The sequence below is a fragment of the Streptomyces sp. NPDC057623 genome, from assembly GCF_042800355.1.
Classification (GTDB): domain Bacteria; phylum Actinomycetota; class Actinomycetes; order Streptomycetales; family Streptomycetaceae; genus Streptomyces.
The window spans coordinates 1-45,943 of the sequence record NZ_JBHVGZ010000077.1; the positions used below are offsets into that span (position 1 = coordinate 1).

Below are 45,943 nucleotides of genomic sequence, written 5' to 3' on the forward strand. Positions count from 1 at the left end.
ACCAGCGAGACCGACCTACCCACCGAACTCACCGCATAGCCTCAAAACGAGATCACCGAGTGGCCGTCAATACACCACTCCCGCGGACGTGACCCTCAAGACTCTCCGTCACATTGCTTGCCTATCACCCCAGCTCAGCCGACCGCACCCTGTTTTCCAGGCCGTCAGCTGCGAGGGTTGGAGCACCTGTTGGAAAGCCTGGTCGTGGCCATATCCCCCTCCTGGCCGGCCCGTTGAACGAGTCATGGGGATGAGGGAGCGGTTCTCCGTGGATGGTGCCGGATGACCTGGGAGGGCGGAGCACATGGGCCGGGGCTCGTCGGCCGGCCACAGCAACGGACCGCCGATGGACCTTCACCCGGCCATACACACCAGCCCGACCCACGCCACCTGGCGCAGGTCGGTCGCTCCTGACAGAAAGCTCCGAGCCGATGGAGGTCTTCGCGGAACAGGCATTCGGCTGTCATGGGTCATCCCTGCGTGAGTCCTCCGGCGTTCATCTCGCGACACCCGTCCGGCTGCGTGTGGCGTGCCCGGTTCGGGGATGGCGAGGCGCCGAACGGCCGGCAGACCGAACCACGACGACCATAGGCGGCAGGTCGAGCGGCACCGAGCAAATGCCTCGGTCGAGCAGACGACGGCGTGGCGCCGCGCCGACGAGATCCTTCACGGCGATCTCTATGCCCACCTCTGGCCGTTCGACAGCCATGGACGCGGAGATGCCACCCGAGGGTTGGCGACGGGCCACCCCCACAACTTCGTCATCATCCGGATCGGCGATCCGGACGGCTCCTTCAGTAGGGATCCGCCAGTAGGGATCCGCTCGGCCAAGTCCCGCACCTTCGCCCTCCGTGGCCCCCCCACGGGCCACGGCACGCACCCAGCGTCTGTCAGGCCGCGGGGTCCGTCACCGGATACGGCACGAACGTGCTGCTGTTCTGATCGATCCGCAGCGTATGGCCCAAAGGCGGTGCGGCCCGCTGGGAACAGCCGAGGCGTTCGCAGACGCGGCAGCCCATGCCGATCGGGGTGGCGGCGGAGGCGTTGGCGAGGTCGAGGCCGTCGGAGTACACGAGGCGATGGGCGTGCCGGATCTCGCAGCCCAGCCCGATGGCGTACGTCCGGCCGGGTTCGCCCCAGCCGCCGCGGTGCCGGGTGACGGCTCGGGCGGTCCACAAGTACCGCTGCCCATCGTGCATTTCGGCGATCTGGACGTGGATGCGGCCGGGGGCGGCGAACGCCTCGTAGACGTTCCAGAGCGGGCAGGTGCCGCCGGCGCGGGAGAAGTGGAAGCCGGTGGCCGACTGCCGCTTCGACATGTTGCCGGCCCGGTCGACCCGGACGAAGGAGAGGGGGACGCCGCGCAGGCGGGGCCGCTGCATGGTGCTCAGGCGGTGGCAGACGGTCTCGTAGCCGAGGCCGTAGCGGTCGGTGAGGCGTTCGATGTCGTAGCGGACCTCCTCGGCCGCCGTGTGGAAGGCGGTGTACGGCAGGACCAGCGCGGCGGCGAAGTAGTCGGCGATGCCGATCCGGGCCAGCGCGTGGGCCGACGAACCGGGTTCGAAGTCCTCCGCGGCCAGGCGGTCCAGGTCCTCGCCGTGTTCCAGCAGGGCCAGCTGGGTCGCCATGCGGAAGGCGCGCTGACCGGCATGCGCCGGCTGGAGGCGGCGGTCGGTGCGGAGGGATTCGGGTACCTGGCGCGCGAGCGCGTGACCCGGATCGTCGAGCAGCTCCAGACGCCTCGTGCCGAAGTCCCCGAGCGTATCGCCGCGTTGCTCGACCGGTTGAAGACTGCCGACCGGGAGAACCAGCGGCTGCGGCAGCAGGCCACCCGGGCGAGAGCGGCCGGCCTCGCGGGCACAAGCCGTCGACGTCGACGGCGTACTGGTCGCCACGGCCACCGTGGAGGGCGGCGCCGACGCGGCGCGGGCGCTCGCCGTCGCCGTACGGGATCTGCTGCCCGCCGAACGGGCGGGACTGGTTGGCGGTGGGATCGGAGACCGGTGGCGGCAAGGCGGTCGTCGTGGCCGCGGTGAACTCCGTCGCGCGTACGGCCGGTCAGGATGCCTCCGCGCTGGTGAAGCGGCTGCTGCACGGTCGTGGCGGGGGTTCGGCGGAGGTGGCGCAGGGTGGTGGGCTGGCTGCCGGGCGGCTGACGGAGACGCTCGCCGCCGTGCCCGGCCTCGTCGGCGGAACGTGACCCGCCCGCAGCCGCGGGAAGGCGGCCGAGCGGGACGGCATCCCGACTTCGGTCTCCTGATCCGCGACGAGGAGGCGGACACCGTGATCTGCCATGTGTGCGGACGTGCCTTCCGCTCGCTGGGGGCGCATGTGCGGGTGCACGGGATGACCGCCGCCGAGTACCGGCAGGAGTTCGGACTGCTGCGCTCGCGGGCCCTGAGCGCACGGTCCTTCTCCGCCGAGCAGTCCCGCACCAGTCGCGCCGGGTACCAGGCGTCCGAGGAAGCGCAGGCCCGTTTCGCCAGGGGCCGGGCGATGGCACGCTCGGGGGAGCTGTCCCGGCGACGCTGGAACAGTGCCGCCGACCAGGCGGATCCGGACGAGCTGCGGCGGGTGCGGGACGACAGCCTCACCGCCGGCCGCCGCATCCAGGCCCAACTCGCCGACGACCGTCTGAAGGCCGCGCTGCACTCCGGTGGCTTCGCGGACCTCGCGCAGGCGCTGCGGTCCGTGTACGTCGACGGGCAGCACAGCATCGAGGACACGGCACGCGTCCTCGCCGTCGGCAAGGGCAGGCTGCGGCGGCTGCTCGTCGAGCACGGTATCGAGGTCCGCTCCGCCGGGCAGAACTCCACCGCCGGCCGGCGCTCACGCGTACAGCTCAACGACCGGGCGACCGCCGAGCGCGTCGGCACGCAGGACATCACGGCGTGGCTGCGCGAGCGGACCGCCGAGGGCGCCACCCTGAGCCGTTCGGCTCCGACCGACCGCCCAACCCTCGAACCGCCTAGGCGACCACCGTCATGGTCGCGTACACCACCACGTTGTTGGGGTAGTAGTGCCGGTCCGCGTCGAACTCGCCGCCGCAGGTGACCAGTCGCAGCCCGGCGTGGTCGACGTTCTTGTAGACCTCAAGGGTGGGGAACTTCGCCTTCTCGTACTCCTCGACCCGGTCCACCGTGAAGGTGGCCGTCTTCCCGTCCTCGCGCGTCACCTCGACCTTGTCGCCGGCCGCCATCTGGTCGAGCCCCTTGAAGACGGCGTCCGCGCCGTTCCAGGTGACGTGTCCGGCGATCACGGCGGGTCCCTGGGAGCCGGGGGTGGGGCCGGGTTCGTACCAGCCGGCCAGGTCGGGGTTCTTGGGGGTCGTCATCGCCCCGTCCGCGTTCTGCCCCAGCGTCTCCAGCGTGCTGGACACACCGAGGGAGGGGATGGTGACCTTCTGCGGTGCCGACCGGTCCAAGGCCGTGACCGTCTGGTTTCCCGTCGACGCGTCCGCGGTCGTGCTCTGCCCCGGAGAAGTCTGTGACGCCGAAGTCCCCTGGCCACCACAGGCGGTGAGCAGCAGAGCCGCAGTGGAGGCGGCGATCACGGCGGCAGGCGCACGCCGGGCGCGCAGGACTGGGTGCCTCACGCGGCATCCCCGGCCTTCGCCGCCGCGACACCGGACGCCTTACGACGACGTACGACGAAGAGCGCGGCGACCGCCGTCGCCGCCGAGGCCGCGCCGATCGCCACGCCCGGAGTCACGCTCGTCCCTGAGTCACCGCTGCCCGTCTCGATCCCGCCGACCGGGACGGAGCCGATCGCCGCGCCCTTGACCTCACCGCAGTTGGTGGGTGCGGTCGCCTCCTGGGGCAGCTTCGGGTCGAGTTCGCTCTTGCCGGCGCCCTCGAAGTCGTACTTGTCGTTGTCGTTGGGGTCGATGCCGTGCTGGACGACGTGCAGGTTCTTGAGGCTGTCGATGACGTCCTGGGAGACCTGGAGGGTCCGCTTGTAGGTGATCTTGCCTTCCTTGTCGGCGACCGGCATACGGTCCACCGCGAGGCCGCTGGTCGCCGCGTCGGTGTCTCCCGAGACGGTGAGGGCGATGTTGATGTCGCCGTAGTGGACGGTGGCCTCGGTGTTGTTGAGGATCCCGTCGCCGTCCTTGTCCGCGCTGTCGTCCGGGCAGACGAAGTCATGCCCTTCGGTCGACCCGTGCAGGTGCTGCGCCGAAGGCTGACCGGGCACCATCCCCTCGGACTTGATCCACACGGTGAGTTCCTGGCCACGCGCGCTCAGCATCACCGTGCCCTTGGACCCGGAGTCGTTCAGCTGCTCCAGGTCGATCTGGTAGGCCGGGGTGTTCTCCTCGGCGAACACCGGGAACGAGCCCGCCACGGTGAGGAGAGCGGCTGCGGGCAGGGCGGCGAGCACCGCGAGACGGCCGGTTCGCATGGACATGAGGTTGGTTCCTTTTCCGGGTGGGGGTGGTCTCTTGTTGCAAGCTCTGCGCAGTTACCCATAGAACGCAGCAGGGCTTACGGGTGTTCAAAGAGACCCCCGTGACGAACGGGAACCGTGGGGTGAGATCCCGGAAACGAGGCGTTCACAACACCTGGGCCCTCCGGGAAACAAGCGGTTTCTAAGGCGGTCTACGCGAAGCTGCGATCGGCGTGCTCGACGGCGAGTTCGGCCCTCGCGAGCGGTTGGGCGAGATGCGGTTGGCGACTCGGTTCGGGGTGTCACGGACCCCCGTGCGCGAGGCGCTGGCGCGGCTGGCGTCCGACGGGCTGATCGAGCGCGGTGACGGCGGATTCTTCGTCACGATCCCCAACCTCACCCAGCTGAAGGACTTCTACGAGCTGCGGATCACTCTTGAGTTGCGCGGGATCGCCCGTGCGATCGAGGACCCGTCCGTACGGCACGACCCGGCGGTCATCGCCGCCGAGTTGGAGCGCTGGTACGCGATGCGCGAGAACCCTCCGACGCCGGACCCGAGGTTCGTCGTCCAGGACGAGCGCTTCCACGCCGAACTCTCCCGCGCCTCCGGCAATCCCGCCCTCACGGACGCGCTCGTGGCGGTCAGCGAGCGCATCCGCCGGGTGCGGATGTACGACTTCCTCACCCAGGACCGCGTCGAGACGACCATCACCGAGCACATCGAGATCATGGAGTTCGTCCGCGACGGACGGCTCGACGAGGGCTACCGGGCCCTGCACGCCCACGTCGGCGACTCGATGGCCGTGGTCCTCGAACGCGCCCAGCGCGCCATGACGCAGATGGCCCTGCACGCTGATCGCCTCTGACGCTGCGGGGATTCCTACCCCGGCCCTCAACTCCCCGGTCGGCGCCGTCGCCGACGGGGGGGCACCACCGCTCATTCATCCCCACTCGCACCCGCACGGAGTGCCACCCCTCCCCGAAGGGTGGCTCAGCAGGCACTCGCCGTCATGACCGGCCCCGACGAGGACGACCCTCAGCCGCACATGGCCGGACGATGTACGCCAGGCCGCCCCCGAGCACCCCCGCATCGCGATCCCGAGGAACGAGGACCTCCACCACCTGCACCGCAAGGCACCTGACACCCCATCAGAACGAGCGTCAAATGGGCGTCATTTCAGCGTCAGGATATCGCCCGTAACGCCCACACCGCACATAACGCGCGCCGATAAAACTGCAGGTCAGGAGCCCTTTACGGCCGGTTCAAGGATCGCAACACATTCAACATGGTGGGTCATCGGAAAGATGTCGGCCTGGGCGAGTCACGGGAAAGACCAGGTCAGAGCCGGTTTATCGGCTCACGGTGCCGCGTACGGGCGACCAGAGCGCCAAACGAGCGTCATGACCAACAATCCATCCCTCCTCTTCGCGCGGATCAGGCTGCCACGACCAGCTCGCCTGCACGAGCTCGCTGCCGCTCACTCCGGACGCAGGCTCGGGCATCATGACCCGCGCCACTGCTCCGGCCGCCATAATGGAGCCATGCCCTCCAGCCCACAGCACCCCGCACCCACACCGAGCGACCTGTCGGGTGTGGTCGCCGAGGACCTCGCGCTGTACCGGGAGAAGTTCCGGCGTCGCCTGCCGGAATCGCTGGACCAGCTGCGCGGCCCGACCCAAGGGGTCGTGGAACTACCGCTGCACATGGCCTGGTCCGGGATGGCCTCGTACGACCTGGGCAAGCCTCGCCAGCGCATGGGCCTGTACCGCACCGTCCTGCACGAGGGCCTGCACGACGACCTGCCCCGCTACCTCAACCAGGACCTGCTCCTCCAGCTGTGGCCGGTGCTGCGCACCCTCGTCGGTCGGACCGTGCGCGCCGTATGGGAAGACGCCTTCCCCCAGCTCGCCTCCCGCACCCGGGCAGCCGCGTGACGGACATGCCGGAGCTGCACACACGGCTCCTGGCGGACGTGATCGCGCTCGGATCCCCGTATCCACTGGTTCTCACCGGCGGATACGCCGTGCGAGCACACCGCCTCGTGAACCGCCCCAGCCAGGACCTCGACGTCGCCACCGAGAACCCGGCGCCCATGGCCGACATCGCCGCCACGCTCCACGCCGGCCTGGAAGCCCGCGGCTGGAAGGTGCACGCGCTGGAGACCGCCCCGCTGTCCGCCCGCTTCACCGTGACTGACCCAGCCACAGGGCAGGAATGCGAGGTCGACATCCTCAAGGAGATCTTCTGGCGGCCCGTCGCCCAGAGCCCCTACGGGCCCGTCCTCGCGGAGGAGGACGTGATCGGGACCAAGGTCCGCGCCCTCGCCGACCGCGGAGCGCCCCGCGACCTGATCGACGTGTTCGCAGCCTCCCACCGCTGGACCAACGCCGAGCTCGAGGAATTCGGCCGCCGCCACGCCCGCGGCCGCTTCGAGCGCGAGGATCTGCAGTCGAACCTCACGGGCGCCGAGTGGACCGACGACGAAGCCTTCGCCGCCTATGGGATCGATGACGCCACGATCACCGCTCTCCGCGGTTGGGCCCTGGAGTGGGCCGACGACCTCGCTGCCCGTCTCCTCGAAGAGGCCGGCGATCCGGACATCGGCTGAGCGCGTCCGAATGAGATCACAGCTGCAAACGATTGGAGCAGGAGCCAAGAATGATCAGGTAGGAAGCAGTCGATCGCGTGCTTGTCGCGCCAAGCACACCAGGCGGCCTGTAGCCCGATCGATGCGGGTGATCAACTGGGATCGTCCCTCGTGCGTCATACGACCCCGGCCACCAGGGCCCAGGCCGTAGGAGGTCGACGTGAACAGGGCGCCAACGGATACATACGCCGTCTCTGGTCGGCTATCAGCAAGGTGGCCGTGAAAGGCGACCGGCCGCCCGGACATGCGGGCGGCCGGACCGGAAGTCACACGCTGTCACACGCGGAGCGCCACGCACTGGCGCAACAGCGGTTCCAGGCGCAATTGGACGTCTTCACGGTCGAACACCTGGAGAGCCTCGAGGCAGTTGACGATCCACCGCGCCTCGTCCTCGTCCTCGATCTTGAGCGCCACAGCGGTCACCGCGCCCTCCAGATCGAACGGGTCGCCCTTGAACTCATCATCGAGGGCCCGGTATCCAGCGGCAAGCAGCGGGTCCATGTGCACACCGGTCGCCTCGACGAAGGCTCTGGCTTCGGCCCGGTCCGCGCGGATGCCTGCCAAGCGGTGCAACACATCGTCGGGGTCACCCAGTTCGCCGTGCAAGCGATGTGCTCGGCCGACCAGAAGCGGCCAGCCGCCGGTCAGCTCGTGGAGACGTTCCAGGCGATCCTCCGTGTGGAACATGTCGACACGCTGAGCCCAGCCGCGCAGGCTGCGGCGATCGTGGCGGCGCAGCACCACCGGGACGGCCGAGGTAGGTTCGGTTCCCGTCAGCAGGGTCCGCCACAGGGCCAGCTGAGTAGTGTCGGTGACGAGGACGACCGCGCGGGTGACCCCTGGGGTGACGGGCAGCAGCGTCTCAGCCAGGTCGACGGCCTCCCGGCAGGTCTCAGGCCGCACCGGGTCCCGATAGTTGACGAAGTCACTGATGACGACACGTCGTTCGCGAGGGCGTCCTCCGGTGAGCTCCTGCTTGTAGATACTGGGCCTACCGACGGGCGGCAGCGTCCAGCCGTCGATGGGTCCGGCGATCGTACGCAAGGTCCGGGCGACGTCGGTGACTCCGGTAGCGGATGTGCCGAGGACGACCCTGGTCCGGTTGGATCGCTCACCCAGAAGGTCGTCGAGCTGGGTGTTGGTGAGCGGAGCTGACTGGCCGTCGGGCAGCTCGGGGCGGCCCTCCTGCACAATGCTCTCCTGGAGTTCACAGTCCTGTTCAGCCCTGAGTAGGCGGGCCTCCACCTCGTGGGAGGTACCGATCATCCGCAGGGCATTGGGGCCGCGCAGATGCCAGCCGAGGCCGTCGTGGTTGGGCGCGAGGATACCGAGGCCGACCATCTCGGAGAGGTAGGCGCGGAAGCCCTCGGTGTCGAGTTGTTCGAACCCCTTGCGCCAGTACGTCTCGCACTCCTCGCGCAGCTCGGTGTCGCTCAGTCGCACCTCCAGGCCGTGATGGCGGGCGTGGTACGCCAGCACGTTGGCGATCACGTCGTAGCGGTGGTCAAGGCTCAGCGTGTCCTTGAAGGCGGCCGAGATTCCGTCTCTGAGAGCGGGGTCCGACTCCACGGCCTCGAAGTCAGTCACCTCCACCTCGTAAGGGGGCCCCTCCGCTCCACGCCGCGCCCGCTTGCGGTGCATCAGCTCGACCAGCCGATTCCCGAACATCTGGAGCAGGAAGGGCTGGTAGGAGCAGTGTCCGAGCACCCGGTTAACGAGATCCAGGTCCTTGAACTCGAACCCGAGCGCCCGCATCGGCTCGACCAGCAGCTCAGCCGCGGACTGGGGAGCCAGCGGGCCGATCACCTTCGGAGTCTGCGCGAGGTGGCCGAACGGCCCGTTGCTCGCGAGCTTGGAGAAGCGCTGCACGGAGTGCAGTCCGGCGAAGACGACCTTGGCGCGGTCCTTGGTGTCGGACCCGAGGCCCTTGAGCTTTTTGGTCTGGTCAAAGCGTGGGGCGTCCGCCTCGAAGAACTGGTCGCACTCGTCGAGCAGAATCAGCAGACGGCGGCGCGAGTCCCCGTCCAGCCAGGTGCGGATGCCGGCACGCACCCGCTCGGATATCTCCTGCCGTTTCCTGCGCCCCTGTGGCCGGTCGTCGAGTACCTGCGCCTCGGTCAGTTCCCGCTCCAGGACGCTCCACAGCCTCTCCGGTCCGAATGAGCTGCCTTTGCCGATGTTCTCCTGGTCGAGGTTGACGTACACCGCCTGGTGGTAGCCGGGGCGTTGCTCCGTGAACCGCTCCCCGGCATCGGCGAGCAGGGCCGACTTGCCGAGTCCCCTGCCGCCGTAGATGACTTGGGTGCCGCGCGGGTCGAGGATGCTCTTGCATTCGGCGTCACGGCCGTAGAACATCTCGCCGCCGATCCGGCCACGCTTCTCCCTGATGTACGGGTTGACGCCGGAGAACGGCAGCAGCGTCTGCGTGGCGGTGCTGACCTGGCGGTTACCGCAGGCAGCGAGATAGGCGAGGGCGGCGTCATCCACGACCAGCAGCGGCTGCAACTGGCCGGAGCCGACCGCGAGTTCGACGCGGGCCTGACGGCTCAACGTGCCGAAGTAGACGACGAGGAGGCTCGCATCGCTGGTGTCGCGTTCTGCCCAGCTCATGACGACCTTGGCGGGCGGTCTGCCCCAGACCATCATCACCCGCAGGTTGCCGCCCTGCTCCCTGATCTGCGAGCCGAACGCAGGCGCCTTCGCCCTGCCGTTGATCTCCACCCCGGTTGCCTCGAAGAGACGGTATTCCCTCCGGTGCTGGGACCGGTCATCGAGCGGCCTGGCACTCTTGGCGTCGTAGCCGAGGAGCTTGAGGAGCGGCGGCACCTGCTTCGTCGGAGCCACTTGGAGCCGGTCATTCCGCTCGGCGGCGGCCAGCGCGCGCCACTCGTCAAGGGCGTCGGCTGCGAGTGCCGCCTCGTCGGTGGAGAGGCTTCCGTAGTCCAGGACGGAAAGCCTCGGATGCTTGCCGCCGGACCGGACCAGGCCGACGAGGTCATGGTCGATGCCTCCCGGCAGGCCGTCGGGCACAGCCGGGAAGAAGTCGGGCAGGTGGGACTCGCCTCCCTCGATCTCCGGGACGGGTTCGCCGATCTCCAGGAAGTAGACGAGGTCAGCGGCGGTGGCCAGGTCGTTCGTCTCCAGGCGCCGAAGGACCTGGGCCCGCTCCTCCGCGGTGGGATCCAGGGCGTCGAGCCGGGCGCGGATCCGGTCGGCCGCCTGCTGTCGGAAGGCGGGCAGGTCACTCCGTACCGTGTCGAGCGCCCGCCGCACGTCCAGCAGGTCGCGCCGGTCGGCGCCTTCCAGGCGGTGAAGGGCATCGGCCAGCAGTTCCTGGAGTCCCAGGTCCTGGTCCTCGGTCACGGCACCGTCCGCCTGCGCGCGGTGCAACTCGGCGACGAGTTCGTCGTGTGCCTTCCGCAGCTCCGTGCGTCGGACGGCCTCCCAATCGGCGATCTCGGTGTCGGTGGGCGGGACGAACTCACCGGCCCGGGCGGCGGGCAGCAACCCTCGTCCGGCTAGCTCAAAAATGCTGAGGGCTGCGGTGAAGGCGTCGTGGGAGAGCCGCTCGTCGAAGGCGTCCTGCCAACTCCGATCGACCGCGGTCAGCAACTCGTCGAGCGACGGTCGCTCGTCACGGGTGTCGCACACCTTCAGCAGTTCCGCGTCCAGAACGAGTTCCGGGTCGAGCGGACCGCCGGAACGCGTGGTCACGGTTTCACCGGCCAGCATCGCGAACAGTTCCTCCATCGAGGCGCACGCCGCCCAGGCCGTTGCGGCGGAAACTGCGTCCGAGCGCCGAGCCAGCTGATCCAGCTCGCCCAGCGCCGCCTCCCTACCGTCCAGCAGGGACTGACGCAGCGAGGAGATCTCCTGGGCCGCCCGATTGCCGTCGGAACGGTCGCCCCGGCGGGTTCCGTCGACCGCCAGGCACCACTCCTTGGCGAGGCCGACGGCTCGCTCAACGAGATGCACCAGATCCTGCCGCCCGGAGCCTTGCAGCGGCTTGCCGCTGGACGAGCGGTGCTTGCGGTCCATACGGTCGATCTCGCTGTTGACCTCGGCCAGTTTCGACAGCCTCTCAACCTGCTCGCGCACCTGCTGCATCGCGTCGCGGTTGTCGCCGACGACGGTCACGAGCAGCGATCCGAGCATCCCGTCGTCGGGGGCCAGCCAGCGTTTGGCGATCTCCGTCGCCCGCGCGAACCGCAGCCTCTGCGGCGCGAGCAGATCACGGCTCTGATCGCGCAACTCCCGCAGCCGGGCCTCGCTTTCGGTGGCGTCGGCAACCAGCGGGGAAGCGATCATCAGGGCACCACTGAGGGCTCGGTCGGCGACGGCGGTCGCCGCCTCCCCAAGCTGGTCCGGCAGCCGGGGTACCAGCGCCTTGAGCTGGGCACCTGCGGAGTGGTCGCCGGTGATCAGTGCGGTACGCAGCAGAGCGGGCAGCAGCAGGAGTTCGCTGCCCTCGGCGTCCCGGCCGGCGTATCCGCCGTACTCCTGGAGCAGGTCCGCCGTCAGCCGGGCGCCCTGGCTGTCACCGGAGGTGAGCAGCGCGGCGGCACCTGCCAGGCGGAGCGCCGCCACTTGGGGCTCGGGATGGCCGACGGCCCTCGCCAGATGGTGGGCGAGTCCGAAGCGCCGATCCACGACCAGCTGAGCCAAGACCCGCTCGGCTGCCGCCTCGTCGGTGTCGTCACCTGCGGACGGGACTGCTTCTCGGACGGGTGCGTCCTCGGTGGGACGGATCGTGCGTGCGGCGGGCGCCGGGACAGGCACGTCCGGGCCCATGCGACGTGCCGGGTCGCTGTCGGCAGTGGGCGCGACCTGTGCGTCGGTGGCGCGGACCGGCTCGGAGGCCGACGCCCGGGCGAGCGCGGCGGCTTCCGGTTCGGAGGTGGGGTGGGGCGCGGCCTCCTCGGCGCAGTGGCCGACGGTCACCTCTGTCTGGTCGGCCGGTTGTACGGCCTCGTACTCCACGGTCATCGCGGCGGCAGCAGGCTCGGTGATGCCGTCTACTTCGGCCCCGGCGGGTTCGCGGCCTGCGTCCTCCGGCTGGGCCAATGCCAGTTCAGGGGCCATGACCACAGCCATGGCACACGCTGGCAGCACCCGCACGACCTGCTCCTGCAGAGCCAGGATCTCCGCCGCGGCATCCGCCTGCCGCCCCAGCCTGATGAGCCGGGCCAAGGAGGCCAGCGCGGCACTTTCCTCCCGTTGCGGCTCCTCCCACACCGATGCGTCCAGCAGACGGCGGGCCGCGCCGCGCACGGCCTCGGCAGCAGCGGCGGCAGCGGCGGAGCTGTCCGGACGAGAGGTGACATCCAGCAGTTCCCGCAGCGGCTCCCGTGCTTGGAGATCACGCTCGCGTGCCGCACGGTGCGCGCGTGCGGCACGCGTCAAGTCCTCCAAGCGGCGAGACACCCCCTCGATCCCCGCCGCGCGGAGCACCTCGTCGACGCTGTCGAAGACGGCACCCAGCACGGCCAGCGAAGCCAGGTCCTCGTCGGGCGGAGGGCAGCCGTCCACGACCGCGCTGATCACCTTCTCCGCGGATTGCCGGGCTTGCGCGAGAGCCGACTCCAGCTGTCGGCAGGCCGCCTCCGGATCGGTCCCCTCGTCGGTTCGGGCTCCGTCGAACGCCGTAGCGGTCATATCGTGAGAGGTGCCGGGGTCGGATACCACGACCCCGGAGGCGGAGGTATTAGTGCCCGGCCGGTCGGCGACGGCAGCGCGCACAGGCTTTCCGTCGCCCGCGAGCGGCGGCTCGTCTTCTTCCGCTGTTCCGGGGGCGAAGTCCGGGTTCGCCTCCACGATGGACCGCGCCACGGCACCGACAGCGGCGAGCTGAGCCGTCTCTCTGTCGTCGGCCGTCACCGCGAACCAGTCCTGGTCCGCCGCCCAGGCAAGGATGTGGGCGTCGGCCACGGAGGCGTTGCACCACGCGAACACCGTGGCCCGGACGAGCGTCGCACCCCACCGGGTAACTGGGTCGGGAACCGTCTCGCCGTCCTGCGCGAAGACCAAGCTGCCCACCTGATTCATCACAGTGACCGTGAGACCTTTGATCCCGCATGTGCAGGTGTGCTGCCGCGCCTCACGGCGCAGCCTGCCGAGAACGTCTCGGCACAGAGCACTGCTCACCCGTCGAGGAGCCGCCATACGGATGCCCAGGCTGCCGAGCAACTCCTGCCGGTCCCTTGGCCGCAGGGAGTTGAAGGCCAGCTCCACCATGTCGACCGTGAGGTCGTTCAGGGCGGCGACGGCCGGGTGATCTAAGGCGTTGAGCGCGGCGGCCAGTGGTTCGAGGTTCTGGGCCGAGACGCTCGACGGGGACCACGGCGGTCCCGTGACAACGCGGTAGCGGTCCTGCATGTATGCGTACTCCGTTTCTGTGGGCGCTAAGAAGAAGGCGAGGGCTGGCCGGACCTGTGAACGCGCAAAAGGCGCAACGAATCAGCGGCCGCGCGTGTGCTCGGTGACGAACGTGTATCCGTAGGGCAGTTCCCAACCGTCCGCCTTGCCGAGCCTGCGGCAGTGCTCCCGAAAGGCCGCGCGCTGAACGTCGCTGGGCGAGCAACCCGGTCGCAGGCGGCGCAGATGGCCGGGGACGAACTGGACTCCCCGCAGCCCCTCACCACCCGGATCAGTTCCGCCCCAGGGACGTATCACCCGGGGCCGGGCGGGGCAGTAGCCGATGAGAGGGATGGTCCGCTGTCCGTCGCGCGGCGGGAAATGCGGCTGGCCCCAGGCGTCTCGGCTGCCGAGGGCGGGTTCAAGGTGCCGTTCCGCGAGCAGTTCCGTGACGGCCGATTCCAGGGCTGCGGCCTGTGACCGGGTCGGCCGACGCCCGTAGACCGCGCTCGGCAGGACCGAACGGTCTATCAGGGCCTGGCCGTCCAGCGTGAGCAGGCCGCAACGGCGCACGGTGCGCATCACCAGCTGACGGGGGCCGAGCCCGACGGCGCTGTCACCGTGGCGGTCACTTCCCGGGGCGTCCTCCCTGGTGAGCACACGAGGGTCGTAACAGTGCCCGGTCTCACGGTCGCCGACCTGCACCCGTTCCTTGAGCTGCGTCGTGACCAGGCGGATCACCGAGCCGCCACGAAGCCGACGCAGTTCAAGCATCAGACCGGGGAAGAAGTCGCGGGGCCAGGCTATTCCGATCAACCGGCCCGAGTCGTCACCGAGTTCCGCGGTGACGTCCTGCACCGCCTCCGTCTCGTCCAACACCTCGCCGGCATGGTCAAGTTCGAGCCGGACCGTGGAGCGTACACCGTGAGACCGGCGGAGTTCCTCGACGACGTACGGATGCAACGGGAACCAGCCGTCGATGAGCTGAGCCAGCCGCAGGGGTGCCCGCCAGACGATCTCCTGCGCGTCGCTCCGCAGGAGTTCGCCGGTGCCGAAGGAGGTGTCGTCGGCCAAGGGCAGATCGACCGGGTCCAACTCTGTTTCCGGTTCCGGCTCCGATGGCGCAGGCAACGTGGCCGTCCAGCCGCGTCCGGCCGGGGCCAGCGGATCTCCGGGCGTATCTACATCACCGGGATGATGGGACCGCCACACACCTCCGCCCTCGAAGGCGTCGTCGAGTGTGATCCGGGAGCCGTTCTCGAACAGGCCCTGGTCGCTGCCCCCTTGGACGACGTCGGCGAGCGCCACGTTCGCCCGGTACACCGCTGCGGCGTACCCCACTCCCCTGAGCAGTTCCGTCGCCCCCGGGAACCCGCGAAGCCGCGGTCCGACCGCTGTGTACACGGTGACTGGCGTGGTGAGGCCGTAGCGCCGCCTCCCTGGGGTGGCCGCGCGTTCGACCGCCGCAGCAAGCGACCTGAGGTCGTCACCGCCCAACGGTCCGGTGTCCCGCCAGCAGTCCGCGAGGGAGGTCCGGGTCATGGTGTAGTCACGCCATGTGCGCAAAGCGGCGCTGGAGTTGAGCACACCTCGTACCGTGCCGAGGAGACCGAGCAGCCCCGCCCGCAGGTTGTCGTCGTGCGTGCCGCCCACCAGTGCGGCGAGGGACACCGGGACGAAAGGGCTGAGCAACTGCTCCCGTGCCGTAGTCAGGAGATGGTCCGCATAGGCCGTCAGATCGTCGCGCCGGGCCGCCTCCGGGGACGGGTAGCACACGTCGACCACGACATGGCCATCCTCGTTGATCCAGCGCCGACGCGTGCGTAAGCGGTGGAGCTGGGCCGGTGACAGGCTCAGGGCTGGGCCGAAGGCGTGGAGGTCGGGTACCAGTAGCTCCCTGCGCCGTGGAGCTGTGCTGTTCCCCGGCCTACCAGGTCCCTCCGCACCCGCGGGCGCCCCCGACAACCAGGCCGGAATGTCCCCGAAGCCTCCCGCTTCCGGGTGAGCACCCTCCCGGTAGACGATCTCGGCGTAGAGAGGGTCCGAGCCGGTGGCGACACACACCATGGCACCGACCGGGAGCACAGGAGCGCACTCACCGAAGGTGATCACGGGGAAGTCGTCGAGGCACAGCGGGCTGCCACCGTAGCCATCGCCGCCAAGGTCGTAACCGAAGTACACGGCGTTGAAAGCGACGGTGGTGTGCACCGGCGCCGGGCGAGCCGCAACCACCGCTTCGAGGTAACGGAGCAGCCGATCCCGCTCCTCGTCAGGTACGGCGTCATAGCCCCGTGTCATAGCAGAGGTCAGAAGAGCCCGTTCCCCGTACGGATCAGGCACCTCCGTCCCGTCTCGACGCGCCGATGACGCCTCCGGCTGGCCGCTGACCGCTCCTGATACATACGGGTCCCCACCCATGACACCTCCGCCGCACTGCAGGCCGCCCCAGCCTGGACTGCGGTTATTCCCGCAGACTATGCCTGCACATGGCATCCCGGCGGCACTTTCGTCACTTTGTGATGCCCAGTAGCTGCTCACAGCGAACACGCGCCGCCGCCAACATCAGACCGCACTCTCGTGGCAGTACGCCGAGCGCTGCGCCGACCAAGCCAAGGGGGGCAAGAGGAAGCGGCGCTCTGCAACCGCACCTGGCAACTGTCGTCGCACCGCCATGGCCTCGTAAACCTCAACGCGTACGGCACAACGCCAGGAGCCGACGCCGTCGCCTAACGCGCCTTCAGAAGCAGCGTCAAACGAGCGTCACGAATCACCAGCTTTTCGCCCGAAGTGTGGACACCAGACGCGTGCTCCACATTGCAGTTGGCAAAGCCGCAGATCAGCGCCTTTATATGGCAGACATGGAGCGCAGCGCGCTTCATCCCATGGCGCTCCGGAAACAGGTCGAACGAGGTCTCACCTTTAGAAAAACTGCAGGTCAGAGACCTTTTCCGGCAGGCTCCAAAATCGCCACACACTCCACATGATGAGTCATCGGAAACAGATCGAACGCCCGCAACATCCGCACCCGATACCCCCCGTCCCGGAAATACCCCAGATCCCGAGCCAACGCCGCCGGATCACACGCCACATAAGCGATCCGCCGCGCCCCCAGCGACGCGAGATGCGCGACCGTGTTCCGTCCCGCCCCGGCCCTCGGCGGGTCCAGCACGATCAGGTCCACCTCGGTGATACCCGTCCGCGGCAGCACCGCCTCGACCTTGCCCTGCTCGATCCGGACCCGGTCGAAGTCGGCGAGGTTGTGCCGGGCGTCCTCCACCGCGCGCTTGCCGGACTCGATGCCGAGGACCGCGCCCTTGTCGCCGAGCCGGTCGGCCAGGGCTCCGGCGAACAGGCCCACGCCGCAGTACAGGTCGAGGGCCATCTCGCCCTTGCGGGGCAGGAGACCCTGCATGACGGCCGTGACGAGGGTGTCGGCGGCCTTCGGGTGGACCTGCCAGAAGCCGCCGCTGCCGACCCGGTGGGTACGGCCGTCCGCGCGTTCGCGGACGAAGGGGCGGCCGTGGACACGGTGGACGCCGCCGTCCTTCTCGCCGACCCGCATGACCGAGACCGGCCGGTCCAGTTCCACGATCGGCAGGCGCGCACCCGGCCGCGGCGTCAGGATCACCTGGCGGTCCTGCGAACCCGTCGCCGCGATCGCCTCCACCGACGCCATACCGGTCCAGTCGCGCTTCTCGACGCCGAGCTCGCTGACCCCCTCGGCGGCGATCATGCAGTGGTCGATCGGCTCCACCTCGTGCGAGCGGTGCCGGCGCAGTCCGGCGTGACCGTCGGCGTCGACGGCGTACTGCACGCGCGTCCGCCACTGCGGCACCTGTCCCGCGGGCAGCTTGTCGCCCTCGGCAGGCATCACCGTGCCGTCCCAGCCGACGTCCTGCGGCGTCAGTCCCGCGAGCCGCTGCAGCTGTTCGGCGATGACCTCGCCCTTCAGCCGGCGCTGTGCCCCCGGCTTGGCGTGCTGCCAGTCGCAGCCGCCGCAGCGGCCGGGGCCGGCGAAGGGACAGGGCGCCTCGACACGGTCCTTGGAGGCGTCCAGGATCTCCACCGCGTCGGCGCGCAGGAAGCGGTCGCCCTCCTCGCCCTCGGTCACCCGGGCCGTCACCCGCTCGCCGGGCAGCGTGTGCCGGACGAACAGCACCTGGCCCTCGTCAGTGCGGGCGATGCAGTGCCCACCGTGGGCGACGGGGCCGATCTCGACCTCGTACTCCTCCCCCACCAGCGACTTCTTCGGTTCTGCCTGCATGGTGGGGTGACTCCAGATCGAGAAGGGATACGGCCTTGAACGGCGGTCAGAGGTCGGCCGGAGCACGGTCCGACCGGAGTCGCTCGGGGCCTGACAACAGCCCACCAGTCTACGTGCTCCCGGCCGTGCCCCGACCCGTGTCAGCGCCGGGCGTCCGGCTCCTTCGCCCGCTCCTGGGCCGGACCGCGCCGCACCGCTCCCGGAGCGTTCCAGTCCTGCCGCTTGCGGGCCCTGGCCTTCGCCACCTCGGACGACTGGAGCTGGTACGGCACGGAGGTCACCATGATGCCCGGCGTGAACAGCAGCCGGCCCTTCAGCCGCAGCGCGCTCTGGTTGTGCAGCAGATGCTCGTACCAGTGGCCGACCACGTACTCGGGGATGATCACCGACACGGCGTCGCGCGGGGACTCCTTGCGCACCCCCTTCACGTACTCGATGATCGGCCGCGTGATCTCGCGGTACGGCGAGTCGAGCACCTTCAGCGGGACGTCGATCCCGCGCCGCTCCCACTCCTCGCGCAGCGCCTTGGTCTCCGCCGGGTCGACGTTGACGCTGAGCGCCTCCAGGGTGTCCGAGCGCATCAGCTTGGCGTAGGCCAGGGCGCGCAGGGCGGGGCGGTGGATCTTGGAGACCAGGACGACCGAGTGCACGCGGGACGGCCGTACGCTGTCGTCGCTCGGGCCCTCGGGGGCCGCGAGTTCCTCGGAGACGTGGTCGTAGTGGCGGCGGATCGCCGTCATCACGCCGTAGAAGATCACCATGCCGAGCAGCGCCACCCAGGCGCCGTGCGTGAACTTGGTGACGAGCACGACGATCAGGACCAGGCCGGTGAAGAAGGCGCCGAAGGTGTTGATCGCGCGGGAGCGGATCATGTGGCGGCGCTTGGCCTGGTCCTTCTCGCTCGCCAAAAGGCGGTTCCAGTGGCGGACCATGCCGGTCTGGCTGAGCGTGAAGGAGACGAACACGCCGACGATGTAGAGCTGGATCAGGCGGGTGGAGTCGGCGCCGTAGACCCACACCAGGAGCATGGCCGCGCCCGCCAGCAGCACGATGCCGTTGGAGAAGGCGAGCCGGTCTCCGCGGGTGTGCAGCTGGCGCGGCAGGTAGCGGTCCTGGGCGAGGATCGAGCCGAGCACCGGGAAGCCGTTGTAGGCGGTGTTGGCCGCCAGGAACAGCACCAGGGCGGTGGCCGCCGCGAGCACGATGAAGAAGAAGCTGCCCTTGCCGAAGACGGCCTCGGCGACCTGGGTGATCACCGGGTTCTGGACATAGCCGGAGCCGACCGCGACGCCGTCCTTGATCAGGTCGACGGCCGGGTTCTCGGCCATGCGGACCTTGGTCACCATGGCCAGCGCGATGATGCCGCAGAACATCGTGACGGCCAGCAGGCCCATCATCGCGAGCGTGGTCGCCGCGTTCTTCGACTTGGGCTTGCGGAAGGCCGGGACGCCGTTGGAGATCGCCTCGACACCGGTGAGCGCGGCACAGCCCGAGGAGAAGGCGCGCAGCAGGAGGAAGACGAGCGCGAAGCCCGCCAGCCCCTGGTGTTCCGGTTTGATCTCGTACGACGCCGTGGGCGCCCGCATGGTGTCGTCGAGGACCAGCCCGCGGAACGCGCCCCACGCGATCATGATGAAGACGCCCACGACGAAGACGTACGTCGGGATGGCGAAGAGGCCGCCGGACTCCCGGACGCCGCGCAGGTTCATCACCGTCAGCAGCAGGATCACCGCGGCCGCGCACTCGACCTTGTGCTCGACGACGAACGGGATCGCGGAGCCGAGGTTCTCGATGCCGGAGGAGATGGAGACGGCGACGGTCAGGACGTAGTCGACGAGCAGGGCGCTGGCGACCGTCAGGCCCGCCTTGGGGCCGAGGTTGGTGGTCGCCACCTCGTAGTCGCCGCCACCGCTGGGGTAGGCGTGCACGTTCTGCCGGTAGGAGGCGACCACGGTGAACATCAGCACGACGACCGCGACCGCGATCCAGGGGCTGAAGTGGTACGCCGACACGCCCGCGATGGAGAGGACCAGCAGTACTTCTCCGGGCGCGTATGCCACGGAGGACAGCGGGTCGGAGGCAAAGACGGGGAGTGCGATGCGCTTCGGCAGGAGCGTTTCCGCCAGCCGGTCGCTGCGCAGCGCGCGCCCGATCAGAATCCGTTTGGGCACGTCGGTCAGTTTGGACACAACAGAGAATCGTAGGCCCCCTGTCTGGGGCGGAGCACATCCGGGTGAAATCGCGCGCGGCGCCGGGGTGAATTCCGTGCCCCGTACGTGCCGGGCGCCGGCCCGGGCGAGGTCCGCGTGCCTCCATGACCTGCGTAACCGCGGACCCGCTCACCTGCGTCAGTACGCTCATCACAGCCGGGAGGCCTCATGTCGCAGACGACCGCTCAGCTCGTCGGGGCCCTCGTCGCGCTCGCCGGACTCGGACTCCTGGCACTCGCCAGTCTCCGCAGCTTCAACCGCCGCTGAGGGGTCGTACGGGGACACCCGACTCGCCGGTCGGTGGGTCGGAGCCGAACGTTACGGTGGACCGAGGCACACGCGAGTCCACGATCCGTACCGCGAGGGATCATCCCGGGCATTCCCCGGCATGATGTTGCCCAGCGGTCCGCGACCGGCCCGCGCCTGCTGCCCGGCGAACCGAGAGAAGGATATGAGCACCACGTTCACGCAAGTCAGACGCCTAACGAGGAGTGCGGGGTAAGACCGTGCACATCGTCATCATGGGTTGCGGAAGGGTGGGTTCCGCTCTTGCCCAGACCCTGGAGCAACAGGGACACACGGTCGCCGTCATCGACCAGGACCCCACCGCGTTCCGCCGCCTGGGCCCCGGGTTCGGAGGCCGCCGGGTCACCGGCGTCGGCTTCGACCAGGACACCCTGCGCGAGGCGGGCATCGAGGAGGCGGGCGCCTTCGCCGCCGTCTCCAGCGGGGACAACTCGAACATCATCTCCGCGCGCGTGGCCCGCGAGATGTTCGGCGTGGAGAACGTCGCGGCGCGGATCTACGACCCCCGCCGCGCCGAGGTCTACCAGCGTCTGGGCATCCCCACCGTGGCCACGGTCCGCTGGACGGCCGACCAGATGCTGCGCCGGCTGCTGCCCTCCGGCGCCGAGCCGCTGTGGCGGGACCCCACCGGCGGTGTCCAGCTCGCCGAGGTGCACGCGTCCGCGGCCTGGGTGGGCCACAAGATCAGCAGGCTCCAGGAGGAGACGGGCGTCCGCGTGGCGTTCCTGACCCGGCTCGGTGAGGCGATCCTGCCCACCTCGCAGACGGTGCTCCAGGAGGGCGACCTGGTGCACGTCATGATGCGCACCGACGAGGTCGACAAGGTCGAGGCGGCGTTCGCCAAGGGTCCCGAAGAGGAGGGCGGTCACTGATGAGGGTCGCCATTGCCGGTGCCGGCGCGGTGGGTCGCTCGATCGCGGGCGAACTGCTGGAGAACGGCCACGAGGTCCTGCTCATCGACAAGGCGCCGACCGCCATCTCGGTCGAGCGCGTCCCGCAGGCGGAGTGGCTGCTGGCCGACGCCTGTGAGATCACCTCGCTGGACGAGGCGGCACTGCAGCGCTGCAACGTGGTGATCGCCGCGACGGGCGACGACAAGGTCAACCTGGTCGTCTCCCTGCTGGCGAAGACGGAGTACGGCGTCCCGCGCGTCGTCGCCCGGGTGAACAACCCCAAGAACGAGTGGCTGTTCAACGAGTCCTGGGGCGTGGACGTGGCCGTCTCCACCCCGCGTCTGATGTCGGCCCTGGTCGAGGAGGCGGTGAGCGTCGGCGACCTGGTCCGTCTGCTCCGCTTCAGCCACGGCGACGCGAACCTCGTGGAGCTGACCCTCCCGGAGGAGTCGGCCCTGGCCGGCACCCAGGTCGGCGACGTGGAGTGGCCGCAGGACACCTCCCTGGTGACGATCATCCGCGGCACCCGCGTGCTCACCCCGACCCGCGAGGACTCCCTGGAAGCGGGCGACGAGCTGCTGTTCGTGGCCGCCCAGGCGAGGGAGGAGCAGCTGGAGGACCTGCTGTCGGTGCGCCGGGAGGACACGGCGAGCTGAGTCCTTGGCGGGACTACGACGGCGGAGGGCGCCCCCGAGGATCTCAGGGGCGCCCTTCACATTTCAGCGGCGGCCGGCAATCCAGCCCGTCCGGCGTTTGAGGACGAGGCCGTTCAGGCCGAAGCGGGGGTCTGGGGGCGGCAGCCCCCAGGGACGGTCACACCAACGCCGGGTACCTACTCGGCCGAGCGGGCGGCAGCCTTCCGCTCCTCCTCGGCCTTCTCGGCCGCCTCCATCTCCGCGAACACGTCGATCGGCGCGGGCGCCTTCGCCAGGAACACCCACGTCAGCCACACGGCCAGCAGGAACGGCGGGATCTTCAGGGCGACCAGCACCCAGCCCAGCTGCGTGGTGTCCGCCCACAGGTACAGCGGGAAGAGGATCGCGCACTTGGCCAGCAGGATCGCCCCCCACGCGTAGCTGGCCTTGGCGTAGGCCTTCTTGCGTCCGGGATTGCGGGTACGCCAGGAGAGGTTCTCCTTGAACACCGGCCCGAGGATCAGCCCGATCAACGGCACCCCGCACAGGGTCGTGATGATGTACGCCAGCCCCAGCCCCAGCGTGTAGAGCATGCCGGGCAGATAGAAGTCCTTCGCGTTGCCGGTCATCATCGCGAACACGACACCGAAGGCGACGCCGAAGACGCCACTGAACGCGTGCTTGACGGTGTCCCTCATCACAAGGCGCACGACCACGAGCACCAGGGACACCGCGAGCGCGGCGATCGCCGAGAGGTGCAGGTCCTTGTTGATCGTGTAGATGGTGACGAAGAGCAGACCGGGCAGCACCGTCTCGATCATGCCGCGCATGCCGCCGAAGGCCTCGAACAGCGCGGCCTCGGTCACCGCCCGGACATCTTGGCCGGCGTCTGCGGTGGTGTCGGTGGTGTCTTCAGTCGGCTTGTCGAGCGACGTCACCGGCTACTCCCGTCCGAGGGGTCTCAGTTCGTATTTCGGGTTGAACAGCACCCGGCGGCCGCGGCTCATGGAGATCCGGCCCGATGCGATCAGCCGGCGCCCCGGCTCTATCCCGACTATGGAGCGCCTGCCGAGCCACACCACGTCCAGCGCGGCGGAGCCGTCGAACAGCTCGGCCTCCAGGGCCGGAACGCCCGCGCGAGGCCGCAGGGTGACCGTGCGCAAGGTACCAGTAACCGTCACTATCTGTCGGTCACGGCAGTCACCGATCTTGATACAGCCGGCGGTCTCGGCGTCCTCACGCAGCTCCTCGGACTCCAGGTCCTCCTGCGACGAGGAGAGCCGGTCAAGCATGCGCCGGAACCGGCCCACCGACTTTTCGGAACGAGGAACAGCACTCATGTCCTGAAGCCTACCGGGCCTCACTTCTCGAACCGATAGCCCATCCCCGGCTCGGTGATGCCGCATCCCCCGGGGGCCGACCCCCGGACCCCCGGCCCCCCCCCGCAGCTCACTTTTCGAATCGATACCCCATCCCCGGCTCGGTGATGAAATGCCGGGGATGCGACGGGTCCGCCTCCAGCTTCCTGCGGAGCTGGGCCATGTAGACCCGCAGATAGTTCGTCTCCGTCCCGTACGACGGCCCCCACACCTCCTGGAGCAGCTGCCGCTGGCTGACGAGACGTCCCGTATTGCGGACGAGCACCTCCAGCAGATGCCATTCCGTGGGGGTCAGCCGTACGTCCTTCCCGCCCCTGTTGACCTTCTTCGCGGCCAGGTCGACGGTGAACTCCGCGGTCTCCACCATCACGTCGTCCTCGCCGCCCCCGGTGGGCTCGGCCCGGCGGACGGCGGCCCGCAGCCGGGCCAGCAGCTCGTCCATGCCGAAGGGCTTGGTGACGTAGTCGTCCGCGCCCGCGTCCAGCGCCTGGACCTTCTCGTCGGAGGAGTGCCGGGCGGACAGCACCAGGATCGGCACCCGGGTCCAGCCGCGCAGCCCGCGGATCACCTCGACGCCGTCCATGTCGGGCAGACCGAGGTCGAGAACGACCACGTCGGGGTGGCGGGTGGCGGCGAGTTCGAGGGCGGTGGCCCCGTCGTGGGCCGCGTCGACCTCGTACTTGCGGGCCTTGAGGTTGATCACGAGGGCGCGCACGATCTGCGGCTCGTCGTCGATCACCAGAACCCTGGTGGAGGTCTGGGGAGTCCCCCCGGTCGGGCTCAGCATGTGGTCTGCCTTTCTGGTCGCGCGGGGTGCTCCACGGACGCGCCCCCCTCTTCGAGCCGCTCCGCGCGCGATCCCGCCGCCCGCAGAGTGAGCACCATGGTGAGGCCGCCGCCCGGCGTGTCCTCGGCGTTCAGCGTGCCGCCCATCGCCTCGGCGAAGCCGCGTGCGACCGCGAGTCCCAGGCCCACTCCCGCGCCGCGCGGGGCGTCCCCGTAGCGCTGGAAGGGCGCGAAGATACGTTCCTTGGCGTCGTCCGGGACACCCGGCCCGCGGTCGACCACCCGGACCTCGACCCGGTCCGCGATGGCACTGGCGGACACGAGGACCCTGCCGCCGTCCGGGCTGTACTTGACGGCGTTCTCTACCAGGTTGGCCACCGACCGTTCCAGCAGCCCGGGGTCCACGGCCACCATGGGCAGCGTCTCCGGGATGTCGAGCTCGGCGCTTCCGTCGGGCACTCCGCCCAGCGCCATCGGCACCACTTCGTCGAGGTCGATCTCCCTGATCAGCGGCGTGACCGTGCCGGTCTGAAGCCGGGACATGTCAAGGAGGTTCCCCACGAGGTGGTCGAGGCGGTCGGCGCCCTCCTCGATGCCCGCCAGCAGCTCGGCCTCGTCCTCCTCCGACCAGGCCACGTCGTCGGACCGCAGCGAGGTGACCGCGGCCTTGATGCCCGCGAGAGGCGTACGGAGGTCATGGCTGACGGCGGCCAGCAGCGCCGTACGGATGCGGTTGCCCTCGGCGAGCTCCTTGGCCTGGTCGGCCTCCTCCTGGAGCCTGCGGCGGTCCAGGACGACCGCGGCCTGGGCGGCGAAGGCGGCGAGCACCCTGCGGTCCTCGGCGGGCAGCACGCGGCCGGTCAGCGCGAGGGCCATGTGGTCGCCGACCGGTACGTCGACGTCCGCGTCCTCCGGCCGCTCCGGCGCCCGTCCCGTGCCCGCCTCGCCCGCGCGCGTCCACGGGGCGACGTCGCTCTCGCGCTCCAGCAGGGCCGCCGAGTCCATTCCGAAGGTCTCGCGGACCCGCTCCAGCAGCTCCTCCAGGCCGGTCTCGCCGCGCAGCACGTTGCCCGCGAGGAACGAAAGGATCTCCGACTCGGCACGCAGCCGGGCCGCCTGGTGGGTGCGGCGGGCGGCGAGGTCGACCACGGAGGCGACCGCGACCGCCACCAGGACGAAGATCACGAGGGCGAGCAGGTTCTTGGGATCGGCGATCGAGACGCGGTGCAGGGGTGGCGTGAAGAACCAGTTGAGCAGCAGCGAGCCGACCGCCGCCGAGGCCAGAGCGGGGTAGAGCCCGCCGAGCAGGGCGGAGGCCACCGTCAGGGTCAGGAACAGCAGCATGTCGTTCGCGAGACCGAGGTCGGCGTCGATGTGGGTCAGCAGCAGGGTGAGCAGCACCGGACCGCCGACGCCGGTGAACCAGCCCCACAGGATCCGGGGCCGGCCGAGCCGGGCTCCCCGGGCCACGGGCAGTCCGCGCCCCTTGGCGGCCTCCTCGTGCGTGACGATGTGCACGTCGAGGTCGGGGCCCGAGTCCCGGGCGACCGTCACGCCCACGCCCGGCCCGAAGACGTACTGCCAGCTCCTGCGCCGCGAGGAGCCGAGGACGATCTGGGTGGCGTTCACACCGCGCGCGAAGGCCAGCAGCGCGGCCGGGATGTCGTCGCCGACGACATGGTGGAACGTTCCGCCCAGGTCCTCGACCAGGGTGCGCTGGACGGCGAGCTCCTTCGGCGAGGCAGAGGTCAGTCCGTCACTGCGGGCGATGTAGACGGCCAGCACCTCGCCGCCGGCGCCCTTCTCCGCGAGCCGGGCAGCGCGCCGGATCAGGGTCCGCCCCTCCGGCCCGCCGGTCAGCCCGACCACGATCCGCTCCCGCGAACCCCAGATCCTCGACACCCGGTGATCACTGCGGTACTGCTGCAGATACTCGTCGACCCGGTCCGCCACCCACAGCAGCGCCAGTTCGCGCAGCGCGGTCAGGTTGCCGGGCCGGAAGTAGTTCGAGAGGGCCGCGTCGACCTTGTCCGGCTGGTAGACGTTGCCGTGCGCCATACGACGCCGTAGTGCCTGTGGCGACATGTCGACCAGCTCGATCTGGTCGGCCCGGCGCACCACCTCGTCCGGCACGGTCTCCTGCTGCCGTACGCCGGTGATGGACTCGACGACGTCGCCGAGGGACTCCAGGTGCTGGATGTTCACCGTCGATATCACGTCGATCCCGGCGGCGAGGAGTTCCTCGACGTCCTGCCAGCGCTTGGCGTTGCGCGAGCCGGGGATGTTGGTGTGGGCGAGTTCGTCGACGAGCGCCACCTGCGGACGCCGCGCCAGGACGGCGGCCACGTCCATCTCGGTGAAGGCGCTCTCCCGGTACTCCAGCCGCTTGCGCCGGATCTGTTCGAGCCCGTGCAGCATCACCTCGGTGCGCGGCCGCCCGTGGGTCTCCACGAACGCCACCACGCAGTCGGTGCCCCGCTCGATACGACGGTGCGCCTCGGCCAGCATCGCGTACGTCTTGCCGACGCCCGGTGCCGCACCGAGGTAGATCCGAAGCCTGCCGCGTCCCATGGTCCTCATTGTGTTCCGGCCGGTACTGCCTGCGCAGCGTCGAGATTACGGCCAGCAATCGCGACAAATGGGGCCGGGTGCGGTGGCGGGAGCGTCTTTGACGCAACTCTGACGCTCCCGCCGGGACGTCACGAGGGGGCTCAGCCGGGGTTGTCGCCGTGGGTGAGGGTCTCCCAGGCCACGAAGAGGTTGTTTCCGGCGGACGGGCGGTTGCGCTGGTTGAGCGTCCCGGTGTTGGTCATGGCGTGGCCGAGACGGTTGGCCAGGGCGTTGTGCCCGACCTCGGTGACCGGCCCGAGCCCGCGCTTCAGCGAGCCCCCGCACAGCCAGCCGGGCACGGCCTCGCCGAGTTCGTACCTGGCCTGGAACCCGAGCGCGTGCCGCAGCCGCTCACCGACGTCAGTGCCGTAGAGGTCCTGGCCCTGGATCCGGCTGGTCTCCGCGACGTGCGAGATGGCCGAGATGCCGTACCCGGTGTGGGTGAGGTCGCGGCAGGTCTCCTGGGTGAGGCCGGTGACGAAGGTGCCCTGCCCCTGCCAGTAGTTGACGATCTTCTCCCGGGTGTCGAGGTTCTGGCTCGGCACGGTCTTCGGCAGGTCGCCGTCGGAGGACAGGTAGACGTAGGCGGCGGTGCGGGTGCGGAACTTCGCCATGGCCTTGTCGTAGGACGCCTTGTCCTCCAGGAAGACGGAGATGCCGACGGCGGCCTCCGTCATCGACAGCTCCCAGTTCCCGTTGGAGTTCGAGCCGTTGATGATCTCGGGCAGATAGACGGTGCGGAGCATGGTGGCGAAGCGGCCGGAGTTCGCCCAGCTCCCGGTGTACGTGTACTTGATGATCTCGGCGGCCTTGGGCCAGGAGGAGCCGGCCCAGCCCGTCTGGAGGGGCGCGTTGCTGTTGGTGTGGTCCCTGATCACCGCGGACCAGGCGTCCATCAGCTCGATGGCCTTCCTCGCGTGCCGCTCGTCGCGGGTGATGTACCAGGCGAGGGCCTGGGTATAGGCGGCTATCGCGTCCTCGCGCTCGTCGGTGCAGCCGTAGTTGGGGTTCGAGTACGAGCCGCACTCGACGACCGCGCGGGGCTTGGGGGTGCGGTTCAGATCGGCGTACTTGCTCGCCATCATGCGGTCGAAGGCGCCCTTCCAGGGCTGGGCGCCGGCGTTGACCTTGGAGCGGGTGAAGTCCAACTGCCCCTTGGAGACGGCGACTCCGGGGTGGGCGAAGGTGGCGGGAGCGGCACCGGCGGGCCAGGCGAGGACACCGGCGACGAGGGCGGCCGCGGCCGCGAAGAGTGCTGTTCTGCGCATGCGTGGGGGGCCTTCCGTTCTTGTATGTGAACGTTAAGCGCCTTTATGAACAGACGCGTTGGCCGGAGACGGTAGGTACAGACCAATGCGCCGTCAAGGGTTCACGCACGAGAAAGGGCCGCACCCCCGAGGGGTGCGGCCCTGATGCTTCTACGGCTGTTTCTGAGGCGCCGAGCTGTCTCCGCGACGCTCAGCGAACCTCGGTGATCTCCGGCCCGCGCTGGAGCTGGCCCATGCCACCGGAGAAGCGCGAACCGGCCTCCTCCTGCTGGACGCCCTCGGGGACCATCTGGGCGTCGTTGGGGAGCTTCAGGACGATCGGGTCACGGGGGGCCATCGGGCCTTCACCGCGCACCACGACCGTGTCCCGGAAGATCTGCTCGAGCAGACCGGCCGCCTGCGGCTGCACGGCACCCTGACCCGAGATCACACCGCGCAGGAACCAGCGGGGGCCGTCCACACCGACGAACCGCACGACCTGGAAGCCACCCGTGCCGTCCGGCAGCTGCACCGGCACCTGGGCCCGCAACTCCCAGCCCAGCGGGCCCTCGACCTCGTCGATGATGCCGCCCTGCTGGGTGATGCCGGAGCCGATCTCCTCGCGCACCTCGCCCCAGATGCCCTCACGCTTGGGCGCCGCGAAGCCCTGGAGCTGGATGGCGCTGTCACGCAGCACGACGGTCGCCGCGACGATCGCGTCGCCCGCGACCTCCACGCGCAGCTCCATGCCGTCGACGCCCGGTACCAGCAGGCCGCCCAGGTCCACCCGGCCCTCGCCGGGCTCACGGACCTCGGAGCTGTCCCAGGGCCCGTCGGGCCGCGGTTCCGGTTCGAGCCTCACGCGCTCGCGCTCACCGTCGTCGTCCGCCTCAGTGTCGACACTGTCGACGACCTGCTCGGGCTCGCCGGCCGCGTCCTCGGCGGCACCCTTCTTCTTGCGACGTCCGAACACGTCACTGTCCTTCCCGGTCGGATACGACCGAAGCGTATCGATTCCCACCCGTTGCGCCGCCATCGGCGGCCTCACCGCTTGTATCGCCTGTATCGCCTGTGCCGCCCACCGCGGCATGGCCGCCGGTGGACCCGAAGCCCCCCGCCGCCCGTGCCGAGTCGGGAAGCTCCGCGACCTCCTGGAAGCGGACCCTCTCGACCTGCTGGACCACCAGTTGGGCAATCCGGTCGAAGCGCTCGAACCGCACGGGCTCGTGCGGGTCGAGATTCACCACGATCACCTTGATCTCCCCACGGTACCCGGCATCAACCGTCCCCGGGGCATTCACCAGGGCGACACCTAGGCGGGCGGCGAGACCGGAACGGGGGTGCACGAACGCCGCGTACCCCTCCGGGAGTGCGACAGACACCCCGGTGGGCAGTACGGCCCGCTCCCCCGGCTTCAGTTCGCGGCTCTCGGTGGTGCGCAGATCGGCTCCCGCGTCACCGGGGTGCGCGTACGCCGGCAGCGGTACGTCCGGGTCGACGCGCCGGATCAGCACGTCCAGGGGGGCACGGCTCACGGGTTCACCTCGAAGGCACGGGCACGCCGCGCCTGGTCCGGGTCGTTCATGGCGGCCCGGATCTCCTCGGGGCGGCCGTTGTCGATGAAGTGGTCGACCTTCACCTCGATGAAGAGCGCGTCGGCACGGACGGCGACGGGCCCTGCGGGGCCGCCGATCCGGCCGGTCGCGGTGGAGTAGATCTTGCGGCCCGCCACCGCCGTGACCTCGGCCTCCAGATACAGGACCGTGCCCACGGGAACCGGCCGCACGAAGTCGGTCTCCAGCCGCCCGGTCACCGCGATCGTCCGCAACAGCCAGTTGAGCGATCCGAGGGTCTCGTCGAGGGCGGTCGCGAGGACACCGCCGTGCGCCAGGCCGGGTGCGCCCTGATGAGCGGGCTGCACCGTGAACTCGGCCGTGATGCTGACGCCGTCCCCGGCCCGCGCCGCCAGGTGCAGCCCGTGGGCCTGCTCGCCACCGCAGCCGAAACACTCGCCGTAGTGCGCGCCGAGAAGCTCACCGGACGCGGGCGCATCGGGGTGCCGGGCCGGTTTCACGGCGTCCGCCGGGGGCTTGAGAGCCGCTGAAGTACCACTCACAGCCGCAGACCTTACCCGCGCGTCGGCAGCAATCGGACACCGTGCCAAGCTTGGCTCCATGCAGCTCTCCGCCGCCCCGTACGAAGAACGTCTCACCGCCCCCCGCTCGTGGTGGCTGGTCTCGTTCCTGGTCGGGGTCTCCCTGGCTCTGATCCTTCTGCCGTTCGGCACGCTGCCCATGCTCGGCGGCCTGGCCGGCGGCACCGCCGCGGCGGCCGTCATGGCCAGCTCGTACGGCTCGCTCCGCATCCGCGTGGTGGGCGATTCACTGATCGCGGGCGAGGCGAAGATCCCGGTGCGGGCCCTGGGCGAGGCGCATGTCCTGGACCCCGAGGAGGCCCGCGCCTGGCGCACCCACAAGGCCGACACCCGCGCCTTCCTCCTCCTGCGCGCCTACATCCCCACCGCCCTGCGCGTGGAGGTCACCGACCCCGCGGACCCGACTCCCTACCTCTACCTGTCGACCCGTGAGCCGGAGCGCCTGGCGGAGGCGATCAAGGCGGCGAAGGCCGCGGCCTAGCACACCAGAGCGGGCCTTCACCGGCCGGGTCAAGGCTCGCTCCAGCCGCGGCAAAATCTTCTCCGGGGCACATCGGACGCCCTCTCAGCGGCCGGTTCTCCAGCCGCCGCCGGGCTTCTTGCGTCCCAGCTCCCGCGCGATGTCCCCCATCTCCAGCGGTTGCGCCGGACGTTCCAGGGGCGGCAGTTGCGGCAGTTCGTCCCAGGGCACCTGGATCTTTCGCAGGTCCGCCCGAATACGTGCCGCGAGTCTCTTGGTGTCCCGGCGGTTCATGACCGCGCCCACGGCGGCGCCCACCATGAAGGGCATCAGGTTCGGCAGGTTGCGGACCATGCGTTTCATGATCTGCTGACGCAGCTCGCGCTTCATCTGCCCACCGAGTGCGGCGTTGATCGTCGCCGGCTTCATCGGGTCGATGCCGCGCTCCTCGGACCACGAGGTCAGATACGCGGTGCTGCGGTCCTTGAGACCGCCGGGCGGGCGCACGCCGTACACCTCGTGCAGCTCGGCGATCAGCTTCAGCTCGATCGCGGCCACACCGGTGATCTCGGCGGCCAGCTCCGTGGGCATCGCGGGTGGCACCGGCAGCATCGCCGCGGCACCGACTCCCGCACCGACCGTCGAGCTCGCGTTGGCCGCTCCCGTCACGAGTTTGTCGGCGAGCTGCTCGGGCCCGAGGCCCGGGAACTGCCGGCGCAGCGCCGCGAGGTCCCGTACGGGGATACGCGGGGCGTTCTCGATGATCCGGTCGGCGAGGTACGCAAGGCCCGCTCTGGCGCGGCTGCCGCCCTTGCGGACCCCTTCCCGGGCCTTCTCCCGGATGACCGCCGCCCTTCGCCGGGCGACGGGCGCGGGAACGTCCACCAGTGCCGGGAGGTCAGCCCCGGACACGGGTTCGAGCGAGGCCCCCGTACTGGATGAGCCCCGCTCGTCGTCACGCGCGCCAGACGGGCCGTCGGACGGCCCTTCGTCCGCTCCCGGCACCCGGGAGCGGCGCTTCCAAGGTGGGGTCGAGCCAGTCATGCCCGACCCGACCTCAGTCGCAGTCGCGGCAGATCGGCTGACCGTTCTTCTCCCGGGCCAGCTGGCTGCGGTGGTGCACCAGGAAGCAGCTCATGCAGGTGAACTCGTCCTGCTGCTTGGGCAGCACCCGGACGGCCAACTCCTCGTTCGAGAGGTCCGCGCCGGGCAGCTCCAGGCCTTCGGCGGCCTCGAACTCGTCTACGTCCACAGCGGACGTCGACTTGTCGTTCCGCCTGGCCTTCAGCTCTTCAAGGCTGTCCGAGTCGACGTCGTCGTCGGTCTTGCGTGGGGTGTCGTAATCCGTTGCCATGTCGCTCTCCCCCTCTGGGTGTCTGCGGTGTCTCCAGCGCACGTAACGCGTGAGAGGCCGGACTTGTGCCCGACCCGAGGCGGAGATTTTGCCTCACATCAAGGTCTGTTACTCAATCGACACCCAACCGAACTCCTCAAGAGTGATCGGCTTGGATGGCGAACGGGACCGTACACGGTCCTAATGCCGCAGTTCAAAGGCGTCTCACCGTGTACTTCCCGTGATCAAGACCCTCGAAAACCCGGATTTTCCCGGCTTTCCGGCAGGCGTCATGATCACGGAGAGTAGATGGCTGGAAAACCGCCCTTGTGATCGATCACACACGAGGCCGTTCGTCCGGTGCCCAGAAAATTCCGCGCAAAGCGAACATCCCCGAGTATCTGCCGAGTGTCGGCGCACATGATCTCAGATCGGCAGGGTCACCCGCATCACGAGACCTCCCCCCTCACGCGGCTGTGCCGAGATGTGCCCGCCGTGCGCCCGCGCCACGGACCGCACGATGGACAGTCCCAGGCCCACACCCTTGTCACTGCCCGTACGCTCCGTGCGCAACCGCCGGAACGGCTCGAACAGATTGTCGATCTCATACGCCGGCACCACCGGCCCGGTGTTGGAGACGATCAGGACCGCCTGTCCGTGCTGGACCTCGGTCGTGACCTCGACCCAGCCGCCCTCCGGGATGTTGTACCGGACGGCGTTCTGCACCAGGTTCAGCGCGATCCGCTCCAGCAGCACGCCGTTGCCCTGGACGACGGCGGGCTTCTGCTCGCCGCGGATCACCACGCCCTTGGCCTCCGCCTCCGCGTGCACCTGGTCGACGGCCTGCTCGGCCACCTCCGCGAGGTCGACCGGCTTGCGTTCGACGATCTGGTTGTCGCTGCGGGCGAGCAGCAGCAGCCCCTCCACCAGCTGCTCGCTGCGCTCGTTGGTGGCCAGCAGTGTCTTGCCGAGCTGCTGGAGCTCCATCGGCGCCTGCGGGTCGGACAGATGCACTTCGAGGAGCGTGCGGTTGATCGCGAGCGGGGTGCGCAGCTCGTGCGAGGCGTTGCCCACGAAGCGCTGCTGGGCGGTGAAGGCCCGCTGCAACCGCTCCAGCATCTCGTCGAAGGTGTCGGCCAGTTCCTTCAGCTCGTCGTCCGGGCCGTCCAGTTCGATACGGCGGGACAGGTCCGAGCCCGCCACCGCGCGTGCGGTCCGGGTGATCCGGCCCAGCGGCGACAGGACTCGGCCGGCCATCGCGTAGCCGAAGGCGAAGGCGATGATGGCGAGGCCGAGGAGGGCCAGGAGCGAGCGGCTGAGGAGGTCGTCCAGGGCGATCCGGCGCTGCTGGTCGATACAGGCGCTGATCGCGGAGTTGAACTCGTTGAGCGTCAGGCCCTTGGCGTTGTTGACCGCGGGGCAGTCGGCGCTCGAGACCCTGATCTCGTTGGAGGCGCTCACGATCTTGAACGGCGGCTGGTTGCCCGTGCTGATGGCCTGCGCGGCCAGCAGATAGATGATCGACAGCAGCAGGATGCCGGCGATCAGGAACATGCCGCCGTACAGCAACGTGAGCCGTATCCGGATGGTGGGGCGCAGCCACGGGAAGGAGGGCTCCGCCTTGCGGGGGTCCCACGTGGGCTTCGGGGGCGCCTGCGGAGGCGCGGGTGTCGCGGCCATGGGGGATCAGATCCGGTAGCCGGAACCGGGCACGGTGACGATCACCGGCGGCTCCCCCAGCTTGCGGCGCAGCGTCATGACGGTCACCCGGACCACGTTCGTGAACGGGTCGGTGTTCTCGTCCCAGGCCTTCTCCAGCAGCTGCTCGGCCGAGACGACCGCGCCCTCGCTGCGCATCAGCACCTCCAGGACGGCGAACTCCTTCGGCGCCAGCTGCACCTCCTTGCCGTCGCGGAAGACCTCGCGGCGGTTGGGGTCGAGCTTGATGCCGGCGCGCTCCAGGACGGGCGGCAGCGGCACGCTCGTACGGCGCCCGAGGGCACGCACGCGTGCCGTCAGCTCGCTGAAGGCGAAGGGCTTGGGGAGATAGTCGTCGGCGCCGATCTCCAGTCCCTCGACACGGTCGCTGACGTCGCCGGACGCCGTGAGCATCAGCACGCGGGTGGGCATGCCGAGTTCGACGATCTTGCGGCAGACGTCGTCGCCGTGCACCAGCGGGAGGTCGCGGTCGAGGACGACCACGTCGTAGTCGTTGACGCCGATGCGTTCCAGGGCGGCCGCACCGTCGTACACGACGTCGACGGCCATGGCCTCCCGGCGCAGTCCGGTGGCCACCGCATCGGCGAGCAGTTGCTCGTCCTCGACGACGAGTACGCGCACGTCGCTTGTCCTTCCTGTGTCCACCCGCGTAGCGCTTGTCCTCGCTGGCGGGCAGGGGCCTTGGTTGGGGGTCTTGGCCTCCATCCTGCCCTTTTCGGTCATAAGTCGGCGGTAAGACGGGGGAGCGGGCCATGAAGGACAGGTGTGAGGCCCGGGAATGCGAGATTTTCTCCTCCGGTTGAGGTTTCCGTGGAAGAGAGCGGGGGGAGGACGGCTTGTACACCCCGCGATCACGCTCTGCTTGTGCCGCACCACCAAGCGGTACGAGGCGATCCGCTTTCCGCAGGGCGGGTGTGGGTGTCCGGCACCGTCGCCGCCCGGCATGGGCAGCGCTGGGCATCCACTGGAGACGTGATCGCCCCTTCCGAACGGCACACCCCCGTGCCATCGACCCACGACCCAGGACGAGGGGGCGCAGCATGGACGCATTCACCACAGGACTTCTGCAGCGCATAAGGACGACCGAGTCCGACCTGACGCGGGCTCTCGACGACGGCGACGACTTCCTCGTCGAGGTGGAACAGGGCGAGCTCGACGACCTGCGCCGCCTCGCCGCCGAGCACGGTGTGGAAGTCGGCGCGACTCGCGTCTGAGCAGCTCGCGGACCAACAGCAGGCCCCCGGCGAATCCAGCGCTGGGGGCCTGCTGCCGCGAGAGAGCCGTAGGGTCGGGCCTCAGTCGTGCCAGGCCCCGAACTCCTCCAGCAGCCGCTGGAGCGGCTCGAAGACCCCCGGCGTCGCCGCCACCGCCAGGTCACGCGAGGGCCGCTCCCCGGGGCGCCCACCCGTCAGCGCGCCCGCCTCCCGTGCGATCAGGTCGCCCGCGGCCACGTCCCAGGCGTTGAGCCCCCGCTCGTAGTAGCCGTCCAGGCGGCCCGCCGCCAGGTCGCACAGGTCGATCGCGGCCGAGCCGCCGCGTCGGATGTCGCGCAGGAGGGGGATCAGCCGCCGGGCGACGTCGGCCTGGTGAGTGCGGACCTCGGTGACGTAGTTGAAGCCGGTCGAGACCAGGGCCTGCTCCAGGGGGGCCGTGGGACGGCAGCTGAGCCTGCGCTCGCCCTCCCACGCTCCCGTGGCCCAGGCGCCGCCCCCGCGGACCGCGTGGTACGTCTCGCGGCGCATCGGGGCGGCCACGACGCCGACGACCGCCTCACCGTCCTGCTCGGCGGCGATGGAGACGGACCAGGTCGGCAGTCCGTAGAGGTAGTTGACCGTGCCGTCCAGGGGGTCGATCACCCAGCGGACGCCGCTCGTGCCCTCGGTGGAGGCGCCCTCCTCGCCCAGGAAGCCGTCGTCCGGGCGGCGTTCGGAGATCAGGGTCGTGATCAACTTCTCCGCCGCGATGTCCATCTCGGTGACCACGTCGATCGGGCTCGACTTGGTCGCCGCGACGGCCAGGTCGGCCGGTCGGCCGTCGCGCAGCAGCTCGCCCGCGCGGAGCGCCGCCTGCTGCGCCAGTTCGAGCAGTTCCGAGTGCAGAGGGTCGAGTACGTCGCTCACGGGGCTCCTCACGCGTAGGGACTGTCGGCACCCGCCGCGGCGGGCCGGGGAGCGCGGGCCGGGCAGCAGCCCACCGGGCAGAGGTCGTGGCTCGCGCCGAGCCCGCCGAGGAAGCAGGGCGTGACCTCTTCCGATCGCGCCACGGCGGCGCGCTCCAGGACGAGGTCGCGGACCGCCGCGGCGAACCGCGGGTCGTCGCCGACGGTGGCCGAGCGGCGCATCGGCAGACCCAGCTCCTCGGCCTTGTCCCTGGCCTCCGTGTCGAGGTCGTACAGGACCTCCATGTGGTCGGAGACGAAGCCGATGGGCGAGATCACCACGGCCGGAACGCCGGCCTCGTGGCGCTCCTCCAGGTGGTCGCAGATGTCGGGCTCCAGCCACGGGATGTGCGGGGCGCCGGAGCGGGACTGGTAGACGAGCTGCCAGGGGTGGTCGACGCCGGTGCGCTCGCGTACGGCGTCGGCGATCAGCCGGGCGGTGTCCAGGTGCTGCGCGACGTACGCACCGCCCTCGCCGTGGTCCTCGACGGGGCCGGAGGTGTCGGCGGACGCGTTCGGGATCGAGTGGGTCGAGAACGCGATGTGGGCGCCGTCCCGGACGTCCTCGGGGAGGTCGGCGAGGGATTCGAGCACGCCGTCGATCATCGGCTCCAGGAAGCCGGGGTGGTTGAAGTAGTGCCGCAGCTTGTCGATCCTCGGCAGCTCCAGGCCCTCGGCCTCGAGGGCGGCGAGCGAGTCGGCGAGGTTCTCGCGGTACTGGCGGCAGCCCGAGTACGAGGCGTAGGCGCTGGTGGCGAGGACGAGGATGCGGCGGCGGCCGTCGGCGACCATCTCGCGCAGGGTGTCCGTCAGGTACGGCGCCCAGTTGCGGTTGCCCCAGTAGATCGGCAGATCCAGGCCGTGCTCGGCGAAGTCCTTGCGGAGGGCGTCCAGCAGGGCGCGGTTCTGGTCGTTGATGGGGCTGACGCCGCCGAAGAGGAAGTAGTGCTCGCCGACTTCCTTCAGGCGTTCCTTGGGGATGCCCCGCCCCCGGGTGACGTTCTCCAGGAACGGGATCACGTCGTCCGGGCCCTCGGGGCCGCCGAAGGAGAGCAGGAGCAGGGCGTCGTAGGGGGTGGCATCGTGCACGTCTGGCATGGATCGATCCTGTCATCCGGTACTGACAGCCGGGAAACGGTGGGGTGACCACCCGGGTTCCCGATGCGTCCGGCCCGGTGCGTTAGGGTCACCTAACTCGTAAGCTGTATCGGCCGCCCGCACGCCTTACCGGGTCGCCGCATGCCCACCGGGCCGCCCACACGCCTTGCCGCGTCACCCCCGAACCACCGCAGCCCCCGCTGCTCCGCCTGACCGGAGACCCCCGTGCCGAGCCCCTACCTCGCCCTGTTCGCCGCCCCTGGCACCAAGGGCTTCTCCGCCGCGGGCCTCCTCGGCCGGATGCCGCTGTCGATGATGGGCATCGGCGTGGTCACGATGATCTCCCAGCTGACGGGGCGGTACGGCCTCGCCGGCGCCCTGTCGGCCACGATCGCGCTCGCCGCGGCGGTCGCGGGTCCGCAGGTCTCACGGATGGTCGACCAGTACGGGCAGCGGCGGGTGCTGCGTCCGGCGACGCTGATCTCGCTCGTGGCGGGGGGCCTGCTGCTGTTCGCCGCGCACTACGGGTGGCCGGACTGGGTGCTGTTCGCGGCGTGCGTCGGTATCGGCTGCGTGCCCAGCGTCGGGGCGATGGTCCGCGCCCGCTGGGCCGCCCTGTACCGGGGGACGCCTCAGCTGCACACCGCGTACTCCTTCGAATCCGTGATCGACGAGGTGTGCTTCATCTTCGGGCCGATCATCTCCATCGGCCTGTCCACGGCCTGGTTCCCGGAGGCCGGACCACTGCTCGCCGGCTGCTTCCTGGCGGTCGGCGTCTTCTGGCTGACCGCACAGCGGGGCACCGAGCCCGCGCCGCATCCGCGCGAGGAGCGCGGCGGGAGCTCGGCCCTGCGCGCCCCGGGACTGCAGGTCCTGGTGGCCACCTTCGTGGCGACCGGGGCGATCTTCGGGGCCGTCGACGTGGTCACAGTGGCCTTCGCGGACGAGCAGGGGCACAAGGGCGCCGCGAGCGTGGTCCTCGCCCTGTACGCGGCCGGCTCCTGCGCGGCGGGCCTCGTCTTCGGGCTGTTGCGCTTCAAGGGGGCGCCCGAACCTCGCTGGCTGCTGGGCATATGCGCGATGGCCGTGAGTATGATCCCCCTCCTACTGGTCGGAAACTTGCCGCTTCTGGCCGTGGCGCTGTTCGTTGCGGGCATGGCGGTCGCTCCCACGATGATCACCACCATGTCCCTGATCGAAGAGCACGTACCACGCGCGCAACTGACCGAGGGCATGACCTGGGTGAGCACCGGGCTCGCCGTCGGGGTCGCGCTCGGTTCCTCCGCGGCCGGCTGGGTCATCGACGCCGCCGGTGCGGACGCCGGGTACGGGGTTCCGGTGGTGTCCGGAGCCGTCGCGGTCGTGGTCGGTTTCCTGGGGTACCGCCGGCTCAGCAGGCCGGCTCCGGGTCGGGGAGGCACCGTTGAGCAGCACAGCGAGCGGCAGGAACGGCACGTGGCGTAACTGGGGCGGCAATGTCGCCGCCCGCCCCGCGCGCGAGGTCACTCCGGCCTCCGTCGAGGAGTTGTCCGCGGCGATACGCCGGGCCGCCGAGGACGGCCTGAAGGTGAAGGCGGTCGGCAGCGGGCATTCGTTCACGTCCATAGCCGCGACCGACGGCGTGTTGATCCGCCCTCAACTGTTGACCGGCATACGCGACATCGACCGCGACGCCATGACGGTCACGGTCGAGGCGGGCACACCGCTCAAGAGACTCAACATGGCCCTGGCGCGCGAGGGTCTGTCGCTCACGAACATGGGCGACATCATGGAGCAGACGGTCTCCGGCGCCACGAGTACCGGCACGCACGGCACGGGCCGCGACTCGGCCTCGATCGCCGCCCAGATCAAGGGCCTGGAGCTGGTCACCGCCGACGGCTCGGTACTCACGTGCTCCGAGAAGGACAATCCCGAGGTCTTCGCGGCCGCCCGGATCGGCCTCGGCGCCCTGGGCGTCGTCACCGCGATCACCTTCGCCGTGGAGCCCCTCTTCCTGCTCTGCGCGCGCGAGGAGCCGATGCCGTTCGACAGGGTCCTGGCGGACTTCGACGAGTTGTGGGCGGAGAACGAGCACTTCGAGTTCTACTGGTTCCCGCACACCGGCAGCACCAACACCAAGCGCAACAACCGCAGTGCGGGCCCGGAGAAGCCGGTGTCGCAGCTCCAGGGCTGGATCGAGGACGAGTTCCTCTCCAACGGCGTCTTCCAGGTCGCCCAGTGGGTCGGCCGGGCGGTGCCCGCGACGATCCCCGCGATCGCCCAGGTCTCCAGCAAGGCCCTGTCCGCGCGGACGTACACCGACATCCCCTACAAGGTCTTCACATCGCCGCGCCGGGTGCGCTTCGTGGAGATGGAATTCGCCGTTCCGCGCGAGGCCGTGGTCGGGACGCTGCGCGAACTGAAGGCCATGGTCGACCGCTCCGGCCTCAGGGTCAGCTTCCCGGTCGAGGTCCGCACGGCCCCGGCCGACGACATCACGCTCTCCACCGCCTCGGGCCGCGACAGCGCGTACATCGCCGTCCACATGGTCAAGGGCACCCCGTTCCAGCGGTACTTCACCGCCGCCGAGCGCATCTTCACCGCGCACGAGGGGCGGCCGCACTGGGGCAAGGTGCACACCCGGGACGCCGAGTACTTCGCCCGGGTGTACCCGCGGTTCGGCGAGTTCACGGCGCTGCGGGACCGGCTGGACCCTGACCGCCGGTTCCAGAACGACTACCTGAGGCGGGTGTTGGGGGCGTAGCCGACGTCCCGCGACCGGCGCGACGCACCGGCGAAATCCATTGGTTCCGTTTCTGCGGAGTGGGTGAAGTACGCCACGTCCAAGATCCGAAAACGGCTCAACCGACGGCCGAGTCACGCTTCTTGCCAGAAACTGGGCGGCGCGCCAATCCACGCACGTGGCCCAAATGGAGTACTGTTGCGAGCCCTGGGTCCGGTCTCCCGCCTGGCTGTCCGTGGCCTTCAAGGACCGCCGGGAGGGGGCTAGTTGCACAGGGTGACGGAGTTGGTCACTTAGCGTTGCGAATAGGTAACCGTGCCATAACGGCGTTCCAGGGCCCGTGCCCGACACGCCGGGCAACTCGGCAAGGTTGTGGCAGGCTGCACCCGGGCAGGCCACACTCGACTAGCGGAAGCAGCGACGCACGTGACGTCGGCAGGCACCACCCGGGAGGTCCCCATGCCCGAACTGCGTGTCGTGGCCGTCTCCAATGACGGCACACGGCTGGTGCTGAAGGCTGCCGACGCGACGGAGTACACCCTTCCGATCGACGAACGCCTGCGCGCCGCCGTGCGCGGCGACCGTCCGCGCCTCGGCCAGATCGAGATCGAGGTGGAGAGCCATCTCCGCCCCCGTGACATCCAGGCGCGTATACGAGCTGGTGCGACCGCGGAAGAGGTCGCCCAACTCGCCGGCATCCCCGTCGACCGCGTCCGGCGCTTCGAGGGCCCGGTGCTCGCCGAGCGCGCCTTCATGGCCGAACGAGCCCGCAAGACTCCCGTCCGCCGGCCCGGCGAGAACGCCGCCGGTCCGCAGCTCGGCGAGGCCGTCCAGGAGCGGCTGCTCCTGCGCGGTGCCGACAAGGACACGGTGCAGTGGGACTCGTGGCGCCGCGACGACGGCACCTGGGAAGTGCTGCTGGTCTACATGGTGGCGAGCGAACCGCACTCGGCGAGCTGGACGTACGACCCGCCCCGGCGGCTCGTGCAGGCCGTCGACGAGGAGGCGCGCTCGCTGATCGGCGAGTCCGAGGACCTCGCCGCGCCGGAGCCCAGCTTCCCCTTCGTGCCGCGTATCGCGCGACTTCCGCGCGAGCGTGGGATGGACCGTGCCCTGGAGACCGCGCGGCCGAGCCTGCCGGCCCAGGTCCCCGAGCCCGTCGAGGAGACGACAGAGGAACGGGACTCGCTGACCAGCCTGCTGGAGGCGGTCCCCAGCTTCCGTGGCGACCTGGTGGTGCCGGAGCGCCCGGTGGAGCCCGAAGCGGAGGAATCCCCGGCCGAGCCGGTCGAGGAGGAACCTCCCGCTCCGGCCGCCTCCGCCGGTTCCGCCTACGCGGACGTCCTCATGCCTCGCTCCGTCGGCAGTCACCGCGACCGCCTCATCGGCGCGACGGATCGCCAGGCCGAGGCGGACGGCGTCCGTCCGGGTCGCCGCGCCGCCGTCCCGAGCTGGGACGAGATCGTGTTCGGGACGCGCAGGAAGAAGCAGGAGTAGCAAGGCAGGCAGCAGGAGTCATCGGTCGTACGGCTGTGGATGCGGCCGTACGAGGACGAGGGCCGCGTCGGTCGCGACGCGGCCCTCGTGCTGTGCCGCCCTACTGCGGGTCCGGCCCCACGGCCACCGGCCGGGACGGGTCCGACGACCACTGCGACCACGAACCGACGTACAGCGCCGCCGGAATCTCCGCGACCGCCAGCGCCAGCACCTGGTGTGCGGCCGAGACACCCGAACCGCAGTACACGCCGACCTCCGTGCCCTCGGAGGCGCCCAGCGCCTTGAAGCGGTCCGCGAGTTCCCCGGCGGGCAGGAAGCGGCCGTCGGCGCCGACGTTCTCGTTCGTGGGCGCGGAGACGGCGCCCGGGATGTGGCCGCCGACCGGGTCGATCGGCTCGACCTCCCCGCGGTACCGCTCCCCCGCCCGCGCGTCCAGCAGTACGCCGGAGCGGGCGAGCGCCGCGGCGCCGTCGGCGTCGAGCAGCCCGGCGCCCGGCGCGGGCTCGAAGTCACCCTCCGCCGGAGTCGGTACGGACGTCTCCAGCGGTCCCTCCCAGGTGGGCAACCCGCCGTCGAGGACCCGCACGTCGGGGTGACCCGTCCAGCGCAACAGCCACCACGCCCGGGCCGCGGCCCAGCCCTGTCCGCCGTCGTACACGACCACCGGCGTCCCGGACGACACGCCCGACCGGCGCATCGCCGCACCGAATTCGGCCAACTCCGGCAACGGGTGGCGCCCCTGCGGGCCGGGCGCGGAAGCCAGTTCCCGGTCCAGGTCGACGTAGGCCGCGCCGGGGATGTGCCCGGCCTCGTACGCTGCCCTGCCGTCGAACGGCGGCTCGCCGGCCGACTTGGCCAGGCTCAGCTGCCAGCGGACGTCGAGGAGCACCGGCGGGTTCTCGCCCGCCAGTTCGCTCGCGAGTTCGGATGCGGAGATGATGGCGTTCATGGCCACCATCCTTGCGCACGGGGTGGCCGCATCGTCGACGTCCGGCTACTCTGCTCGGCCGGACAGGTCCGATCACGAGGCGTACGGGATCAGGCACGTGCTGTACACCCGACGGACTTCCGGCGGCAATCGCACGGAAACGGGCCGTAAATCGCACACCGGGCATCCTCCGGGCGCCGGCCGTCGTGCGGCGGCGTGCCCGCAGCGCGCGCGGCCACGGGTGGTGCGAGCATCGGCACGGGGTCCGGACAGCGGAAGCGACGCGGCCACCGCGAGGGGCCGAGGAGAGAGTGACGATGACCGAGGCACGGGGGTCGGCCGGCCCGAACGGCGAGACGCACGCCCGGCACGCGCCCGGCACGCCCTGCTGGGTGAGCCTGATGGTGCACGGGCTGGCCGCGACCCAGGAGTTCTACGGGGCGCTGTTCGGCTGGGAGTTCCAGCCCGGCCCCCAGCAGCTCGGCCCCTATGTGCGAGCCCTGCTCGACGGCCGTGAGGTGGCCGGTATCGGCCAGCTGCCGCCTGACCGCCACCTCCCCATCGCCTGGACGCCCTACCTCGCCTCGGACGACACGGACCTGACCGCCGACACGGTACGGCTGTGCGGCGGCACGGTCGGCGTGGGACCGCTGGACGCCGCCGAAGCCGGCCGGATGGCGATCTGCTCCGACCCCTCCGGCGCCGTCTTCGGCATCTGGCAGGCGGCGGAGCACCGTGGCACGGCCATCACGGGCGTGCCCGGCACCCCCGCCTGGAACGAGCTGCTGACCTTCGAGTCGGTCAACGTGGCCAAGTTCTACGAGACCGTGTTCGCCTTCGAGGAGGAGCCGGTGCTCTCCGCCGACTTCGACTACGTCACCCTGCACATCGACGGCCGCCCGGTCGCGGGTATCCACGGGGTCGGCACCGCCCTGCCCCGCGACCGGGGCCCGCACTGGGTGACGTACTTCGAAGTCGCCGACACGGACGGGACGGTGGACCGGATCGTCGATCTCGGCGGGCATGTCCTCAGACCGGCCCACGACAGCGCCCACGGCCGCGTGGCGACGGTGGCGGACCCGGAGGGCGCGCGGTTCTGCCTGATCCAGAACCCGCGCTGACGGGGCTCAGACGCACCCGGTGTCTCCCAGCAGGGCGACCAGCTCCCGCTTGAGGACCTTCCCGCTCGGCCCCAGAGGGAGGGCGGCGGCGAACTCCACCCGGCGCGGGCACTTGTAGCCGGCGATGCGCTCACGGGCCCAGGCGATGACGTCCCGCGCCAGCGACGCGTCCGGCGCGGCTCCCGGGCCGGGGACGATCACCGCGCAGATCTCCTGGCCGTAGCGGGCGTCCGGTAGGCCGATCACCGCGGCCTGGGTGACGGACGGGTGGCGGGACAGGACCTCCTCCACCTCTCGCGGGTACACGTTGTAGCCGCCGCGCACGATCATGTCCTTCTTGCGGTCGACGATCGTCAGACAGCCCTCGGCGTCCTTCACGCCGAGGTCGCCCGAGCGGAACCAGCCGTCCACCAGCGCGGCGGCGGTGGCCTCGGGGTCGTCGAGGTAGCCGGCCATCACGTTGTGGCCGCGGACCACGATCTCACCGACCTCGCCCGGCGGGAGCAGGGTGATGCGGTCCTCGGTGTCGGCGCGGGCTATCTCCGCCTCCACGCCCCTGATCGGTCTGCCCACGGTGCCGGGCCGCCTGGGCCAGGCCTTCTGGTTGTAGGCGACGCAGGGGGACGTCTCGGTCAGGCCGTAGCCCTCGTAGACGGGGCAGCCGAAGGTCGTCTCGAAGTCCTCGAGCACCCGGACCGGCAGCGCCGAACCGCCGGAGTACGCCCGGGCGAGCGGCGGGCGGCGGGCGTCCCGGGCCGCGGCCTCCAGGAGGGTGATGTACATGGTCGGCACGCCCATGAGGACCGTGCAGCCTTCGCGCACCATCAGGTCGAGCGCCGTGTCCGGGGTGAAGCGGGGCATCAGGACGAGAGTGGCGCCGGCCCGGAAGCACGTCCCCATGCCGCAGACCTGGCCGAAGGTGTGGAACAGGGGCAGACAGCCGAGGAGGACGTCGTCGGGGCGCATGTCGAAGGGCGAGAGCATCGTCGTGTCGATGTTCAGCACCAGGTTGAGGTGACTGATCATGACGCCCTTGGGACGGCCCGTGGTGCCCGAGGTGTAGAGGATCAGCGCGATGTCGTCCGGCGCCCGGGGCACCGGGGCCTCGATCGGCGTGGCCTGGGCCGCGAGCCGGTTGAGCGTGGGCCCCCTCATGTCGTCGGCGTCCGCGTCGACCGTCAGCAGCGGCACTCCCGCGCGCTTCGCGGCCGGCTCCCCCTCGCCGAGGAGCGACCCGGCGCACAGCACGGCCCGCGCCCCCGAGTGCCGGAGGATGTACGCGATCTCCTCCGCCTTCAGCAGGGCGTTCACCGGTACGACGGTCGCGCCGAGCGCGAGGAGGCCGAAGTACACCGCCGGGAAATCGGGCGTGTTGGGCAGCAGCAGCGCGACCCGGTCGCCGGGGGCGAGGCCCCGCCCGCGCAGCGCCGCCGCGCACCGTCGCGCGGCCAGCCACAGGTCGCCGTAGGAGACGCGCTCGGGACCGGCGACGAGTGCCGTGCGGTCCGGGGTGCGCCGCGCCGAGTCCGCGAGCACGTCCGCGGCCGAGAGCGTGGCACCGCCCCTCATCGGACCGGGCCGCGTATTCCGGTGCCCCAAAAGGCAGGGTGAATCCACGGGAAGGAGATTTCACATTCGGTCATAGATATTCCGCTTTCAGGCGAAGGCGCACTGTGCAGGAACCCCGACGCATCCTACGATGAGGCCCGCCGATGGGAAAGCGACAGAGAGCGAGCATGAGACATGTCCGAGTACATGGATTTCTTCGCACGCCTTGCGCAGGAAACAGCCGAGCGGAAAAGGGAATTCCTGGAGCTCGGCCGCATCGCGGGCCGCTTCCCCGCGGCCGACACGGCACTGCATGGCGAGATCTCGATCTGGTGCAGCAACGACTACTTGGGTATGGGACAGCACCCGGACGTTCTGGCCGCGATGAAGCGCGCCGTCGACGAATACGGGGCCGGCTCCGGCGGTTCGCGCAACATAGGCGGGACGAACCGCTATCACGTCGCTCTGGAGGCGGAACTCGCCGCGCTGCACGGAAAGGAGGACGCCGTGCTGTTCACCTCCGGTTATTCCGCCAACGAGGGTGCGCTCTCCGTGCTCGCCGGGCGCATCGACGACTGTGCCGTGTTCTCCGACCAGTTGAACCACGCGTCCATCATCGATGGTTTGCGGCACAGCGGGGCCGAGAAGTTCATCTACCGGCACAACGACTGCGCACATCTGGAGGAACTGCTCTCCGGGGTGGATCCACAGCGGCCGAAACTCGTCGTGACGGAGTCCGTGCATTCGATGCGCGGCGATATCGCGCCACTCGCGGAGATCGCCGACATCGCCAAGCGGTACGGGGCGGTGACCTTCGTCGACGAAGTGCACGCGGTCGGCATGTACGGTCCCGAGGGCGCCGGCATCGCGGCGCAGGAGGGACTCGCGCCCGCGTTCACCATGGTGATGGGGACCCTGGCCAAGGGCTTCGGAATGACCGGCGGTTATGTCACCGGGCCCGCCGTTCTCATGGACTCGGTGCGGGCCTTCGCCCGGTCGTTCATCTTCACCACGGCCCTGCCGCCCGCCGTGTCGGCCGGCGCGCTCACCGCCGTACGGCATCTGCGCGGCTCCCGGGTCGAACGCGAACGGCTCGCGGCCAACGCCGACCGCATGCACGGCCTGTTACGGGAGCGGGGCATCCCCGTCCTGTCCGACCAGACCCACATCGTCTCGGTCCTGGTCGGTGAGGACCGGCTCTGCAAGCGGATGTCGGCGATGCTGTTGGAGCGGCACGGCGCCTATGTGCAGGCCATCAACGCGCCGAGCGTGCCGACCGGGGAGGAGATCCTGCGGATCGCGCCCTCGGCCGTGCACACGGAAGCCGAGGTCCGCGAGTTCGTCGAGGCGCTGGACGGGATCTGGAGCGAGCTGGGCGCACCGCGGGGTGCCTAGCTTGATCTTTAACCTGTGCGGCGTGGTCGTGGGGTGGTTGACTTACTCGTTCGCTGTTTCGCCGCCTGTGTTTTGCGGGGTGTGTGCACGT

36 protein-coding genes and 1 pseudogene are annotated in these 45,943 nt (G+C 70.1%); 14 read left to right on the top strand and 23 right to left on the bottom strand.

All coding sequences use genetic code 11. The features are described from left to right. Positions 1–890: 890 nt before the first annotated feature. Positions 891–1,667, bottom strand: a pseudogene (locus ACFU95_RS42945) (short-chain fatty acyl-CoA regulator family protein); the annotation flags it as partial. Between the two features lie 320 nt (positions 1,668–1,987). Here ACFU95_RS42945 and ACFU95_RS42950 point away from each other — a divergent pair. Both ACFU95_RS42950 and ACFU95_RS42955 read left to right on the top strand, forming a co-directional pair. Further along, the gene (locus ACFU95_RS42950) at positions 1,988–2,200 is read left to right on the top strand and encodes a hypothetical protein (RefSeq protein WP_383840566.1); all 213 of its coding nucleotides are present in this window, start codon (positions 1,988–1,990) and stop codon (positions 2,198–2,200) included. Continuing rightward, entirely contained in the window at positions 2,197–3,054 is an 858-nt protein-coding gene (locus tag ACFU95_RS42955) for a MucR family transcriptional regulator (protein WP_383840569.1), read from the top strand. Before ACFU95_RS42950 ends, ACFU95_RS42955 begins: the two co-directional genes overlap by 4 nt. On the opposite strand, the gene ACFU95_RS42960 is transcribed toward ACFU95_RS42955, so the two are convergent. Further along, positions 2,969–3,595, bottom strand: a complete 627-nt coding sequence (locus ACFU95_RS42960) for a class F sortase (protein WP_383840571.1) — start codon at positions 3,593–3,595, stop codon at positions 2,969–2,971. The genes ACFU95_RS42955 and ACFU95_RS42960 overlap by 86 nt on opposite strands. Beyond that, on the bottom strand, positions 3,592–4,407 hold the full coding sequence (locus tag ACFU95_RS42965) for a hypothetical protein (RefSeq protein ID WP_383840574.1): 816 nt from the start codon (positions 4,405–4,407) through the stop codon (positions 3,592–3,594). Before ACFU95_RS42965 ends, ACFU95_RS42960 begins: the two co-directional genes overlap by 4 nt. Positions 4,408–4,619: 212 nt before the next feature. Between ACFU95_RS42965 and ACFU95_RS42970 the strand changes: the two genes are divergently transcribed. From ACFU95_RS42970 to ACFU95_RS42980, 3 genes are all read left to right on the top strand, one after another. Beyond that, on the top strand, positions 4,620–5,252 hold the full coding sequence (locus ACFU95_RS42970; protein WP_383840576.1) for a GntR family transcriptional regulator: 633 nt from the start codon (positions 4,620–4,622) through the stop codon (positions 5,250–5,252). Between the two features lie 676 nt (positions 5,253–5,928). Continuing rightward, complete coding sequence (locus ACFU95_RS42975) at positions 5,929–6,321, top strand: hypothetical protein (protein ID WP_383840579.1); 393 nt, start codon at positions 5,929–5,931, stop codon at positions 6,319–6,321. A 5-nt stretch (positions 6,322–6,326) separates the two neighbouring features. Continuing rightward, positions 6,327–6,995, top strand: coding sequence for a nucleotidyl transferase AbiEii/AbiGii toxin family protein (locus ACFU95_RS42980; RefSeq protein ID WP_383840581.1), 669 nt, complete (start codon positions 6,327–6,329; stop codon positions 6,993–6,995). A 315-nt stretch (positions 6,996–7,310) separates the two neighbouring features. On the opposite strand, the gene ACFU95_RS42985 is transcribed toward ACFU95_RS42980, so the two are convergent. The 4 genes from ACFU95_RS42985 to ACFU95_RS43000 all read right to left on the bottom strand — a co-directional run bounded on the left by ACFU95_RS42985 (position 7,311) and on the right by ACFU95_RS43000 (position 19,841). Beyond that, positions 7,311–13,409: a hypothetical protein gene (locus ACFU95_RS42985; RefSeq protein WP_383840584.1), complete on the bottom strand. Its 6,099-nt coding sequence runs from the start codon at positions 13,407–13,409 to the stop codon at positions 7,311–7,313. A gap of 81 nt (positions 13,410–13,490) precedes the next feature. Continuing rightward, positions 13,491–15,686: a hypothetical protein gene (locus ACFU95_RS42990; protein ID WP_383840587.1), complete on the bottom strand. Its 2,196-nt coding sequence runs from the start codon at positions 15,684–15,686 to the stop codon at positions 13,491–13,493. Positions 15,687–16,323: 637 nt separating this feature from the next. Then, a complete protein-coding gene (locus tag ACFU95_RS42995) occupies positions 16,324–17,652 on the bottom strand; it encodes a class I SAM-dependent RNA methyltransferase (protein WP_383840590.1) in 1,329 nt (442 codons plus the stop codon). 140 nt (positions 17,653–17,792) lie between these two features. Beyond that, complete coding sequence (locus ACFU95_RS43000) at positions 17,793–19,841, bottom strand: APC family permease (RefSeq protein ID WP_383840593.1); 2,049 nt, start codon at positions 19,839–19,841, stop codon at positions 17,793–17,795. A gap of 527 nt (positions 19,842–20,368) precedes the next feature. Between ACFU95_RS43000 and ACFU95_RS43005 the strand changes: the two genes are divergently transcribed. Both ACFU95_RS43005 and ACFU95_RS43010 read left to right on the top strand, forming a co-directional pair. Continuing rightward, entirely contained in the window at positions 20,369–21,040 is a 672-nt protein-coding gene (locus tag ACFU95_RS43005; RefSeq protein ID WP_128430916.1) for a TrkA family potassium uptake protein, read from the top strand. After that, a complete protein-coding gene (locus tag ACFU95_RS43010) occupies positions 21,040–21,717 on the top strand; it encodes a TrkA family potassium uptake protein (RefSeq protein ID WP_315882048.1) in 678 nt (225 codons plus the stop codon). Before ACFU95_RS43005 ends, ACFU95_RS43010 begins: the two co-directional genes overlap by 1 nt. Before the next feature lie 176 nt (positions 21,718–21,893). On the opposite strand, the gene ACFU95_RS43015 is transcribed toward ACFU95_RS43010, so the two are convergent. The 8 genes from ACFU95_RS43015 to ACFU95_RS43050 form a co-directional block, all read right to left on the bottom strand. Further along, the gene (locus tag ACFU95_RS43015) at positions 21,894–22,634 is read right to left on the bottom strand and encodes a DUF3159 domain-containing protein (protein WP_383840597.1); all 741 of its coding nucleotides are present in this window, start codon (positions 22,632–22,634) and stop codon (positions 21,894–21,896) included. Between the two features lie 3 nt (positions 22,635–22,637). After that, the gene (locus tag ACFU95_RS43020) at positions 22,638–23,036 is read right to left on the bottom strand and encodes an OB-fold nucleic acid binding domain-containing protein (RefSeq protein WP_037642785.1); all 399 of its coding nucleotides are present in this window, start codon (positions 23,034–23,036) and stop codon (positions 22,638–22,640) included. 109 nt (positions 23,037–23,145) lie between these two features. After that, on the bottom strand, positions 23,146–23,862 hold the full coding sequence (locus ACFU95_RS43025) for a response regulator (RefSeq protein ID WP_383840600.1): 717 nt from the start codon (positions 23,860–23,862) through the stop codon (positions 23,146–23,148). Beyond that, positions 23,856–26,432 carry an ATP-binding protein gene (locus ACFU95_RS43030; protein WP_383840603.1) on the bottom strand — a complete coding sequence of 859 codons (2,577 nt, stop codon included), beginning with the start codon at positions 26,430–26,432 and terminating at the stop codon, positions 23,856–23,858. The genes ACFU95_RS43025 and ACFU95_RS43030 overlap by 7 nt, the downstream gene beginning before the upstream one ends. Before the next feature lie 140 nt (positions 26,433–26,572). Further along, positions 26,573–27,739 (bottom strand): alginate lyase family protein, encoded by a 1,167-nt coding sequence (locus ACFU95_RS43035; RefSeq protein ID WP_383840605.1) that lies wholly within the window; start codon positions 27,737–27,739, stop codon positions 26,573–26,575. A gap of 190 nt (positions 27,740–27,929) precedes the next feature. Next, on the bottom strand, positions 27,930–28,691 hold the full coding sequence (locus ACFU95_RS43040) for a DUF3710 domain-containing protein (RefSeq protein WP_383840607.1): 762 nt from the start codon (positions 28,689–28,691) through the stop codon (positions 27,930–27,932). 1 nt (position 28,692) lies between these two features. Further along, the gene (gene dut / locus ACFU95_RS43045) at positions 28,693–29,253 is read right to left on the bottom strand and encodes a dUTP diphosphatase (RefSeq protein WP_383840610.1); all 561 of its coding nucleotides are present in this window, start codon (positions 29,251–29,253) and stop codon (positions 28,693–28,695) included. Continuing rightward, positions 29,250–29,834, bottom strand: a complete 585-nt coding sequence (locus ACFU95_RS43050; RefSeq protein WP_383840613.1) for a PaaI family thioesterase — start codon at positions 29,832–29,834, stop codon at positions 29,250–29,252. The genes dut and ACFU95_RS43050 overlap by 4 nt, the downstream gene beginning before the upstream one ends. Positions 29,835–29,892: 58 nt before the next feature. On the opposite strand from ACFU95_RS43050, the gene ACFU95_RS43055 reads away from it, so the two are divergent. Further along, positions 29,893–30,354, top strand: a complete 462-nt coding sequence (locus tag ACFU95_RS43055; RefSeq protein WP_383840615.1) for a DUF3093 domain-containing protein — start codon at positions 29,893–29,895, stop codon at positions 30,352–30,354. Positions 30,355–30,438: 84 nt separating this feature from the next. Here ACFU95_RS43055 and ACFU95_RS43060 read toward each other — a convergent pair whose 3' ends face one another. The 4 genes from ACFU95_RS43060 to ACFU95_RS43075 all read right to left on the bottom strand — a co-directional run bounded on the left by ACFU95_RS43060 (position 30,439) and on the right by ACFU95_RS43075 (position 34,006). Then, on the bottom strand, positions 30,439–31,377 hold the full coding sequence (locus ACFU95_RS43060) for a hypothetical protein (RefSeq protein WP_383840618.1): 939 nt from the start codon (positions 31,375–31,377) through the stop codon (positions 30,439–30,441). A gap of 13 nt (positions 31,378–31,390) precedes the next feature. After that, complete coding sequence (locus ACFU95_RS43065; protein WP_005481602.1) at positions 31,391–31,687, bottom strand: DUF4193 domain-containing protein; 297 nt, start codon at positions 31,685–31,687, stop codon at positions 31,391–31,393. Between the two features lie 405 nt (positions 31,688–32,092). Beyond that, a complete protein-coding gene (locus tag ACFU95_RS43070) occupies positions 32,093–33,346 on the bottom strand; it encodes a sensor histidine kinase (protein WP_383840621.1) in 1,254 nt (417 codons plus the stop codon). Positions 33,347–33,352: 6 nt separating this feature from the next. Further along, positions 33,353–34,006 (bottom strand): response regulator transcription factor, encoded by a 654-nt coding sequence (locus tag ACFU95_RS43075; RefSeq protein WP_007385219.1) that lies wholly within the window; start codon positions 34,004–34,006, stop codon positions 33,353–33,355. A 419-nt stretch (positions 34,007–34,425) separates the two neighbouring features. Here ACFU95_RS43075 and ACFU95_RS43080 point away from each other — a divergent pair, with 419 nt between their 5' ends. After that, positions 34,426–34,599 (top strand): hypothetical protein, encoded by a 174-nt coding sequence (locus tag ACFU95_RS43080; RefSeq protein ID WP_383840624.1) that lies wholly within the window; start codon positions 34,426–34,428, stop codon positions 34,597–34,599. A gap of 81 nt (positions 34,600–34,680) precedes the next feature. Here the strand turns inward: ACFU95_RS43080 and ACFU95_RS43085 are convergent, their stop codons facing one another. Together ACFU95_RS43085 and ACFU95_RS43090 are read right to left on the bottom strand one after the other, a co-directional pair. Further along, positions 34,681–35,505, bottom strand: coding sequence for an inositol monophosphatase family protein (locus ACFU95_RS43085; RefSeq protein WP_383840627.1), 825 nt, complete (start codon positions 35,503–35,505; stop codon positions 34,681–34,683). Between the two features lie 8 nt (positions 35,506–35,513). After that, the gene (locus ACFU95_RS43090; RefSeq protein WP_383840629.1) at positions 35,514–36,641 is read right to left on the bottom strand and encodes a ferrochelatase; all 1,128 of its coding nucleotides are present in this window, start codon (positions 36,639–36,641) and stop codon (positions 35,514–35,516) included. 225 nt (positions 36,642–36,866) lie between these two features. On the opposite strand from ACFU95_RS43090, the gene ACFU95_RS43095 reads away from it, so the two are divergent. The 3 genes from ACFU95_RS43095 (at position 36,867) to sepH (ending at position 40,860) form a co-directional block, all read left to right on the top strand. Further along, positions 36,867–38,105: an MFS transporter gene (locus ACFU95_RS43095; RefSeq protein ID WP_383840632.1), complete on the top strand. Its 1,239-nt coding sequence runs from the start codon at positions 36,867–36,869 to the stop codon at positions 38,103–38,105. Further along, positions 38,065–39,384: a D-arabinono-1,4-lactone oxidase gene (locus ACFU95_RS43100; protein WP_383840634.1), complete on the top strand. Its 1,320-nt coding sequence runs from the start codon at positions 38,065–38,067 to the stop codon at positions 39,382–39,384. Before ACFU95_RS43095 ends, ACFU95_RS43100 begins: the two co-directional genes overlap by 41 nt. A 438-nt stretch (positions 39,385–39,822) precedes the next feature. Continuing rightward, the gene (gene sepH, locus ACFU95_RS43105) at positions 39,823–40,860 is read left to right on the top strand and encodes a septation protein SepH (RefSeq protein WP_383840637.1); all 1,038 of its coding nucleotides are present in this window, start codon (positions 39,823–39,825) and stop codon (positions 40,858–40,860) included. 100 nt (positions 40,861–40,960) lie between these two features. On the opposite strand, the gene ACFU95_RS43110 is transcribed toward sepH, so the two are convergent. Then, positions 40,961–41,809 (bottom strand): sulfurtransferase, encoded by an 849-nt coding sequence (locus tag ACFU95_RS43110; protein ID WP_383840639.1) that lies wholly within the window; start codon positions 41,807–41,809, stop codon positions 40,961–40,963. A 296-nt stretch (positions 41,810–42,105) separates the two neighbouring features. Between ACFU95_RS43110 and ACFU95_RS43115 the strand changes: the two genes are divergently transcribed. Beyond that, a complete protein-coding gene (locus tag ACFU95_RS43115) occupies positions 42,106–42,909 on the top strand; it encodes a VOC family protein (RefSeq protein ID WP_383840642.1) in 804 nt (267 codons plus the stop codon). A gap of 6 nt (positions 42,910–42,915) precedes the next feature. Here the strand turns inward: ACFU95_RS43115 and ACFU95_RS43120 are convergent, their stop codons facing one another. Beyond that, positions 42,916–44,478, bottom strand: coding sequence for a long-chain fatty acid--CoA ligase (locus ACFU95_RS43120; RefSeq protein ID WP_383840645.1), 1,563 nt, complete (start codon positions 44,476–44,478; stop codon positions 42,916–42,918). Between the two features lie 174 nt (positions 44,479–44,652). Between ACFU95_RS43120 and hemA the strand changes: the two genes are divergently transcribed. Next, on the top strand, positions 44,653–45,852 hold the full coding sequence (gene hemA, locus ACFU95_RS43125) for a 5-aminolevulinate synthase (RefSeq protein ID WP_383840647.1): 1,200 nt from the start codon (positions 44,653–44,655) through the stop codon (positions 45,850–45,852). Positions 45,853–45,943: the final 91 nt, after the last annotated feature.

Coding starts and splice junctions, on each gene's coding strand:
- ACFU95_RS42965 (WP_383840574.1), bottom strand. CDS start 4,407: ATGTCCATGCGAACCGGCCGTCTCGCGGTGCTCGCCGCCCTGCCCGCA.
- ACFU95_RS42975 (WP_383840579.1), top strand. CDS start 5,929: ATGCCCTCCAGCCCACAGCACCCCGCACCCACACCGAGCGACCTGTCG.
- ACFU95_RS42980 (WP_383840581.1), top strand. CDS start 6,327: ATGCCGGAGCTGCACACACGGCTCCTGGCGGACGTGATCGCGCTCGGA.
- ACFU95_RS42985 (WP_383840584.1), bottom strand. CDS start 13,409: ATGCAGGACCGCTACCGCGTTGTCACGGGACCGCCGTGGTCCCCGTCG.
- ACFU95_RS42990 (WP_383840587.1), bottom strand. CDS start 15,686: ATGACACGGGGCTATGACGCCGTACCTGACGAGGAGCGGGATCGGCTG.
- ACFU95_RS42995 (WP_383840590.1), bottom strand. CDS start 17,652: ATGCAGGCAGAACCGAAGAAGTCGCTGGTGGGGGAGGAGTACGAGGTC.
- ACFU95_RS43010 (WP_315882048.1), top strand. CDS start 21,040: ATGAGGGTCGCCATTGCCGGTGCCGGCGCGGTGGGTCGCTCGATCGCG.
- ACFU95_RS43020 (WP_037642785.1), bottom strand. CDS start 23,036: ATGAGTGCTGTTCCTCGTTCCGAAAAGTCGGTGGGCCGGTTCCGGCGC.
- ACFU95_RS43025 (WP_383840600.1), bottom strand. CDS start 23,862: ATGCTGAGCCCGACCGGGGGGACTCCCCAGACCTCCACCAGGGTTCTG.
- ACFU95_RS43030 (WP_383840603.1), bottom strand. CDS start 26,432: ATGGGACGCGGCAGGCTTCGGATCTACCTCGGTGCGGCACCGGGCGTC.
- ACFU95_RS43035 (WP_383840605.1), bottom strand. CDS start 27,739: ATGCGCAGAACAGCACTCTTCGCGGCCGCGGCCGCCCTCGTCGCCGGT.
- ACFU95_RS43055 (WP_383840615.1), top strand. CDS start 29,893: ATGCAGCTCTCCGCCGCCCCGTACGAAGAACGTCTCACCGCCCCCCGC.
- ACFU95_RS43060 (WP_383840618.1), bottom strand. CDS start 31,377: ATGACTGGCTCGACCCCACCTTGGAAGCGCCGCTCCCGGGTGCCGGGA.
- ACFU95_RS43065 (WP_005481602.1), bottom strand. CDS start 31,687: ATGGCAACGGATTACGACACCCCACGCAAGACCGACGACGACGTCGAC.
- ACFU95_RS43070 (WP_383840621.1), bottom strand. CDS start 33,346: ATGGCCGCGACACCCGCGCCTCCGCAGGCGCCCCCGAAGCCCACGTGG.
- ACFU95_RS43080 (WP_383840624.1), top strand. CDS start 34,426: ATGGACGCATTCACCACAGGACTTCTGCAGCGCATAAGGACGACCGAG.
- ACFU95_RS43090 (WP_383840629.1), bottom strand. CDS start 36,641: ATGCCAGACGTGCACGATGCCACCCCCTACGACGCCCTGCTCCTGCTC.
- sepH (WP_383840637.1), top strand. CDS start 39,823: ATGCCCGAACTGCGTGTCGTGGCCGTCTCCAATGACGGCACACGGCTG.
- ACFU95_RS43110 (WP_383840639.1), bottom strand. CDS start 41,809: ATGAACGCCATCATCTCCGCATCCGAACTCGCGAGCGAACTGGCGGGC.
- ACFU95_RS43115 (WP_383840642.1), top strand. CDS start 42,106: ATGACCGAGGCACGGGGGTCGGCCGGCCCGAACGGCGAGACGCACGCC.
- ACFU95_RS43120 (WP_383840645.1), bottom strand. CDS start 44,478: ATGAGGGGCGGTGCCACGCTCTCGGCCGCGGACGTGCTCGCGGACTCG.
- hemA (WP_383840647.1), top strand. CDS start 44,653: ATGTCCGAGTACATGGATTTCTTCGCACGCCTTGCGCAGGAAACAGCC.